We start from the raw sequence: 53,617 nt of genomic DNA, 5'->3' as shown, positions 1-53,617 counted from the left end.
GAATCCGAATTCTGGTTCTCAATCGTCAAGGTGGGGGCCATCATTGCCCTGATCGTCTTCGGCGGGGCTGCCCTGTTCGGCTTCCACCCACTGTCGGAGTCCAACAACCATCCGTTCCTCTTGGAGAACTTCAACACTTCGGGTGGTCTATTCCCCAACGGCTTCACCGGCGTCCTGGTTACTGCGCTGGCCGTCTTCTATGCCTTTTCCGGCTCGGAACTCATTGGCGTAGCGGCCGGGGAAACCAAGGATCCGGCCAAGAACATCCCCAAAGCCATGCGCAGCACAGTCATCCGCCTTCTGATCTTCTTTGTGGGTGCCATTGCAGTCATCGCGGCTACTGTGCCCTTCGACCAGGTGGGGCTGGACGAGAGCCCCTTCGTCACGGTCTTTTCCTCCGTAGGTATCCCCTTCGCGGCGGACATCATGAACTTCGTCATCATTACCGCGCTTTTGTCCGCCGGGAACAGCGGCCTGTTCTCCTGCGCACGCATGCTCTATTCGCTGGCAGATGAAGGGCATGCCCCCAGAGCGCTCAAGCGCCTGACCCGGCGTGGAATACCCCTTATTGCCCTTTCCGTCAGCATGGTGGGTGGGCTGGCATCGCTGGTCAGCAGTGTGGCTGCACCAGAGACCGTCTACCTTGCCCTTGTTTCCATCGCAGGCTTCGCCGTTGTGGGCGTATGGATGTCCATTACCGCATCCCATTTCTTCCACCGCAGGGCTTTCGTCCGCAATGGTGGGCGCGTGGCGGACCTGGCTTACAAGGCGCCTCTATTTCCCTTGGTGCCTATCTTGGCCTTTGCGCTCTGCCTGGTGTCCCTGGTGGGTATAGCTTTTGACCCTTCCCAGATTGCCGCCCTGTACTTCGGTGTTCCCTTCGTGGCCGCCTGCTACCTGTTCTTCCACTTCCGGTATGGCCGGAAGTCCAGGGCAAAGCGTCCTGCTTGATCTGACCCTTGCACCAAGCTTCGCGGCCGGCCGAATTGTCGGTCGCGAAGCCTGTTTTGCCAGCAAGCCGCAATGACCGTGCGCTAACGCCCGCGTGTGAGAATTGCGTGAACGGCTTGATGGAAGGAGCAGTTTTCGTGGATGTGTCTCCAGAAGCGTCGTCATTGGCGCAGGGCCTTCGTCTTGTTCGCTTGGTAACGGACCGCGAGAAGCAGGGCCGCCAACTCCTGGGAGTGTCGCAGTTGGCGGCAGAGCTGGACATGGAGCAAAGCCGGGTGTCCCGGTTGGCTCAGGAGCTGTGTGACCTGGGTCTGCTCGAACGCGTAGACCGCGGTCCCTTTCGGACAGGACCGCGGTTCTTCAGTCTCGCTGCCGCCCTCAATGCCGGTTGGGTTCATCAGTCACGTGCTGAGCTGGAGGAGCTGGTGTCTGCTCTCGATTTGAGGTCCCGACTCTCGGTGCGCGACGGCGTCAGGGTTCTCTTGTTGCGTTCGTCCACTAATAACTCGGTGCTGGGTGGGTTCGCCAAGCCCGGCATGGTCACCCCGGTATGGTGCACGGGTTCGGGGCGGGCATTGCTGTGGGATCACTCAGTCACCGAGTTGGAGTCCCTGCTCGCCGAGGTCAATTTCATCGGCGTCGGCGGCCCGGCTGCAGCGCATTCTGCAGCGGAGGTCGCAGGACTCATGGAACGCGACCGAACCCAGGGTTTTGTGCTGGCCGCCGAAGAGTTTGAACACGGAGTATGGGAGTTGGCTGTCCCTGTCCGCGAAAGCGGGGGCCGAATTGCGGCTGCCCTCAGCGTTCTGGGTAGCCGGTCAAGCCTTGAGGCGGCCGCCCCCGAGATTGCTGCGGTTCTTCAGTCCGCTTCAACGCGGCTGGGTGCCGGGGCGGAGCTCGCTGTCCAAGGTTGAATGAGGGACGACCTGCGTCCGCCCACCTGGACCTCAAGCCAATCACGCCATGAGCCGAGTGCTATGGCGAACGCCTCCCGCTGGGGTCCGATGCGTGACTTGGGCCCAACGACCTGCAGCGCCGCTGCGACTTCCCCCTTGAAGTCCCTGATCGGGGCGGCCAGTGAGTAGAGCCCGGGCTCGGCCTCCTCATCGACTATTGAGTAGCCACGGGTGCGCGCTTCGTTGAGCCGTTTCAGAAAGTCGTCGACGGACACCGGCGTATTGGGCCCGTGTTTGACGAACTCCACGCCATCAAAGATCTTCCGTATCTCATCCTCTTCGGCATCCCAAAGGAGTGCTTGACCGGCGTCACTGCAGTAGGCGGGGTAGGGGCGGCCAAGCCATGAACCCACCAGATTGGCACTGTCCGGAACTTGCTCGCCGATGGTAACCGTACTGTTTCCGCTGAGCACGCCCAGAAAGCAGGCCTCGTTGGTTTCGGAAGCCAGGCCTTCCAAGGCAGTGAGGCCGTCAGTCTTCAGCCGCTGCTCAGTTACCAATTGGGCGTCTGTCAGGATCGACCAGTCCAAACTGTATTCACGCTGCCCGGTACGCCTGAGGAAGCCTTCCTGCTGTGCACCTTTGAGGCTCCGCGAAACCTGACTACGGTCCTTGTCCAGGCGGGCTGCGATGTCAGCCACCTTGCCGCCGTCGAATCCCTCGGCATGACGTGCCCCCACTGCAAGGAGGGCCATCATTCCACGGCCCATGCTGGAGGTCTTTGACATGGATCGATTCTAGCCACCCGGCCGGGGCACGCGTGTATGGGATGGAAGTTCTAGTGGATGGAGAAGACGCGAGCCGGGAAGCCACTTCCCTCGAGCGGTTTTGCCCACGTTGCGATCAGGGCGGCCCCCGCCTCAGGAACGTGATCCAGGTTGGCCATTAGTTCGATCTGCCATTTGTCCTGGGAGAGGACATAGGTTTCCAAGCTGAAGTCCTTGCGGGAGGTAGCCATTCCAGGGTCGGTGTCAGTTTGTTCGTGGCCGACGGCGGTGACTTGGCACTTTTCGATGAGGTACTCCAGGACGTCCCGAGACCACCCGGGAGTATGGCTTATTCCGGCGTCGTCGACGTTCGCCATTGCTGCGGTGTCAGGCCAGCGGCGGCTCCATCCAGTGCGCAGGGCCACGAATGCACCTGCCGGGATTTTCCCGTTACGCGATTCCCATTGCAGGACATCGTCCACACTGGGCGTGGCATCCGGGTCGGCCAGGACCCGGTTGCTGATGTCCAGGACAACCAATGGCAACACCATGTCCTCGACGGGAAGCTGATCGAGCGTCCGCCCGCCACGGACAAAATGCGACGGCGGATCCACGTGGGTGCCCCACTGGCCCACTATTGAATACCTGTGGGCAGTGAAACCGTCACCCTTCTCCAGATCGAAGAGGGTTTCCCTGGCCTCGTCCGGGAATGCCGGAAAGCGGGGCTGGCCCGGATGAAAGGCATGGGTCAGGTCGGTGAAAGTTCTGTTGAGGAGAAGTGGCGCCAAGTCCTGCCATAGGGGGGAGCTCATGATGCCAGCCTCGTTTCGACCTGAGCGGCGCTGCTGGAGACACTGAGTGGTCCCGAGACTTCGATGACGGGAACTTCCCACGGGTGGATGTCGACTATCCGTTGAACGAGTGCTTGGACAGCGGACTGATCCAGGGCGTCGTCAAAGTAGGTGGTGAACACGAACGTGGGTGAGATTGTTCGCTGGCCTATGGTGCCCAGCGTGGGGTTGGCGCCCTCGGCCACGGTGAAGCCTTCGAAGCCTGCGGAAGACTCGAAGACATGGTGATAGTTACCGAAGCCGCCGAGTTCCGGAGTGGCTTGCAGTTCCTCGAGCAGGGATGTGATGCCCGCATCCGCGTTCAATGCCTGGAGGTTGCCCCCCGCCAGTTGCGTCATTGTCTCCACGGGAATGGGCCAATGGATGCGAAGCTTGCGCACCGCTTTGAGTTCAATGTTCATGGGGGACCCTTCCGTCAGTATGTCTTCGAGATATCGTGCCACGACGTGACGAGCATTACAAGCATATGAAAATGTTTATAATGCACATCATGCCCCTATCTTCACAGCCGCGGCACAGTTTCCCCATGTACAACCCATAGGCGCGGCGCGTTTCATGGATGCATGACAACTCCTCACCCCGACCACGATCGTGGCCTTGAATTCGACCTCTCCACGCTCTTGAGCCGGCGTCGCAGCTTGGGGGTGCTCCTCGGTGCCGGAACGGCAGCAGCCCTGGCGGCCTGTACGCCGGGTACGGGAGGCGGCAGCGCATCGCCGTCGAGCGCTGCCACAGCTACCGCCACCGTTACTGAAGGCGCGACGGCGGCCGCGTCGCCAACCGCTACGAGCACCGTGACCCGTGCCTTCGCAGAATGCGGAGTGGAGATCCCGGAGGAGACTCTTGGGCCCTACCCGGGCGACGGTTCCAATGGCCCCAACGTGCTGGAGGCGTCCGGGGTGGTCCGTCGCGACATCAGGTCCAGCTTTGGAACTTCCAGCACAAAGGCCGAGGGCGTGCCGCTGACAGTGACCCTGACGCTCCTGGACAACGCGAACGGTTGCGCTCCTTTGGCCGGTGCCGCCGTGTACGCCTGGCACTGCGACAAAGACGGGAAGTACTCGCTTTACGATTCAGGCATTGAGAATGAGAACTACCTTCGCGGCGTCCAGGAAGCCGACGCCAACGGGCAACTCACCTTCAGTACCATTTACCCCGGTGCCTACAACGGCCGTTGGCCTCATATTCACTTCGAGGTATTTGAGTCCATGAGCAACACCTCGGCCGCCGGGCAGGTGCTCGCCGTCTCGCAGATAGCGCTCACTGAGACTGCCTGTAAGGAGGTTTACGCAACGTCCGGCTATGAGTCCAGCGCCCGAAGCTTCCCGAACACTACCCTGACCTCGGACAACGTCTTTGGTGACGATGGAGGCATATACCAGCTGGCGACTATGTCCGGTTCCGTGGCGGGTGGTTACACGGCCGCGTTGAACGTCACCGTTTAGGCCGTTCAGCTGCGAAAGCAGGGCTAGACTCGGGGGCATGCCTTCGAATGCCAGCGCAGCAGTTGACCACATCAAGGACCTGGGCGAGTACGTTTCGGCGTCTCCGTCGAGCTTCCACGCGGTGCATGAGGCTGCTCGGCTGCTGGACGCCGCAGGCTTCACCGCGTTGGATGAATTACAGCCCTGGGACGGCGGAGCAGGCAAGTGCTACATCATCCGTGACGGGGCGCTCATCGCTTGGGTGACCCCCGAAAACGCCGGCCCCACCACTGGTTTCAACATCCTCGGTGCACACACAGATTCGCCCTCGTTCAAACTCAAGCCGAAGCCGACCACCGGAAAATTCGGCTGGCTGCAGGCCGGGGTGGAGGTCTATGGCGGGCCTTTGCTTAACTCCTGGCTGGACCGTGAATTGCAGCTGGCAGGCCGATTGGTACTTCGTGACGGCACTCAGCACCTGACCGCGACGGGTCCACTCCTTCGCTTCCCGCAGCTTGCCATTCATTTGGACCGCGGCGTCAACGACAACGGTCTCCACCTGTCCAAGCAACAGCATATGAACCCTATCTTCGGCCAGGGCGACCCCGCCCGAGAGGACCTCTTGGGGCTGCTCGCCTCACGTGTGAAAGGCATCACCGTTGATGCTGCGGACATCGGTGGTTACGACGTCGTAGTGGCGGACACGCAGGCGCCGGCAGTTTTCGGGGCCAAGGGTGAGTTCTTCGCTTCAGGCCGCTTGGACAACCTTTCTTCCACGCACGCGGGCCTGGTGGCGCTGATAGCGCATGCGTCCTCTGTGCCGACAACGGGTCCCATCGCGGTCCTGGCGGCGTTCGATCATGAGGAGATCGGCTCCAACTCGCGCTCCGGTGCCTGTGGACCCATCCTCGAGGACGTTTTGGTGCGCATCTCGGACGGCCTGGGTGCGTCGGTGAGTCAAAGGCGGCAGGCCATGGCGGCGTCGTTCTGTGTTTCTGCGGACGCCGGCCACGCCGTCCACCCGAACTATGTGGAGAAGCACGATCCCGCGAACAGGCCGGTGCTGAACGGGGGCCCGCTGCTCAAAATCAATGCCAACCAGCGTTACGCGACCGACGCTACGGGTGCGGCTTTGTGGGCCCGTCTCTGCCATGAGTCCGGCGTTCCGTATCAAGAGTACGTTTCCAACAACGATCTCCCGTGTGGTTCCACCATCGGGCCCCTGACTGCTACCCGCCTCGGCATCCGAACGGTGGACGTGGGTATCCCGCTGCTGTCCATGCACTCTGCGCGGGAGCTGTGCGGCGTAGAGGACGCGAAGAGTCTGGCGACTGTAGCTGAGCAGTTCTTCCGGGCAGCGGTCTAGGCAGAAGCCTAAAGCAGTCATTTCAGGGGTATTACAAAAGTTTCCTATAGGAAACTTTGGATTCCTCAGGGTTTACATTTTGTGCGCCCCTCTCTTTTCATCATGCGCAATTTGTTCAGCTGCACAGGATGCGCATCGGTGTAGGAGGTTAACGTGAATTAGTCATGTGGCCCGTGGCACACCACTGCGGCCAACCTCAAAAACCTAAAAGGACGGCGCCGATCCATGCACGCTGACCAACAGCTTTCAAAGTCCCTAAAACCCAGACACTTGTCCATGATCGCCATCGCCGGCGTCATCGGGGCAGGCCTGTTCGTTGGGTCCGGGGCCGCTATCCAGCAGGCGGGACCGGGCATCCTGGTGGCCTACCTTGCTGCCGGCCTCGTGGTCATCCTCGTCATGCGCATGCTTGGTGAGATGGCTGCAGCCAACCCTGAGACCGGTTCGTTCTCCACCTATGCTGACAAGGCGTTGGGCCGTTGGGCCGGATTCAGCATTGGCTGGCTCTACGCCTGGTTCTGGATCATCGTGCTCGGCATCGAAGCCACTGCCGGTGCGGCCATCATGCATCGCTGGGTGCCGGGCGTTGACCAATGGGTCTGGGCGCTCATTCTCATGGTGCTCCTCACGCTGACCAACCTCGGCTCGGTGAAGTCCTACGGCGAGTTCGAATTCTGGTTCGCGTCCATCAAGGTAGCGGCAATCGTCATCTTCCTGCTGGCCGGAATCGTCGCCATCCTCGGCTTCATGCCGGGCGTCTCAGCGCCGGGCGTAGCCAATCTGCTGGAGCAGGGCGGCTTCATGCCCAACGGTCCCGGCGCTGTCCTCGCGGGCATCCTCGTGGTGGTGTTCTCCTTCTTCGGCGCGGAGATCGCAACCATTGCTGCCGGTGAATCCGAGAACCCGGTGGACGCCGTCAAGAAGGCCGTGAAGTCCACTGTGTGGCGCATCCTGATCTTCTACATCGGCTCCATTGCCATCGTGGTGACCTTGCTGCCCTGGAATGACGCCTCCGTCGCCAAGAGCCCGTACGTTGCTGTCATCGAGCTCTACGGAATCCCGGGTGCCGGGACCATCATGGACATTGTTGTCCTAACGTCGGTGCTCTCCTGCCTGAACTCGGGCCTGTACACCGCCAGCCGCATGCTGTTCTCGCTCTCGCAGCGCGGCGACGCTCCCAAGTCCTGGATGAAGATCTCCAAGCGTGGCGTGCCTGCCGCGGCAGTGCTCGCTTCCACCGTGGTTGGATTCCTCACCGTCGGAGCGAACTACATTGCCCCGAACTCGGTGTTCCTGTTCCTCGTGAACACGTCAGGTGCCATCGCGTTGTTCGTCTGGCTGGTCATCGCGACCTCGCAGCTCATCCTGCGCAGGCGAATGGGCGCGGCAGCCAAGGATCTCGACCTCAAGATGTGGTTCTTCCCGTACCTCACGTGGATTGCGATTGGCGCCATCGTGGCACTCATCATCGGTATGGTCATCATCGAATCCACCCGTGAATCGCTGTTCCTATCGCTGGCCCTGGCTGCCGTTGTGGTGGGCATCGGCGTGCTTCGCTACCGCAATAAGGGCAACACGCCCGCCACTCCGGTGCTTGGCGGGGAAGCCGAGCGCGCCAAGATCGGTTCCTGACCGCCGTCGCCTTTTCTGCAACAGGACAGCCGCCGTCAATGCTCGACGGCGGCTGTCCCGTTTCGCTTTATTGTTCGGCTTGGTCGTTGCGTTTCTTGTCGGCCTGCAGAATGCCGTCACGTACGCCCGCACGGATCACAAAGTACAAGAAATAGAGGGCGATCGCGGAGAAGACAACCGTCAGGACCAGGGCGTTCAGGGGTGTGGCATCCATGGCCCCAACCCTAGTGGGACTCTATCCCGGCGACAGGAATCCACGGATTGCCGTTCTTCGTGTTAGTGTTTTTGACGCTGTCAAGGAGAATAACGAAACACGTTCTCCTGATCACCTTGCGCGGGTGGCGGAATGGCAGACGCGCTAGCTTGAGGTGCTAGTCCTCGAAAGGGGGTGGGGGTTCAAGTCCCCCTCCGCGCACACGAATAAACGGGAGAGCCGCCTGCGATGCAGGGGGCTCTCCCGTTTCACGAGGTGGACACTCCGCGCGCCACCCGTAGGACATCCAGCTTCCCGGCGTGAGCGTCCTCCCGACCACAGGTTCACTGCCCGGGTGCCGGCGCCCAGGTGGATGTGAACGCACCCCACATCAGGGGGGAATGCGCCATGGATCCGGTAGCCGCCCAGCGCTCGGCTTGGCCGCGCTGCCACGCGCCCAGCGCCTCGATGGGCTCCGGCTGCTCTTGAGCGTGATCAATCGATGAGACGGTCGAAGCGAAAACCGGCTCATCAATCCCCGCTACGGCGGATAGGCCGTCGTCTGTGGGAAGGGTCCAGCGGGTCGCTGTGACATGTTCGGCGCCCCGTCTGACCATGGCCGAGACAAGGCCCGCCGGTTCGGCGAACCGCTGGTCGCCGCCGGACTCGCACGCAATGAGCGCCACCCGCGCGGGCATCCGCCACGGCCCCTCGCCATTGGAGCCAAATGCCAGGTCGGAGGCGGCCAGCGGGCGATGCGCGCCGATGGGCTCGGCACGTCCCGGTATGTCAGCGCCGTCTGACAGGTGCAGCCGCACGTCGAGGCCGTGCCGGGCGCTCGACACGTGGCCGACGTACAACAGCCGGACGGCATTTTCCAGCTGACTGCGCAGACCACCACGGTTGATCGTCCCGCCGATCGCCGGTTCGGTACCCCGACGCCGCTCGCCGAGTCTCCGGATCACCTCCACCACCGGGGAGTCTGCCCCCTCGCGGAGGACCCGGCCGAGCACGCCCCCGGGTACCTTTGGGTCGAGTACAGCGACCACGACGCCGGCGGGGTCGTATGCCGAGACTTTCCGTCCGATTGCGTTGCGCACGCCCGCCGGCGGCAGCATCGACACGTCTGCTTCATGCACCATCCGGCGCCCCTCGTCCACCAGGAGCGCCTCCCACGGCACCCGGCCAAGCGACGGCGAGACCTGGACCCGAAGGTGGGGGCGGAGGCCGCGCTCGAGCAGGTGGTTGACCTCGGCGGCGAGTGCGAACGGGATCAGCGTCTGTGCCAGCTTGGAAGACAGTGCAGCTTCCCGCTCAGGATCGCCGAGCGGGCCGGCGAAGGCGCGCTGCAGGGCACTCCGTACATCCTCACCCCCTGCCGGCGATGGAACGGCGTCATCGAGCTCATCGAGCGCCGGCTGCACAAGCTCCCGTGGCATGGCGATAGCCCGTGGTTGGCTTGGGGCGTGCTCCCAGCGCCAGGTGAGGTAGAGGCTGCCGGCGTCGACGAATTTCAGCTGCACGCGCGGCTGCCCCTCAAAATCGGCACGCACCACGCTGAGGTCTGGCTGTGGTTCCCGGTTTCTTTCCATCGCACTCACCACGCGTCGATCACGTCGTCCGAACGGATCCGGAGCCGGTAACGCCTTTCGGCCTCCGCAATCCAGAGGTGGAACTCAGCACTCCCATCGGGTAGCCCACGCAGCCGCGGTGGGAGGCTGAGTTCGAGGCCACCCGGCTCTGCGGGCGGTGTGGCGTTGAGAGCTGCTCCGGAGCCCGCAGCGAGTGCGAAGTCCGGGCCGAACGGTGACTGCGCCTGTGCGAGCAGAGGAAGGCTCTTCTGATCCGCCGTCGTGCCGCCGGCTTCAAGAGTCGACGATGACGCTGCGAACTCGATTAGTTCGATTGCGAGCCGGGTGTGCTGCATCGCTGTGATGATCTGCAACGCAATGGAGAGCGCAACCGACGCAACTTCCGTCACCCAGCGCTCCCGGACGGGACCTGGCGCGAATTTCGCGCGCATCGCGTCGGTTGCCAGAGCCGCCGGCAGGGCCAGATTCAGTGCGACGTCAAGACGGCGCTGCTTCTCGGATGCACGGATCGCAGCGGAGGCTGCCGCATAGGCGATTCCCGCCCGGCGCACATCGATGCGTGCGAGCTCATGCATTGACCCCTGTGCCTCACAAAGAGTGCGGGCCTGAAGGTAGGACTTGTCGCTGTCATAGAAGCGCATCCCTCCTGCGTGGATGTCGCCGAGCAGCAGGTGAGTCTCGATCTGGGCCGCGATGGCGCCCTGCGCTATGAAATTGCTGAGTGCTTGCCGAGCGAGTTTACGTGCCGGGATGAGCTTCCCGTGGGCAAGAAGCACGGCGGCGCGTCCTACTAGGCATCCCGCGGCCCGCCGCGGGTCGCCTCCGCGCTGATACCCGTCTGCGGCAGCGGCAAAGTGCTCTTCGGCCGCAGCAATATCCCCTTGTTCGAGCAGCATCCTGGCGAGATTCTCGTCGGCCTGTGCTGCGGACGCCGGTTCCGTCGCTTGCAGTTCCCTCGCCAGCCGCATCTGATCGCGCGCCAGGGCTCGATCGCCTGTCCGGTGCGCGAGAGCGGCCAGCCCCGCGTACCCGAAAGACGCCACCCGGGGCTCGTGGGTGAGGGCTACCTCGATTGCGCGCCTAAACTCCGCATCAGCTTCCTGGAAGTGTTCCATGGACATCAGCGCGTTGGCGCGGGTGATGTGCAGCCCGAATCTCAGCAGCGCGGGGGTCTCTTCGTCGAAGGCCGACTCCGCTGCGGCGAGGTCTTCGCAGCCGCCGGCGTGGTCTCCGCGAAGTGCCTTGGTCTGGGCACGGTTGATCAGGCAGCCGATCCGCACGTCCACCGTGCGGCGCTCGGAGCCCAGCTCGGCCTCGGCCCTTTTGCACAGTTCGATTGCCTCTGTCGCCAGTGCGATCGATTTCTCCAGATCCGCCTTCGCCTCGGAGACTGCGGCCAGATTGGAGAGTGCGCGGGCACGGATGTCCAAGCCGGCGGCGTCCACATCATCCATGAGGGTCGCTTCGAGGATCCGGTGCGCTGCCGGTTCAGATGCCGTGGCGCCCCCGGATGCGTAGGCCGCGGTCATCTCGGCGAATATCGCGTCAAGATGCTGCCAGCGTTCGGAGCCGCCGCCCGGCCCGCGCAGTCCGAGTGGCTCGTAGACGCTCATGCGAGCACCGCAGCTTCGCGCTCGGCCACGGTGGTGACCGCGCTGCCCCCGCTGCCTTCGCCGCCTTCGCCTGCCTCGGTGAGTGCCCGGGCCAGTGCCCTCCGTGCTGCGTCGATGAGCGCTGCTGAGTCGACCCTCCAGCCATCGCCGTAGCCCGGCGAGGCGATGGTGAGCGTGCGCTCCTCGGGGCGCGTAAGCAGGATGCCCGCCGGTACCGTCGCCCGGCCGGAGAAGCTTGCCGCATTGGGCACGAGTTCGAGTGAGATACCGGCGAAATCGGCCGCGAGCGGTTGCGGCGCACTTTCCGATCCGCGTCCTGGAGCCCGCTCGACCGCCACTTCGAGAACGGTCGATCCCCCGATGAGGTGGATGCTCCAGCGTGCTTCCGCGGCCGCATCGGCCGTTCCTGGCGCCACGCGCGAGAGGTCCAGTGGAGCGGAGCCGGCCGCGATCGGCCGTGTCGAGTCCGTCCCGACGTCGGCGGCCTTCGTCGCACCCGCGGCGAGGGCGAATTCGCCCTGCGCGCCCTCGGATGCATCAGCGCGAATCGGATCGAGGCTGATACACCGGTCATCCGCACTCGATCGGATACGTTCGATGAGTCCCGGGACTACGCTTGGCAGCGATGGCGGCACCTCATTCTCGAGATACTCCGCGGCGCGCAAGCCCTTCCGCAGTTCGTCGTCAAGCCCGTTGGAGTCGTCCAGCAGATGTTCGAGCTCCACCACCTCGGCCGCCTCCTGCAGATGCAGCAGCCTTGTATCCAGAGCCGGTATGGCAGCACGGTGGGATGCCGGCCACCACGACCGCGCCCACCGACAGCGGGCCACCACTCTGGCCGACTCGAGCGCCGCACCCGGCACGGCCGCGAACGGACTCGAATCAACTGCGAGCAGCGCCGTGGTTACCTCCACCCCGTAGATCTGCCACGCCCATTCCGCGGCGAGAACCGGATCCCACACGATCGCTGCAGGGAGCGCTTCGCCAGTGGCGACATCCCAGACGAGGACGGCGCCGGCTGCCTCCAGGATGGCGCTGAACTCCGGCCGCGTTGCCGGGGTGCCCAGCACGAGCCCATCGTCCGTTCTGGTCACGCGCACTGTCATGCGGTCGCCTCCAAAATATTGAGGGCGATAGCGGCTTTCACCCGACTTCGGCGATCGAGGATCACCGAGCGCATGGCGCCGTCAATCAGCCGCCAAGCCTCGTCTCCGACCACTGGCTCGGCTCGCAGCTCACGTCCGTGCAGGCGTGCCCAAAGCCGTCGTATGACGGCCTCCCGGACGTGCGCGGTCTCAGTCGAGGGCTTAGCCAGTCTCAGCGCCCGATGCACGAATGGCTCGCGACGCCAGCGCGCGAGCAGACGCTCGCCCGCGTCCGTCCGTGCTTCCCACGCTGCTTCAGCGTCGTCCTCCGGTGCCAGAAGGCATGTGGCGAGGGAAGCTGCGAGGAGCAGCACCCGGCTCGACTCCTCGGCCAGCTGCCAGCCTCCGGCCGATCGTTGGATCTCCGCTGCCAGAAGATCCTTCACATCAGCGCCGCTGTAAGCGATCGCGGCATACGAGGCGAACAGGCGCTCCAGAATGGATCGGTCGAAGGGCGGCGGCAGCGCGGACTTCGATGCCGAGACGCCTGGTTCCGGCGGCTCCGGGAGGTCCAGATCGGTCAGGCCGAGGCGGCGCGCCCTGCCTTCGTACATCAGTGGCACGGCACTCGCCGATCCGGCCTCGGAGTTCACGAGTGTCCGGAATTCGTCAGCGGCACCGTGCTGTTGTGCACAGACATCGAGGAAGCGGATCACCCGATCCCGAGGGACGGCAGGCACCGGGCACTTGGTCGCGTCCCAAGCCCGTTCGACCGCGCGGCGCACCTCGCGGGCGACGCGTGGATCGGAGAGATGGGCGCGCAGATCGGCGAACGCCAGCCGCGAGCCGTCGTGGATCCCGGCCAAGGTGTGTGCGGCAACGCCGTCGGCATCCACACCTGGTCTGCCGTGGAGGCGCGCGAGTTCGTACGCCCGCTGGAAATAGAGTTCTTGCGGGTTCCCCTCCGTGATGCCCGCTCGACGCCGCTCTCTCTTCAACAGCAGGAACCATGACGCGGCTGCGGCCAGGTCCTGCCCGGCGGCACTGATAGCCGCCCGCAACCCTGCAGCGGCCTCATGGGAGAGCAGCGCAGGTGCCAGGTGCGGGTTCAGTGTTGGGCGTAGTACCAGTGGATCGATCACCAGCTTTACGGTGCGGGTCAGAGGTAACCCCGTGCGCCCGGTGAATGGTTCGACGCCCGCGAGCTCGGACCATGCGTCGGCGATAGCGAGGGTTCTCGGCACGCCGATTCCCGGGTGCCGGGAGGTTGACGCGACTATGCTCACGCTCACCACTGTATCGGCACACCGAAACCTGTGATCGGGAGGCAGAGGCGGCGCCCTATCGTCGCGTATGAAGGATGCAGGCCGGTCGATCGAGGAGGGCGCCATGCTCAGTACCATCAGCCAGGGTAGCGCCGCCGCCGCACCACGATCCCCGCGGCCTCGGCTCCTCCTCTTCGGCGGACCGCTCGCCTCACTGCTCCTCTTCTGCGGGCTGTTCTTCGGGCTCTCTTGGCTCGTGACGCCCGAACCCGAGGTCTCGGTGAGTGAGGCCGTCGCCGTGACCAAGCTGGAAGGCAGGGATGTGGTGGTCGCCGCATACTCCCGCAGTAGTTCGCGCGGCATGTTTCAGCTCATGTTCCAGCCCATGTTCCAGACGCGACTGGCAGCGGTAGACGCTGACACCGGTGAACACGTCTGGGACGTCCGGCTCGACGAGAGGGTCTCCAACGACGTACGCGTGCTCGCCGCAGGCAAGGGGCGGGTCTACGTCGCAGGCCGCGATGGGCTGTACATTCGCTCGCTCGCGGACGGATCTGCCGTTGCGCAGCCGGACTCCATCGACGGCCTCGGTGACGAGTATGTCCCGGAGCTGGGCGCGTACGACGTCGACACCCAGCGCGGTCATGTGGTGGCGATCGATCAGTCGGGCGAGCTGTGGCAGATTCCGATCGGAGAAGACGTAGCTGAGCCTGCGGATCAATCGACCACCAGCACCTGGGGCCCAGTGCTTGCCGATGATTTCAGGTTTGCCCTTGATCTTCCGGACTACGCAACCGCCGCTCGTGTCGATGCTGGCACCACCATCGCCAGCCAGCCCATCAGCACGGGCGCGCTCAAGGATCGGCTTGAGTTGAGCAGCGACTCGGGAGTTCAAACCCTCGCCGACATGGAGTTCTTCGAGGCTCGTTTCGTGCTCGACGGCGGGCGGAGTCAGGCCGCGGCCGAACGGGACCGCCCGGAGGACGGTATTACCGAGCTCGCCGCCGGCAGTGGTTCCGGTTACGTCATCGTGGTCTCCGCGACGAACGCTGCGGGCAGCGCTTACCGGGTGGACACGGTCGATCTCAGCACTGGTGCAGTGTTGGGCACGGCCGGACTCGAGGTGGGATACACGGTTGGCGGCGGTTACTCCGGAGAGAACCTGGTGGCGTTCGCCGTCGCATCGGCCGACCGTTCGCATGGGAAAGGCATCATCATGGTGGTGCCACCGGACGGTAGCATTCGCGCGTTCCCCATCGGCGCGACAAACTTCTTTGGCTGGCCGCTATGAAAGGGGTTCCAGTATGAGCCTTGTTGATCCGGATGCCGCCAGGCGCGAGCGTGCCCGGCAGCTGCCTACGCTACGCGAACTTATTCCGTGGGCGATTGCCTCATCCGTGGGTGGTGCTCTTCTCGCCTTTGGACTCACGGGTATGTCCGGTGCCGGTGAACCGGACTTCACGGAATCGCCCATGACCCGGTTCGCGGTGATGATGCCGCTCCTGCCCGTCGGCGGGATTCTGGTAGTGCTGTCCTGGGTCGCGTGGGTGAGCCGGGTTGCCCGCAACCCAACGCTCCCAGGTTGGGCAATCCCTTCAGCGCTGAGTTTGCTTGGAGCAGCGATCGGGGCATCGGCCGCCCGCTCCAGGAGTGAGCTGATCGGCGATCCTCGCGCTACTCTCACGGTGATGCTGCTGCTGGCGGGAGCTGTGCTGCTTGGCAGTTTGGGCGTTGTTTCGTGGGTCCGGCGACGGGCCCGCCTCCATAGTGCAGCTCAGATGATGCGCACTGGATCGCGGACCCTGGGGACCGTCACGAATCAGGGCTACACGCACTTTTCCGAGTCAAGCCGGATCCTGACGCAGGTGACATACTCGTTCGTGGATGGCGCAGGGGACCAGCGGTACGTGAAACGGGCAGCGATCATCGAGGCGGGCGATCCGATTGTCTACGGCGAAACCGTGGACGTCTGGTACGACCCGGGCGCGCCGGGAGACGAGAGTCGCGTCGTTGTGAAACGTCGGTCCCAAGTCTGAACTGACACACCCGGCAGACACTGTGGCTAGGCGCCCGGTCGCGGAGCAAACATGATCACGCCTACGCCCACTATGCAGATTGCGGCGCCGATAATGTCCCAGCGGTCCGGCCGGAAGCCGTCCATCAGCATTCCCCACGCCAGCGAACCCACAATGAACACGCCACCGTACGCGGCCAGAACGCGGCCAAAGTGGGCGTCGGGCTGGAAAGCGGCAAAGAATCCGTAGATCCCCAGGGCCAGGACGCCCAGTCCTGCCCACCACCAGGCCTTGCCTTCACGCAGGGCCTGCCAAATGAGCCAGGCCCCACCGATCTCCGCAACGGCGGCCAAGGCGAACAGGATGATGGACTTCAGGACGGTCATAGCGCTGCTTGTTCTCTCCCGAAGGGTTCGTAGCTCCGGGCGCCTTCGGTGATCTCCTTGTTGAGCTGGGTAAGGCGCTGGACGATTTCCCGAGGATCCTGGGCTACCGCCTTCGGCCAGCCGTAGCAGGCTGCAACTGCCTCGTCGAGCTGCTTGTGCAGCTTCTTGAGGTCTGCGTACGCGCCGTCGTCCACGAGGTTGTACAGCTTGGTCAGGCCGAACCCTTCCGCCGCGCAGATCTGCTGTCGGCGCTCGACGACGGCCCGGCTGAGTTCGGCGACAGCCTCGCGTTGCGTGGGGGTGACGGGGTCCGGCCAGGGGAAAGTCGTGAAGACAGAGGTTGGGGTGTAGCGGAGGTCGCCCTTCAGAGTGGAAGACCGGTGCCAGGCCCAGGCATCGTGGGTCTTGGAGAGGAGGACACCCATGGAGTAGTCGTCATCGAAAGCAAAGACGTTGGTGGCATTGCTTGCGAGGGTCTGTTGATCAGACCATGCAACGTCGAGTCTCTTGGCGTGTCCAGCTACTGCGGCATAGCGTGGCAGCCCCCTCAGAGCATCCCGCATGTCAACACGTGGGCGCCCAAAGAGCCACCATCGTTCACGGGTGCTTCGGTCATTGGTCTTATCCCGTTCGGGCTTCACATCCCGCCTCACGATGTCCAGCACAGCTTTGTACGGGAGGCATTTCTCAAGGGGCCGCAGTCCGAAGTCGATGGCCCATCGTGACGGGGATTGCGTAGGCGAATCCGTGATGTCACTTGCGGTGAGATAGGGGCGCACTACGTCGACGTTTGCTGCGTCAGCGGCCAAGAGGCTCCTGGCTGTGGACTCATCGATAATGAGCCCCTTCGCTTTGGGGCTCGGTCCTTCAAAGCAGCGCGACTTGTTGGCTGCCAGGGGTTGGGGCGTCCAAGCGAGAGGATCCTCGTCACGCAGCGAGGCGTTGATTGCCGTCGCCGGTGAGCCATCCAAAGTGAATTCGGCAGGCGTCAGGCTGGGGGATTTCACCCAGTTAACAATGCTCACGTGAACCTTGGCCTCGCCCGGCCACTTTTGGCTGGAGATGGCGTCGGTGATGATACCGCCGTTGGCCATAACGTACTCCAACGATGCCGAACGCCCGAGGTTCTGTGAGATGGAGTTGGTTCCTACCAACCCAGCGCGTTGTCCAGGTTTCAGCTGGTCCTGGGCCCTTCGGAACCAGTACACACACAAGTCCTTGATGCCAACCCCAAAGCGTTTTCCAAGCCACTCCAGATAGTCGTCACCCAATGAGCGTCGTAGCAATGAAGCGCCCAGGAATGGCGGGTTGCCTACAATCGCGTCCACCTCTGGCCACTCGGCGGCCAGAGCGTCAGCGCGGCGGATACTGGACATGTCCACCAAGGGCAGTGGATCTTCAGCGGCACCGTAGCGGTCGATCATCTGACGCTGCCCCATCCACAGTGTCAGGCGGGCTATGAGCACCGCGATGCCTTCGATGTCGATGCCGTGCAGGTTGTTCAGCGGGTAGTAGGGCAGCGGTCCGGATGGAGCCGGCATGCCCGTGGTGGCCGCCGTCGTCGTGATCCTCTCCTTGAGTTCCTGCTCAAGTCCGCGCATTTCGCGGTAGGCGACGTAGAGGAAGTTGCCGCAGCCGCAGCTGGGGTCCAGGACTTTGAAATCGCAGAGTTCGTCCAGCAGGGACACGCCGCCAGCGACGGAAGTGATGGCGTCGATTCGCTCACGCCACGGCCGGATGATGGTGGGCGTGACGATCTTCATGATGTCGGCCTCGTGCGTGTAGTGCGCGCCGAGCTCGGCACGCCTTTCCTCGCCCAGGACGCCTTCCATGAGGGAACCGAAGATAGTGGGGTCCACTTGACGCCAGTCGAACTCCGCTGCCTGGGACAGCATCCGCAGTTCGTCGACGGTGAGGTCCACCTCGGCTGGCTCCAGGAACAGGGAGCCGTTCACATAGCGGGTTCCGTGCAGTTCGCCCTTCCTGTGCTGATCGCCCTTTTGATTGAGGACCCGAAAGAGGAAGCCGATTTCCTTCGCGGAGTTCGGATCTTGTTCGCTCAGCAACCGCTTCACGATGGTCTGCAGGGGATAGCCATCCAACATTCCGAGGTCCTCAGCGAAGAGGCACCAGACTGTCTGCAGGGTAAAGCGTTGAATTTCGTCAATGGGGGCCGCACTGCGATCCGCCAGGGAAAAGTAGAGGGCGGCGATGTGCTTGGCGGCGTCCTTGGACATGGCTCGGTGGTGCTCGGCAAACACGGGATCCAAGGTGGTGTCCGCGAGGAACAGCAGAGAATCGTACTTGTCCGGAAGGTCAGCCAGGGGGACGGTGAGCCTGGGTTTGGTAGGGAAGCGTCCCGGCTCCCAGATTTCGAACACCTGGAAATTGCAGATGACCACGAAGCGGGCCGCCTGAATGTCCGCCGTGTCATCCGAGGATTCCTGCCAGTACCGGTGAATCTGGTCCCGGGCCGACTCCACTTTGACGCCGGGCTTCTTCATCTCCACGATCAGGTTCCCTGGCCAGTGGAGGTCCATAAACCCTGCGCTCGACTTGAAGTCTTCAAAGACCGCACCTGCAGTCTGGCGATTGGACCCGTAGCACTCGAAGAGCTCGTTGAGGAACGTTTGGGCTTCGCCCTTCTCGCTCCCGGAGTAGCTCCGCCACTTGGCTGCAAACTTTATGAGTGCTGCTCGAATCTCCTCGCCGCTGCGCGCCAAGTATTCCCCCTGTTTTTGATGGTCAGGCCTATCAGGCCAGTTTTGAGGTGGTTGCGCCTAGAGAAGTCGAAGCGCTTCCTGGCGATAGTAGGCATCTCGCATCAGGCGCTTACGAGTCTTTTCGAGGGACTCGATCGCTTCATCGAGTGCGAGCTTGGAGTTGACCTCCACCTCGTGCTTAGCGGCTTGGGCGCGCACCTTCTTGGCACGTGCCAGTGTGTGCTCGATGTTCAGGAGCACGTCCGAGACGCCATTCATGACAACCTCGTGTGCTGCCTCTTCGTCGGAACGGTGGGCACTTGCTGAATTGCTTGCCATGATTCCTCCGGAGGTGCTGGATGGGAGTCCTCGGACCGCTGAACCGGCGAGGGTACTGGTTTTCAAGGGTACTAGAACCAGTTCATCTGTGGTCGGGTTTTCCACAGTTGCCGCTGGGTATGGGCTCTGAACGGGTGGCAAGCACTCGGGTCATTCCGGGTTTATCCACATACGTAACCTGACCGGTTCCGGCCGACTACCCCGCCGAATAGCTTTGAGTGCAGGAGATGCACTAAGATATTGAAGTCTGTGTTACGCCCTCTTGCCGTGTTTTGCGGCCGGGGAGCGCCAACGCAGCATCGCAAATGAACCTCCTGTTACGGAAATACCGTAACCGCTTAGCCCAAAGGAGGTGGGTTCACATATGCGTCCTTACGAATTGATGGTAATCATCGACCCCGAGGTCGAAGAGCGTACCGTAGAGTCGTCGCTTCAGAAGTTCCTCAATGTCATCACCACCGATGGTGGAACCATCGAAAAGGTAGACATCTGGGGCCGTCGCCGTCTGGCGTACGACATCAAGAAGAAGTCCGAAGGTATCTACGCCGTGGTGAACTTCACCGCAGCACCGGCTACCGCCAAGGAACTTGATCGCCAGCTGTCTCTCAACGAGACGATCATGCGCACCAAGATCATCCGCCCTGAAGACCAGAAGGTCGTTGCTGAGTAATCAGCCCCTTCCAGATCTTTACCCCGAAGGAACGAACAAGGAGGCAGTAGATGGCAGGCGAAACCACTATTACGGTCATCGGTAATCTCACCAATGACCCCGAGCTGCGGTTCACCCCGTCTGGCTCAGCAGTAGCGAACTTCACCATCGCTTCTACTCCCCGGACCTTTGACCGCCAGTCCAATGAGTGGAAGGACGGGGAAACCCTGTTCCTCCGCGCATCGGTATGGCGCGAAGCAGCCGAGAACGTGGCCGAGTCCCTCACCAAGGGTATGCGCGTCATCGTTTCAGGCCGTTTGAAGAGCCGTTCTTACGAAACTAAAGAAGGCGAGAAGCGCACCGTAATCGAGCTTGAGGTCGATGAAATCGGCCCGAGCCTGCGTTACGCAAACGCCAAGGTCAACCGTACCCAGCGCTCCGGCGGTGGCCAGGGTGGCTTCGGTGGCGGTAACGCCGGTAATTCCGGTGGCTTCGGAGGCGGCGCTCCTGGTGGAAACCAGGGCGGCGGCAACTCCGGTGGAACCTGGGGCGGCAACCAGCCCGCACAACAGCAGGATGACCCTTGGGCTACGCCCGGTGTCAGCAACGCTGGCGGCTGGGGCAACGGCCCGGATTCCGAACCTCCCTTCTAAACACCAAATAAACGTCCGACGCCGGACACTTGCCGGAAGAGCCGAAAGGCACCATGGCGACAACCGCCGTCGAACACCACCATCCCGTGGATCAATATCCACGGGCTCCATAGAATAGGAGCTCCACGATGGCTAAGGCTGAACTCCGTAAGCCCAAACCAAAGTCCAACCCCTTGAAGGCCGCTGACATCACTGTCATCGACTACAAGGACGTAGCATTGCTGCGCAAGTTCATCTCCGACCGCGGAAAGATCCGCGCTCGTCGCGTCACTGGCGTTACCGTTCAGGAACAGCGCAAGATCGCCCAGGCAATCAAGAACGCCCGCGAAGTTGCTCTGCTGCCTTACTCCGGCGCTGGCCGCGGCTAAGGGAAGGGATTAACTAACATGGCAAAGCTCATTCTGACCCACGAAGTAACCGGTCTCGGTGCTGCTGGCGATGTCGTCGAGGTGAAGGACGGTTACGCACGTAACTTCCTGCTGCCCCGCGGCTTCGCTCTGACCTGGAGCAAGGGTGGCGAGAAGCAGGTTGAGTCCATCAAGGCTGCTCGTGCCGCTCGTGCGCACGCTTCTGTTGAAGCTGCACAGGCCCAGGCCCAGGCTCTGTCCTCCAAGAAGGTCAAGCTCGAGGTGAAGGCCGGCGAGTCCGGTCGTCTCTTCGGCACCGTCAAGCCTGCTGATGTCGCTGCTGCTGTTGAGGCCGCTGGCCTCGGCGCCATCGACAAGCGCAACGTTGAACTGCCGAACCACATCAAGTCTGTCGGTTCGTACACGGCTAACGTTCGCCTGCACGAGGACGTTTCTGCTGTCATCGACCTCGAGGTCGTAGCCAGCAAGTAGTCTCTGACTGCATCTGAAGGCCCCCGCTACCGGATTCCGGCGGCGGGGGTCTTTTTCTTTGCGCCGAGTTGGCACTTAAGACCAATGTTGGCGCTCAACATGGGGGTTAAGTGCCATCTCGGCGCGAGATTATGGCGTGTGGAACTCCTCCATCACGTGCTTGTACCCGGAGCGGATCATCTCGGCCAGGGTGTCGCGGTCCACGTCGTCCAGCTTGTTCACATAAAGGCACGCGGCACTGGCCTTGTGCTTGCCAAGTTCCGGGAGCAGACGGTCTGCGTCGGGACCTTCGGTAAGGCCGTAGAGCACCAGGCTGGCCTTGCGCGGTGAAAATCCGACGGCGGCGGCGTCGCCTTCGCGGCCGCTGTCGTACTTGTAGTGATAGCTGCCGAAGCCGACGATCGACGGCCCCCACATGACGGCTTCCTTGCCGGTGATGTCGCGCATCATTTCCAGCAGTTCAAAGCCGTCCTCGCGTCGCTGTGGGTGTTCCACTGCGGCCAGGAATTCTTCCACGGAGACGTCCGTGGGCTGGGTCTTGTTCTCTGCCATAGGGGTAGTTTGGCAGACGCGGGACGGGTGCGTCAGCAGAAAAATCGGCCAGCATTCCGGGCGACGCCATGGTGGAGGACCCGGTGAGGGGCAGTTTCAATGCCGGTGCGGCTCAGTGGCTGATCGGCAGCGGCCGGAACGAGGCCCTCCGAGCAGCCGCAATTGCCAGTCAGATGCGTTTCGCTCGCGACAGGACCACCACCAGGAAGATGCCGGCGCTGAAGACCGCCTGAATAGTGATAACAGACGTCGGCACGTAGCCGAGGTACAAGGCGAGCAGCACGGGGACCATGGCCAAGATGGTCACGTCCAGCCCGCGCATCAGTGAGCCCAGCTGAGCACGTGGAACCGGACCGAACGGCGTCTCAACCGGAGGCGCGGTCCAGTCCGGCGGGGTCCTGGTGGCTGCCCGGAGCGTCCCCGCACCCATGCCCACACCTGCGAGGGCGCCGACGCCTATCAACCAGGGATTCGCCGCACCCAAGAGAACCAAAAGTCCGCTCAGCACGCCCATCCACACAGCCATTGCCAAGCACGGCATGAGCGCGCGACTGGACCTCACCAGGGCGGGATGCAGCGGCAATAACGCGTCGAGCTCAGGAACCAGCGCCGTCTTGCGGGCCACACTCCCCATACCGGAAGCCGTTGCGCATCCGGAGATCACGATCACCGCCAACTGTGCGAACTCGGGCAGCCCGCCTTCCACGAGCAGTATCGCGGTACAGGCAACGAGCCACAGAATTGGCGGCACCAGTGGGGGATTGAGCCTCAGAAAAGCGACCACATCAGCGCGGATCTGCGCCCGAAGCGCGCCGCGCGAAGGCCGGGCGTAGAACCTGGCTGCCCTGCCGCCGTCGACCCTTTTACGGTTCCCACCAAGTGCTCGAAGCACCTCGTTGGGGTCCATCATGAACAAAGACGCACCCGCGTGGCCGGCGACGGCGCCGCCGCGAACCAGCTCGTCACCCCGCACCTGACCGGCGCGTGGCACCACCACGGCAAAGAGTCCGACGGCGGCGACTGACACCAGCGCTGTTGGCCACGGGGAGGAAGACAACGCTGGAAGGACGGAGCACGCAAGAAGTACAGTGGCCGCAATCGCCTTGCCTAGCCGGGGGCCCAGTAAACCAAGCTGCTGTACGGCCGCCAGAACCACCGCGATAGCGCCGGCCGCACCGAAGGTGAGGGAACCAAGAACGTGTTCGAGGGGCGCGCGGTCAACGGCAGTCACCATGCTGAAGGGAAGGTAGATGATGGCCGAGCCAGCTGCAGTTAGTGCGACTTTGCGAACGAAGGGCGGCAGGACCATGGGGCGGCGGTCAACGGGAAGCATCAGCCACCAGGTGCTCTCTGCGCCGTTGACGGTCATCGGTCCAAGCTTCCGTGCAAGGTTGCTGATGACGAGGAGGGCCGCGAAAGTGATGGATGTCCACAGCAGGGATTCCGGCAGGACGAGCCATGGTGCCCGGATGATGCTGTTGGCCGTTGATGCCCGGTCCGCGATTTCGTTGCGCAACGCCAGGACGAACGAGGCCGCAATAGTCAGTGCCACACCAATGCCGAGTCCCCAGCTGTAGGCATCGACGACGAGGTCTCCCCACGAGGTTCGGCTGCGTTTGTAGCGTCTGGCGGACCGGCGGGTGAATCGGACAATCTCAGAGGCCAGCTCCCGATTCTGCGGGGATCGTTCGAGGGCGAGTATGTCAGGACCCGGCAATGATCGAGGCCCCCTGCTCCGGATCGAACTCCCGGACTTCCTCGTCAATGACCAAACAGGTGGAAGCCGTGGCGAGCAGCAGTTGGGGATCATGGGTGACCAGCACTACCGCTCCGCCGTCCTTTGCATGGTCTGCGATCCTTTCGCCAATGGCTACGCGCATCCGGGGATCAAGCCGCTGTTCCGGCTCGTCCAGGATCAGCAGCGATGACGGCCGGATAAGTCCAGCGGCAAGCAGCAACCTGCGGCGTTGGCCGGAAGACAAGGCATCGGGGATGGCGTGGGCCCTGCCCTGGAGCCCGAAGAATTCCAGTTCTTCCTCAACGCGCGCTTCGGGGTCATCCAGGGAGTGCCCGCGGGCGATGAGGAGCAAGTGCTCGCGGACGGTAAGGGATGGGAAGAAGAGGTCGTCGTCGAAAACGGCGGAGACTTGCCGGCGGAACGGCACGGCGTCCGGATCGATGAGGAGGCCGTGGACCTTCACATCGCCGGACAGGGACGCCTGCCGCCCCGCGATGGTCCGGGCTACCGTGGACTTTCCTGCGCCGTTGACGCCGACGATTCCCAAGACTTCGCCCGCGTCCACCGATGCGGAAACTTCCCCGCAGACCGGAGCTCCGGCATAGCCGACCAACAGGCCTTCGGCCTCCAAAACTGTCCCCATGGTGCAACCCTACCCGCGGGATTGGCGCGACCCCGCTGCACCGTTTAGCGTGAGTCATATGTCAGCATCCGATGCTTCCGCGAGGGCCAACGGCAACCCTTTGCTTGTCCTGGGCAAAATCACGTCGATCCTGGATGCCTTTTCCTTGTCCAAGCCGGTGCTTCAGTTGGCTGACATCCGTGAGTTCACCGGCATGCCCACGTCCACGGTGCAGCGACTGGTCACGAATCTGACCTCCCAGGGCTTCCTTGACCGCGAGGGGGACGCCTACCGCATCGGAATGCGGATGGCGTACTGGGCCGCGCCCGCAACCCGGGGGATGGAGGTTGTGGACATCCTGAGTCCGCTGCTCAAGACCCTGCGCGACACCACCGGCGAGACCGCATGCTTCTTCAAAGCCGAGCAGCACTACCGGGTTTGTGTCGCCATGGCCGATACCCATCACGCTCTGCGCCGCGAAATGCACTTGGGCAAGATTGTCCCGCTTCATGCAGGTTCTGCAGGCAGGGTTCTGCTCGCATGGTCTCCTGAACTGATGGAGGCTGTCCTGCGGGATCCCTTGGAGTCCATCACCGACTACACCATCACCAGCTCTGAGGAACTGGAAGCCGCGGTAAAGAAGACCCATGCGGACGGGTTCGCGATCACTGTGGGCGAGAGGGAAGACGGCGCGTCAGGCCTTTCTGCGCCTGTTTTCGATTCAGCCGCCGGCTTGGTGGGAGCCGTAACCATCAGCGGACCGACTCTTCGGATGCCGCTGGAGACGTGCGAGGCCTGGGTGGAACCCCTTCTCGCTACAGCCGAGCACATGACCAGGCTCATCGGTGGCCGGTTCCCCGGCGAGAGCTGAATCCTCAAACCCTAGGGAGAATGACGATGCCTGAGAAGTCCCTAACAGTGGACGCGTATATCTCCGTCCAGCCGGCGGCCACTCAGCAGGTCCTCCATGAAATCCGCCGAACCATCCACGCTGCCGTGCCGGATGCCGGGGAGATGATCAGCTACGGCATTCCCACCATCACCATTGGCGGGCACTACGTGGTGTATTTCGCTGCTTGGGCGCACCACATCTCTGTCTATCCGGTCCCTCGGGGTGATGAAGGCCTAGCTACGGAACTGGCCCCGTACCTGTCAGGCAAGGGGACCCTGAAATTTCCGCTGGCCAAGGAAATTCCTTTGGATTTGATCGCTAAAGTTGCTGCCCAGCTCGCGGCAGAGAAAAAGATGGGGCACTGATGAGGGACTTCGAAACCCTGGTGAACGAGGCTGCCGAAGCGGATGTGACCGGGTGGGGGTTCCATTGGCTGGAGGGGAGGGCCACCGAAGAAAGGCCGCCTTGGGGGTTCGCGAAGATGCTTGCCGGGCGTCTTGCCTCCGTCCGGAGTGCATTGGATCTTGATACCGGTGGGGGAGAGGTGCTTTCCGAGGCAGGAAAGTTTCCCGAACGGATGGTGGCCACCGAGGGATGGCCGCCCAACGCCCGGCGGGCTGCTGAAAGGCTCGGTCCACGCGGCGTGGAGGTCGTGGAAGCAACCACCGATGCACCGTTGCCGTTCCCTGACCACTCCTTTGAATTGGTCACAGCCCGGCACCCCGTTCGGCCGGACTGGAATGAAATCCACCGCGTGTTGGCCCCTGGTGGCCACTATTTCGCCCAACATGTTGGCCCGGCGTCGGCGTTTGAACTCATTGAGCACTTCCTCGGTCCGCTGCCGGTACAGCGGAAGGGCCGCGACCCGCAGGCCGAGTCAACCGCTGCGGAAGCTGCCGGCCTGACCGTCACAGACCTCCGGACGGCCAGGTGCCGCATGGAGTTCTTCGACGTTGGCGCCGTGGTGTGGATCCTGCGTAAATGCGTGTGGTGGGTCCCCGACTTCTCCGTTGAGGGCTATCGTGACAAACTCAAGGAGCTGGACGAACAAATGAGAGCTGGCCGCCCCTTCATCGCTCACTCCACCCGGCACCTGATTGACGCCCAGCGCATTGGGTAGAAGTTAAGCGGGCGCAACTAGGAGGAGCACGCATGGATTCTGCACGGACTTTTGAGTCGATTGTCATTATCTTCAATCCCAACAGCACCGGGGATGCGCCTGAGCTGGCGCAGCAACTGCACGACAGGCTGAAGGAGATGCTGACGTATCAGCCCGAAATCACCCTTCAGCCCACGGAGCACGCCGGGCATGCGGTGGACCTGGCACGCGAAGCGGCTTCAAAGGGCGGCGACGTCCTGGTGGTCTCGGTGAGCGGCGATGGCGGCTACAACGAGGTGGTCAACGGTGTGATGCAGGCGGCCAACCCGAGTGCCGTCTGCGCGGTCAGGGCCGCCGGCAATGCGAACGACCATAGCCGGATCATCGCGACTAAACCTTTGGAAGAGGCCATCGCGGAGGGCCGTGTCCACAACATTGACCTTCTCCGGATTCACACAGGCCAAAAAGAGAATGAGCCTCTTGAATACGCCCACTCTTATATCGGATTCGGCCTCACCCCGGTGGTTGCTACTGAACTCGAAAAGGGCAGCAAAGGTGCTCTCAAGGAAATGGTCACTGTTATTCAGACCTTCTCCAAGTTCGAGCCTTTTGGCATCCGCTTGGCTGACGGGAAGCGCCGAAAGTTCGACAGTCTTGTCTTCGCCAACATCAATGAAATGGCCAAGTACGCCACGTTGAGCGAAGCGGAGGACCACCCCTCTGATGGGAAATTCGAGGTGATCGTCTTCCCGCACATGCCTAAATGGCGCACCCTCCTGACGGCATTGAAAGCCACCACGCAAGGGCTGGGCGATCAGCCGAGTGTGAGCAGCTACGAATTCACCACGCTCAAACCGTTGCCGTACCAAATGGACGGCGAAGTGAAGTCCGTTGAAGCCAACGTCAAGGTCAAAGTGGAGTGCGCTCCCCGTGCCTTGGCTACCCTCGGTTAGGCCCGTTAGCTGGCGCAGGACGTGGTGACGAAGTCGTAGATCCGGCCTCGCAGTTCGTCCGGTGCCGCGATCTTCAGCAGACCCTGCCGTTCTCCCACCTTGATTCTCAAAGGCAGGAGGGTCCCCACCTTGTCTTCCGCTACAGCATGCGGATCACAACGGGCGGGCCGGATGGTCAGTGGCAGCTCTTGCTTGGCCGTGCCCAGGAGGACGTTCCCGGGCCAGGGGGCAGCGGGGGATTGGGCCAGTAACGTGGTTTCGTCGATCGCCTCAATAGTGAGGCTTTGCGCGTCAGTTCCCGGCGTGGCTGGCGTGATGATTAGGCGTACGACGGCGGTGCGACCGTCCGCAGCCACCTCAAGTCGCGGGTCCAAGACTATGGTTGCGACGGCGGCTGCTTCCCCTGCAATGCATAGCTCGCCGGCGTTCCTGGCCAGGACGCCGAAGGGATCTGAGGCGCTGGTGTTCTCCTCCACAGGATCCTTGCCCGGCGCTGCGTAGCCGACCGTGGCCTCGAGTTCCAGTGACTCGCCCTCTGATCTTCCGCAGGAGGCCGGAGGCAAATCAGCAGGAAGGCTCTTGGGCTGACGGGGTGGTAACTCAAGGCTGCCCGCAGACGGCTGCCAGGATATGTCTCCTTCAAATAGGGGAGAGTGGAGCCGGGCGCTGGTCACTGTGAGGGGCGTGTCTGTGGTGTTGGTGAGCTGTATTTGGATGGCTTGCTTGCCGTATTGGTCCCTTGATTGGTTGACCTCCACGGTGATGGGCTGTGCAGTTGCGGTGGTGGGCTCAGAGGCTGAAACGCCCGAGTCGCATCCGGCCAGGAGGGGCAATGTCACAGCGGCCATACCCGCCGCGAAAGAATGCCACCGCTGGCTAGTCATGCCATCAGTGTAGGTCCGTGGCAAGCGGCGCGTTACCTGAGCAAGGCACTTCAGGGTAACGGGTGAATTGCTCGAATCACGGCCAGCCGCTGAACTGGTCCGCACTGTGATTCGTGGGTGGCGGGTTCTTATAGATCCGGCCGCGCTGGGATTTTGCCACTCCCTGGTGCCGTGGCGGCCGCGTCCGCCGATGCCTGCGCTGCCAGATCATGTTCAAGATGAAAACGGTCACCATGACCAGGAGCAAACAGCCTAGGCACGCCAGCAATGCAATGCTCTGATCCATCGGTCATCCTTCTCTGTGACGCTGATGCCTTATTGGGTCCTACCTTAGCGAGCCGTGCATCAAAGCCCCCAGGCCGGAGGGTTGGTGCCAGTAAGATGTGGCTCACGCGTTTCTTCGAATTCCGCCCATGAAGTTAATAAGCGAAAGGCGACACTGATGTCATTCCAGGCTTACCTCGACGCTATTGAAGACAAAACCGGGCTCACACCGCGGCAACTGGTTGAAATTGCGGAAACCAAGGGATTCAACGACCCATCGGTTAAAGCCGGGATCATCCTTGAATGGCTCAAGGCTGACTACGATCTTGGCCGTGGCCACGGCATGGCTTTGGTGCACGTCATCAAGAAGGGGCCAAAGATCGACAGCAAGCACGTGGGATCGGACGGGACCCACCGAGACGATTCGGACACGCTCTGGCTGGATGGCAAGGCCAGCAAACCAACTCCCTGAAACGTGCTGGCGAGCCACCACTAAGCATGCTTAGCTTAGTGTCAAGCCATTTCATGATGTGCACGCTGAGAGGATGCCATGTCTACCGTGACGCAGCTGTTCAAATCCCCTGCCGCTGACATCTGGAAGGTCATCGAGGATGGTTGGCTCTATTCCGGCTGGGTTGTGGGTGCCTCAAGAATCCGCGCCGTGGATGAGCAGTGGCCGCAGGTTGGCGCAAAGTTGCACCATTCCGTGGGCTCTTGGCCTTTTCTCATAGATGACAGTACCCGGGTGACAAGCATGGAACCTGGCCAAAAGTTGGAGCTTCTCGCCAGGGGGTGGCCCTTGGGCGAGGCAAAGGTGCTGATCACCCTCGAGGACCTCGGAGGCCATCAATGCCGCGTCTCCATTGCCGAGGATGCCGTGCGTGGGCCAGGAAAAGTGGTGCCCAAAGCCCTGCGGGATCCCGTGATTTCCGTACGAAACCGTGAGACCCTCAGGCGCCTTGAACTCATGGCTGCGGGCGGGGCTGGCCGGAACAACTAAAGGCAGAAGCGAGAGCCCTGCCGACAGCCCACTGACCGGCGTCGGACAGTAGTTGCAGTCCAGGTTCCGGGATGGCCGTGGTGACCAGAAAATGGTGCCCCATGGTCAGTTGCCTCCAGCGGCGGCTGGCTGATTAGCGGAAACTGGCATGACCCAGTCAAAGGCCTCAGCTTTGGAACGAGCTCCCTGGGCTGCCTTGGAGCGGTTCGGTTCGCCCAGTTCGGCCAGCAGCTTTTCCGAAAGCGCCACCAGCTTGCCGAAGACGTCCGGAGTGAGCCACCCAGGACGGGTCGCGAAGAGTATGTCTTCGGTGGACGTGTTGCCGCTGGCGCCGGGTGCGAACGGGCAGCCGCCCAGTCCACCGAGGGCTCCGTCCACCATTGCAGCGCCGGCCTGGATCGCGGCGAGGGTGTTGGCCACGCCCAGTCCCCAGGTGTCGTGGCCGTGGTAGACGATCCGACGGGAAGGGGACTCGTCCCGAACCCGGGTGATCAGCCGGGATACCTGCGCGGGTATTGCTTGGCCCAGGGTGTCGCAGATGACGATGTCCGTGGTGCCTTCGGCGCGGGGATCGTTGGCGATGGAGAGTATGCGTTCCTCCGGAACGTAACCCTCGAACGGGCAAGTGAAGGACGTGGCGATGCACAGTTGGATCTGGCCATCAACAGCTCGCGCGTACTCGACGGCCTCAGGCAAGGCAGCCAAGCTCTCGTCCGTAGTCCGCCCGATGTTCGCTCTATTGTGCGAATCCGAGGCAGACAAACAGTACTGGAAGTTCCGCGCTCCGGCGGCGGATGCCTTGGCAACGTGGCCCGGCGTCGCCACCCAAATCCAGCATTTTTCCAGTTCCTCAGGGGTGAGGGCTTGGACCACTTCCAGCGTGTTGGCCATGGTGGGGACCAGGTCTGCGCGGGCCATGGAACCCAGCTCGATCGCGGGCACTCCCAGTCGCAGCAGTTCCCGTACGGTCTCGATCTTCTGCTCCGCAGGTAGGAGCTTGCCGGTGAGCTGGAGTCCGTCGCGCAGGGTGACGTCCCGCAAGAGAACGTTGCCCAGCATTGAGGCAAGGGGGCTTTCAAAGCGGTTCATGGTCGGAGGGCCTCCTCGCGGCCGGAAGCCGCATCGATCTGTGCGGCATCCATGTTCAGGAGTCCGCCAAGGATTTCTTGCGTGTTTTCGCCCAGGTCCGGGCCCAGGTTCCGAATGGGCAGGGACTGGTCCCCGATCACCGGAACAATGCCCGGGAATCCGACGCCGGGGAGGACTTCCTCGCCTGTGGAAACGTCGAATTTCTGGATCATGTTGCGCGCGGCGTACTGGGTGTCTGTGCTGATATCGGCCGCGGTGTAAATGGGGCCGGCGGGGACACCGGCGGCTTCGAGAGCTGCCAGGGCGTCAGCTCCTGAAAGGGTCGCTGCCCACTCGCCGATTGCCTGATCCAGTTCTTCGCGTTTTGCCCAGCGCCCGGCATTCGTTTGCAGGGAAGGGTCCTCTGCGAGGTCCGGGCGGCCGATTGTCTGCATGTAGCGCTGGTAAATCGAGTCACCGTTGCCGGCAACCACGATGCTCGCACCGTCCTTGCACACGTACGCGTTGGAAGGTGCGATGCCTTCCATCCGGCCACCAACACGCTGACGGTCCACGCCGTAGGCCTGATAGTCCGGGATCAGCGATTCCATCATGGAAAACATGGCCTCATTCAGCGCGACGTCGATGATGCGCTCGGTGAGCGGAACCGCGCCGGCCGAGTCCCGGCGTCGGGCTTCACGCTGGTACAGGCTCATCATGGAGCCGAAGGCGGCGTACAGGCCCGCGATCGAGTCCCCGATGGAGACGCCCACACGCACCGGCGCTCGGTCGGGGTCGCCCACCAGGTTGCGGAACCCGCCATATGCTTCGGCGACGGCGGCGAAACCTGGCCGCTCGGACAGTGGCCCGGTCTGCCCGAAGGCAGAAATGCGGGTGACGATCAGGTCCGGATTGGCTTTATTGAGGACCTCCGGGCCCAAGCCCCACTTTTCCAAGGTGCCGGGGCGGAAGTTCTCCAGCAGGATGTCGCACTTGGCCACCAGTTCCAGCACAGCCTGCTTGCCTGCCTCTGTGCGCAGATCCAGGACCACGGACTTTTTGTTGCGGTTCAGCGTGCGGTAGAGCATGGAGGTGTTGCCCTTGTGCAGGCGCCAGTTGCGCAGTTCGTCGCCGGTACCGGGCCGCTCCACTTTGATGACCTCAGCTCCGAAGTCGGCCAGCAGCCTCCCGGCCGTGGGCGCGGCGATGTAGTTACCGAGTTCCAGGACCCGGACGCCGTCCAGAGGGGCGATTGTTTGGTGTGTCATGGTCTTCTTTCGTGCGTGGTGGGTAGGCGGTAAGCGGGGCCGGTCAGAACAGCAGGCTCATGGGCAGGATCAGGAGGATCGCCACCACGGAGGCTACGGACACTCCCACCGTGACCGATTTGAGTGCACCCCTCACACTCTGGCCCAAAAGTGACTGCAGGAGCCAGAACGTGTTGCTGGTGACGTGAACCATGAAGAGCGATCCCGCACCTGCCGCCAGGGCCAGCAGTACAGGATCAAGACCAATGGCTGGAGCGATGGGCGCAAGCAGGCCGGCCGCCGTGATGGCAGACAAAGTAACGGACCCGACGGCGATGTGCAGCACTGCAGCGATTGCCCAGACCACCAGCAGCGGGGCCACCGCGCTCGCGGAGAAGAATCCACCCAGAATGTCACCCAGACCAGCAGCTGCGACCGTTGCGGCCAGCGATCCGCCCACACCGGTGAGGATCAGGATCTGACCGCTTTCCTTGAAACCGACCGCGATGGCCTCCTCAACTTTTTTCTGTCCTATAGCCGCGCGGGTCACCAAGCAGGTGCCGATAAGGCCGATCAGCAGGGCAATCACGGGCTCACCGAGGAGCTGCAGCCAAGGGAGCTGAATCTCGAAGATCTCCAGGATGGCCCCGGCACCAATGAGGAGCAGGGACGTCAGCAGCGGCGCGAACAGCAGGAGCAGCGGGGCTTCTTTGCGCTCGCGTTCGACGACGGCGACACTTGCGCCGGCAGGCTGGGCGCTTGATGCCGTGGTGCCACGTTCGTTGTTGGTGGTCGGCGCCAATGCCAGGCCATTGTCCGCGGGTTCCTCGCCTTCGCTGTCCTCCTCAGCCACGAACGTGTGGTCCTCGTCCTTGGCCTCATTCCAAAAACCGCGACGGAACAGGAACGTCATGATGGCAATCGAGATGATGATCGTAGGGATCACAAGGAGCAAGCCGAAGAGCAGCATCTTGCCGAGCGGCACATTCAGGAGACCGGCCAGCGCGAGAGAGGCGACGCCGGGAACGGTGAAAACGATTCCGCATTCCAGCGCAATAGCCATGGCCGTAGCCATTCGTGCCGTGCCGAGCTTGCCGATTTTCGGTGCCAACTTGCGGGCAAGCGGAGCCGAAATGACCAGCAACACGTCGAGGAAGATCGACTGCAGAACCGTTCCGATGGCCAGGCCCATGGTGTAGGGGAGGCGCTTGGGGCCGAACGTTTTGAGGAGGTGCTCCACGAGCCTGCGGATCGCGCCGCTCTGATTGAGGATGGAGCCCATCAGGACGCCGAAAGCGATGAGCAGACCGACGTCCACCATAATTTCGCCGAAACCGCCGGTGATGGTTTTGACGGTTTCCTCAACGCCGAGGCCCACGGCCAGGCCAAGGTAAACGGACGCGAGGATCAGGGAAATCACCGGGTTGACCCGGAAGCGGACGATCAACAGGACAGCGGCCAGGACCGCCACAGCTGTGTTGATCAGAACAGCAATGTCTGACATGGGGAAATCCGATCGTTGGGCCTTCCACTTTGAAGGCTGAATCTGATGCGGGCATCGTGAGGCAGGCCACATCTCTAATCCCATATTATGAGTTTGAACTCATAATGCAAGCCTTTTCGGAAACTAGACTCAAGGACATGACCTTCGTGATCCGGCCCGCCCGCCCCGTCGACGCACGTGGCATCCTCGCTGCGGATCTGGAAGCCGGGCGAACGACACTCGCTGACGCCGCGCGGTTCGCCGCGAGTATCGGTGCCGCGGTCGCGGACCCCGCACGTCTCGTCGTCGTCGCCGAAGCGCAAGGTGACGCGAATGCGGGAGGAGGGGTCGGCGTCGTGGGTTGGGCCAAAACCCACCCGTTCGACGGCGGCGAAGGGGTCCTGCTGCAGGCGGCGCGGCCGCTGTCCTGACCCTCGGGGACGCCCTTCAGCCTTAGCATGGTCCTCAGATGCGCCGACCGGGGGAGTGTGTGATGGGGCCGTTGGAATCAATTCAAGCGAGCACGAGGCAGAGTGGGCCAGCCCGAAAGGGACTGCCCTCGAAGACCCAGCGGAAGCGGTCTACGCGGCAACGAAAACTCGAGTTGGCGATTTTGCTGGTGCTGCTCGTCGCCCTGGCACTTTCGGCTACGCCATGGCCTTCGGCAATGCTGATACGAAGTGTTTTTGAACGCGGGGCGCAGGCAACGATTGACGAAATGACGCCGTACGTTCCGGATACACCACTCCAAACCCAACCTGGTGTCGTGTACAAGCCAGGTTCCACCTTCGATGTCTTCAGCCCTGCGGGCACCACAGCCCCACTTCCAACTGTGGTGTGGATTCACGGAGGCGCCTGGATTTCCGGGGCCCAGCGCGACGTGAATCCCTATCTCCAGATCATTGCGGCCGAGGGCTACACCACCATTGGCATGAGTTATCCAATTGCCCCCGAGGCCACCTATCCCACGGCTGTGGGCGACATCAACGAAGCCCTTGCCTATATCAAGGCCCATGCCGCCGAGCTGAATGTGGACACCAGCCGCATCGTCCTGGCTGGCGACTCTGCCGGTGCGCAGCTTGCCAGCCAGATGACCACGCTCACCGTTAATCCGGAGTACGCCAACCTGATGGGAATCCAACCTGCGCTACAGAAGTCGGAGCTGGCGGCCACCATCCTGCATTGTGGCGTCTATGATCTACGGGCTATGGCCGACCTCAGCGGAATCGTCGCCTGGGGTTTCAAGACGTCCTTGTGGGCATACACGGGCACGAAGGATTGGTCCGCTACCTACGCGGGCGCGACCATGTCCACCATCGACTTCGTAACCGACGACTTCCCGCCGACGTTCATCAGCGGCGGCAACGGCGACGGGCTCACCTGGCTTCAGTCTGTTCCCTACAGCAACCGGCTGAAGGACGCGGGAGTCCCGGTGACCGAGCTCTTCTGGCCGGCTACGCACGAGCCTGAACTGCCGCACGAGTACCAGTTCCACCTGAACTTCGACGAGGCGCGCGAGGCGCGAGACAAGACATTCGACTTCCTCTCCACGCACGCCCCGAGGCAGTAATGCGCAAGGCAGGGTAATTCAAAGTATCTCCATGATGGAACTATTATTGCTGTATGACTTCCTCCTCTGAGGCCCTTCCCGCCGCGCGCCAGTCCGTTCTCTTCTGGGCTTCGGCCGTATGCGCCGGGGTTTTGGTCCTTGTTCCGGCGTGGATGCTGATCGGCAATCCTGCGGTGCTGCGTGGTCATCCGCTCCTGCCTGCACTGTTGGTGACGGCCGCCGTCGTCGGAGCTCTTTGGGGTGTCCTGCTGTGGCGCCGCCGCCGCGACGCGCTCCGTAAGCGTTCGGTTGTGAGGGCGGTTGGAGCGTGGCTAGGCCGCGTCGGCGTTCTGGGCCTCGTGGCCATGCTGGTGTGGCTGAATCCCTTCGCATGCCAAGCCGGCGTTGGGGCTGAAGCCGGATCGGCGAGCTCCATGACGGAGTCGCCGACGGCCATCACCATGACTCCGGATGGGGCGTCTGCCACCGAGGGGCTGATCTTCTATCCGGGTGCCCGCGTTGAAGCGCGCGCGTATGCGGACATCCTTAAGCCGGCAGTGGGTGCCGGGGCCCTCGTGGTGATCCTCAAGACGCCTCTGAACCTTAGCCTGCTGGGCGGAAATCAGGCCCGCGGGGTCATGACTGACCACCCTGAAATCTCCTCGTGGGCTGTTGGGGGTCATTCGCTCGGCGGAGTCAGCGCGAGCACCTTCGCGTTGGGCAATCCGGACGTTGACGGTTTGCTCCTCTACGCCTCCTACCCGTTGGACTCGATGCGCGACCGCGCGGGGCTGCAGGTCCTTTCCATCTCGGGGTCCGAAGACGGACTGAGTACGCCAGCTAAGATCGACGCTTCCCGCAACTTGCTGCCATTGAATGCCACGTTCGTCGAGATCCAAGGTGGCAATCATGCGTTTTTCGGGAACTATGGACCGCAGCCCGGCGACGGCGAACCCACTGTCGGCCGTGACGTGGCTCAAGGGCAGATCGCCGCAGCCACGGCGTCGTTCCTGGCTCGGGTCTAGGGGCGCCAGGGCCTTCCGGGAATACTTCGGAGCGCGGCCCTGTTCATTGATTTAGATGCAAACGCATGTAAGCTGGATGAACGAGCAACAGGAGAATGCCATGGAAACCCGCCGCATCACCGTACTTTCCGCCGGACTCGGCGTCCCGTCGTCGAGCCGCTTGCTGGCCGACCAGCTGGCCGCCTCCGCTGAGCGGCAACTGCGCGCGGCAGGGTACGACGCGAAGATTGACGTTGTTGAACTGCGCGATCTCGCGGTGGACATCGCCAACAACTTCGTCACCGGCTATGCCGCACCGCGCCTCGCGGACGTGATTGCCGGCGTCGAGGATTCCGACGCCATCATCGCGGTCAGCCCAGTATTCAGTGCGTCCTACAGCGGTCTGTTCAAGTCCTTCATCGATGTCCTGGACCCGAAGTCGTTGGAAGGCAAGGCTGTGGTGCTTGGCGCTACGGGCGGCACCGACCGCCACCAGATGGTCCTCGACTACGCAATGCGTCCCCTGTTCAGCTACTTGCGCACCAGGATCGCGGCTACCGGCGTCTTCGCAGGGCCCCAGGACTGGGGAAACACCGACGACGGCGCCTCGCCCCTCTCGGTGCGCGTAGACCGGGCCGCGGGTGAACTCGTGCAGCTGTTGAGCGGGCAGCAGCCGCGCCGCAAGAACAACTCGCTCGAGTCGCTGCCGTTCGAACAGCTGCTTGCCGGGATCTCAGCAGGCCGGTAGCCCTTACTTTGGGGGGGTAGTGGAAATCTATCCGCTCTACCAAGCCTGGGTCGTTGATCGCACGCCTTTGATGCTGGGGGATGAACGGACCCGACAGCATACCGAAGAATAATGGGATCATGCACAATCGAGACCTGCACGACCTGCACGACCTGGACGAGTTGCTGGCGGACGGCGAAACCCTGACCGTGGCGAGGATATCGACTTACCTCGCCGCCCGTCGCGTGGCGACCGCGAATTGGTTCGGTCCGACCGGCCGCGCAGAAAGGTCGACGTGGATCGATCGCGATGGCACGGGCTGGCGAGTGTGGGACACCGATGAGCGCGCTGGGATCATGGACTTCACCACCCTTCGCACCGAGTCGGAAACAGAGGCGCTGCGCAGCTTTCTCCTCCGGGCGCGGTATCACCTCAATCAAGACAGGAATGCGGTCCGGGGCAACTTTTGATGTGGGAACGGGGAGGGTGCACTCCTGCGCCAACCCGTTCATCAGCCGGGCCTTACTTGGCACGAACTATTTTGATCGTTCGATCGTTGGGGCAAACATGAAGTGTCCTGTGGATTCCATTGACCTGGTGATGAGCGAACGAAGCGGCGTGGAGATCGACTACTGCCCGCAGTGCAGGGGTGTGTGGCTGGATCGTGGGGAGCTGGACAAGATCATTGATCGCGTCGCGGCGGAAACCATCCCAGCTCCGGCCCGGCCCACCGCCGCGCCGTCCCAGCCTCCTATCGCGCCGCCACCCATCTACAATCCCTTTGAGTCGCGGCCTCAACAGCCGCGGTACGACGATAGGGACAGGCGCGACTACGACCGGAGGGACAACGATCGCCGCGACGGCTACGATCGCGACCAGTACGGCCGCAAGCGCAAGAAGAAGGAAGGCTTCCTGGGCGACCTGTTCGACTTCTAGTATTTAGTCGTCCAAGAGCTCGATGAACTCGCGGGCCTGCTTGATGTTGATGTCTGAGTGGCGCGTCAAAGCAAGAGCCGCGCCCTCAACGTCACCGCTTTTTGCCAGCGTCCGGATTCGTCCGTAGATCTCATCGTTGAGCATGTTGCTGCTCACTTCCCGGGTGACATCGCCTTTGCTGACGATCGCCCTGTACCTGTAGGGGAAGCGCTCGGGTTCGTCGTCGTCATCGGCAAGCAAGTCTTTGGGAGTGGCCTCTGGCGTGAACGGCTGGGGGTGCGCCGCGAGAGCGCCGACGGCGTTGCGCGAGGCCCGTAGGCCCTCTCCAGTCGCCTGGAGGTAAAGCTTGATCGCCGCCATGCCCTGTCCTTGGGCAATGAGCGAGTAAAGCTGTCGGTGCTGCTCCTGGTTGAGTTTGGCCGCGGACTCCTGTGCCAGCTCCAGTGGGTCCTTGGGTGCATTCGCCGCTGCGATGCTGGCCTTGCTTTCAGTCGAGCGCTTGGTGAAGGAGCGAATAAGCAGGAGCACGCCCGCAATGACCGCAATGAGGATCAGGAGCGGGATGAGGATGGAATCCATGGCGTTGTCAGAGCCGATCTACGTAGTTCTTGGCGGTAAGTAAATCTGAGTGGGTGGCTTGGCGCAGGACTTTGATGGCCTCGATCTTTTTCCCGCTCCGGACCAGGTTCTGTAGCTCGAAGGCGAGTTGCGGGTTCAGCTGACCATTGGGAAGTACGGCGGGCTGATGTCCCGTTTGGCCACCTGGGCGCCCTGTCTGGGCTTGGATGGGGGTCCTGGCGTTCTCGGCCTGTTCCCTTTGGCTGGCCACGTTCTGGCTCGGCTTGGTAGTGGCTTCGATTCGAGCGCGGAGGGCCAGCGCTTCCTGCACTTGGGACGCTTGGTGCGCAGCGGAACGTGCCGCTAGTTCCCGCTGATACTTCTCGGCGTCCGAGAGGCCTGTGTCGCGTGGTTTGAAGGCCGCGGTGAGTGCCCACAGCAGGCCCACCAGGACAAGAAGCGGAAGGACAATCGTCAGTACGTCACCAATGTTCATCCCCATGCTTAGAGCTTATGCCAGAAGTTGGTTATCCACAGCACATTCCACTTCCGGCATAGGCTTCTGAGAGAGATGTGTCAAATTAAGGCCCTATCTGTAAGATGCATCACAATTTCGGCATGTTTAGCATGATTTTTCGCGTGCGGATGACCCAGCGGGATGTGGCCTCTGTGGATTAGTTCCGCCCAAATCTTTCTTGGGTCCACAGCTTGTGAAGAGTGTTTCCGCAGGTCAGAGGCTATTTTCCCGTAAAAGAATTTCTCTATCCACAGGGTAACGCACAGTCTGTGCACAACGTGGAGCTTGTATTCCACAGGTTTTCCACAGGGGGTATCCGGCGCCTGCTGTAACGTGTCTGAAGTGTCCATTTTGGGCATGAATATCCCGCGCTGGGTTTCTCGGACTCCCATAAAGTCACTGCTTGTGACGGGTCCACGGAACCAACTGTGGATAACCTGTGGATATGGCTATTCTGTCGGACCTGCCTGACATCGTGGAATGCACCAGGCGGACCTTGTAGCCACACTGCGCTTTACGGGCCGCCAGGAAGTACACCCTGCAGCGGTACACAAATGGAGGACGGCTTTGTCAGTTACGCACTTGGACTCAATCGAGGGCTCACGCGCTTCGGACTCGAGCCGGAAACCTCCGCAGGACATCCCTGCTGAACAGTCGGTGCTCGGCGGCATGATGCTCTCCAAGGACGCCATCGCCGACGTAGTCGAAATCGTCCGTGGGCACGACTTCTACCGTCCAGCACACGAGACCATCTACGAGTCCATTATTGATCTCTACGGCCGTGGCGAACCTGCCGATGCCGTCACCGTCTCAGATGAACTGACCAAACGTGGTGAGATCAACCGGATCGGCGGTCCGGCCTACCTCCACGAGCTCATCCAGACTGTCCCCACCGCGGCCAACGCCGGCTATTATGCCGAGATCGTTGCGGAACGCGCAGTGCTGCGCCGCTTGGTCAACGCCGGCACCAAGATCGTCCAGATGGGCTACGGGCAGGACGGCGAAGTGGAAGACCTCGTCAACCAGGCCCAGGCCGAGGTGTACGCGGTAGCTGAGAAGCGGACTGCCGAGGACTACGTGGCGTTGAAGGACGTCATGGAGTCCACTGTGGATGAGATTGAAGCGTCTGGCCACCGCGGCGAAGGCATGACGGGCGTTCCTACCGGCTTCTACGAGCTGGACGAGCTGACGCACGGACTCCACCCCGGCCAGATGATTGTTATCGCGGCCCGTCCTGCGGTGGGTAAGTCCACGTTCGCGCTGGACTTTGCCCGATCTGCGGCCATCAAGAACAACCTGGCCACGGTTATGTTCTCCCTGGAAATGGGCCGGAACGAGATCGCCATGCGTCTTCTCTCCGCAGAAGCGACCATTGGCCTGCAGGATCTGCGCAAGGGCACCATCAAGGACGAGCAGTGGTCCAAAATCGCCACCACCATGGGCCGCATGAACGATGCTCCGCTGTTTATTGACGACAGCCCCAACATGTCCCTCATGGAAATCCGTGCCAAGTGCCGCCGCTTGAAGCAGCAGCACGACCTCAAACTCGTGATCCTCGACTACCTCCAGCTCATGAGCTCCGGTAAAAAAGTTGAATCCCGCCAGCAGGAAGTCTCCGAGTTCTCCCGCGCCCTCAAGCTGCTTGCCAAGGAGCTGCAGGTTCCCGTCATCGCACTGTCACAGCTGAACCGTGGTTCCGAGCAGCGCCAGGACAAGCGCCCCATGGTGTCCGACCTCCGTGAATCCGGCTCCATCGAGCAGGACGCCGACATGGTCATCCTGCTGCACCGCGAAGATGTCTACGACAAGGAATCGCCCCGCGCCGGGGAGGCAGACATCCTCATCGCTAAGCACCGTAACGGTCCCACCAAGGACATAGTGGTTGCCTTCCAGGGCCACTACTCACGCTTTGCCAACATGGCTGGCGAAACAGGTGCCGGTGGTGGCGGCTTCTAGCCGACTGCGTGGCCTAGGGCTCAGGGCATGAATACCCTGATCCCGTTCGGCGCACACGTTTTCGTCGACGAGTCCAAGTCCAGGGCTTATTACGTGGCCGCCTCGGTCATAGCGCCGGCGGACCTGGCCGGCGTTCGGCGGTCGATCTTGGCCCTTCGCCGGCCAGGACAACGAAGAGTCCATTTCAAAAGCGAAAGCGATAGCTCCAGAAACTCATTTCTCAATGGCGCTGCCCGGCTAGGCCGATCAACAAGGCTGTACATTGCTCGAAACATGCCGGACAAGGAAGCCAGGCCCTTGTGCCTGCAGCGCTTGCTGGATGACTTAGTGGCCGGCGGAGCGAGGAAGCTGGTCCTCGAGAGCGACGATTCGCTACAGCAGTCCCCGTTAGTCCAGGAGATCATTTTTTGCGAACGTTAAACAACGCAGGCCCGGCTCGTCATACCATCCGGAAGACTGCCAGGCCCACTTCTCAGGGCTAATGCCCTTTGCAACATTGAGCCTACCGCAAAGGGAAGGTTCGGACTACTGCTGTGAGGGACGTAGCGTACTAGTGCCGATCCCGATTGCACCGACGACTCAGCAGCCTTCGAAGCCGCTGAGCACCTTCACTTTCGCGGCCGAACCTGATGAAAGATCGAACGCGTAGCCGATCCACGGTAGAGCCCTCTTTGGTGTCCCTATTGAGCGGTCAGGTCCAGGGCCTCCACCAGGCTCTCGTAGGTCTCCTCAATTTCACCTCTACGGCTGGTAATTGTGGTGGCAGTTGAACGGGCATTAAGGCCGATGGCGAGGTCCTCGTACATCGACTCCAAAAGCTGCGAACCTCCACCTTGTTCCACAATGGCGGTAACGCGGGCGTGCCAGGGATCCTGGCCGTCCTTGCGTGAGTAGAACCTCTCAACAGAGGCCTCGCGGCTGTCCATCAGAACAATTTCCCTGAAGCCGGCGCCGGCCTCTTCCGCAACACTGCGGAACAACAAGACTTCATCCCCGGAGTCGAGATACTGCGGCATGATCACGGTGTGCCCAGCCGTCAGATGCGTAGTGGCCATGCTGAGGGCTATGGGACGCACCAGGTTCCCGGCAGCTTGGAAGTCCTCCTCCCAGCCTCCGATCATGCAGCGAACCTTATCGACGTCCAGGTTGAGGACACCGGGATGGCCATCCGCGTACATTTTGGCGAGCGTCGATTTCCCAATGCCGGGCGGACCGTTCAGCAGGATCAGTTCAGCCATCGAGTGGCCTGTCCCTTGAAGCACGTGGTGGTAGACATGCCTGACACTCTAGGCCAACCCGAGGGCGAGGGCTGGGGTGTTCGGTTTCGACAGGCTGGTTCGGCTGGGCTGGTTCAGCCGAGCAACAAGTAGAAAATCACAGCAAGGCCTGGGAAGAGTGCCTGCCCTATAGCGCTTAGAAGCAGGCGCTTTTCCGTGACCCACAGCCAGAAACCCAGAAATACATGGCTCGCGCAGCAAAAAAGGACGATAGCTGCCCCGCCTGCCGGGTTGCCGAAATTCACCATCCACAAACCCACGGCCATGCCGACCCCGAAGGTTACGTTGTAGGCGCCAACGTTCATTGCCCACATGCGAACGGCACGAACATCCTGAGGTTCGATCAGAAAAATCCGGTGCAGACGCTGATCACCGTGCCGGAAGATCTCCATCAAGCCGACGCTGATCAGTGCCAGCGCAGTAGCGCCGGCCAGAACCTGACTCAGTAGATTCATGAGCGCATCCTCCAGACGGAAGCCAGGACACCCAATTGCCTGTTCGTGGAGAATACGCCGCCGACGCAACGCCCTTCAAGAGGTTCTCAGCAGCCCTCAAAGTCGCTGAGCACCTTCACCTTCGACGCTGATCCGGACGCGGGATCGAATGCGTAGCCGATCCACTCCCTGGCCAGGCGACGGGCCAACTCCACGCCCACAACGCGCTGTCCCATGGTGAGGACCTGGCAGTCGTTGGACAGGATTGAGCGTTCCACGGAGAACGAATCGTGTGCTGCTGTGGCCCTGATCCCGGGGACCTTGTTGGCCGCGATGGCCACGCCGATCCCTGTGCCGCAGAAAAGGATGGCACGCTCGGCTTTGCCCTCGCGGATCATTTCGCCTGCCGCGATGCCAACGTAGGGGTACGGCCTGGTGAAGTCTTCATCAGCACGGTTCACGCCGATATCTATGACCTCCGTGATACGGGAGTCAGCCTCAAGGTCGGCCAAGATTCGGTTCTTGTAGTCGACGCCGGCTTCATCGGCACCCACAATGATGCGCATGGAAATTCTCCTAATTGCTTGCTGCGGCGGGAACGGGAATTGCGGTGAAGTGAGGCCCGACGGCGGCAAACACCATGGCGAGCGACGTCGCGCCGGGATCCGGCGTGCCTATGCTCTTCTCGGCCAACGGCCTGGCGCGTCCCTTGAGGGGACGAAGCCCTGCGGTCGACGCAGCAGCCTCGGTAGCGTCCGATGCAGCGGCTGCCCACGCGTCCTCGGCAGCAGCGCCCGGCAGGACGCGGTCTTCAAATGAGGATGCAAAGGGCAGCAGCGCATCCATCATGGTTTTGTCGCCGATCTCGGCTTTTCCAAGGTTCGAGATCCGGTCCGCGAAGGCTCGAACAGACTGGGCGAGGACATCCGGCGTCGGGGTCTCTGCATCTCCCAACCGCTCGCCAAAGGCGCGCAGTCCCGCGCCCCACAGCACGCCGGACGTTCCGCCTGCCTTGTCTGCCCACGCGTCCCCGGCAGCTGCGAGCAGCGAGCCGGCACCCGCGCCGCGTTCGAACGCAACGGTAGCGGCGTCGAGGGCTGCCGCGGATCCACGAACCATGCCGCGGCCGTGGTCGCCGTCGCCGGCAATCGCATCCATGTCGCCCAGCATCGCTTCGCAATCGCGAAGGAGCGCCGCCGTCGTGTCCAGAGCTTGAAGGCACTGTGAGGCATAAGCTCGGGACTCGTCTGTGGAGGAGTAGTTGGCAGCGGTAACGGCGTCCAGCTCAGCTTCAGACGCGTGAGAAGCAGCGACGTCGAACCCGACAGCACCCCGGCGGTAGGCCGGCGTCAGCGCCGGAGCGGTCCAGTACTGTTCCAGCTCGTCATCCAACCACGTCAGCGTCAGCGATGCGCCGGCCATGTCCAGGCTGGTCACCAACTCACCCACCTCCGGCATCACCAAGGCATAGCCTGCTTCGCGGAGCAGCGGAGCCACGGTGCGCCAGAGGACGAACAGTTCTTCGTGCTTCGTGGAACCCAGACCGTTGAGGATCACGGCGAGACGGGTGGAGGCGCCCACTGGCGTTTCGGCGAGCACGCGGCGCACCAGTTCCTGCCCAAGCTCGACGGCGGACGGCAGCTCGGTATCGAACAGTCCAGGTTCGCCGTGGATACCAAGGCCTAGGCCCATCTGTCCCTCGGGAAGGCGGAACAAGGGCTGATCGGCGCCGGGGAAGGTGCAGCCGCTGAAGGCTGTGCCAATGGTCCGCGTAAACTCATTCGCCTTGCGCCCCAAGTGAACCACGGAGTCCAGGTCCAGTCCGGCTTCGGCCGCTGCTCCCATGACCTTGAACACCACAAAGTCACCGGCAATGCCGCGGCGCTTCTCGATCTCATCGAGGGAGGCGCTGGCGATATCGTCCGTGACAAGCACGTTCTCCGTGGCGATTCCCTCGGCATTCAGTCGCTCACTGGCCATGCCGAAGTTCATGACGTCCCCGGCGTAGTTGCCGTAGGTGAACACAACGCCGGCTCCGGAATTGGCCGCCTTGGCCACGGAATAGGCCTGCTGCGAGGAAGGTGAGGTGAAGATATTGCCCACCACGGCACCGTCAGCGAAGCCCGGCCCGATGATGCCGGCGAAGGCCGGGTAGTGCCCGGAGCCGCCACCGGCGATGACGGCGACTTTCGGCGTTGCCGGGCGGCTGCGGCGGACAGCGCCTCCTTCAACCTGGCGGACGAGGTCCGAGTGGGCGTCACAGAAACCGGCGAGGGCTTCGTCCGCGAAGTCGGCGGGATCGTTGAAGATTCTTGTCAAGGTGGGTCCTGGTTCTGGATTTCGGGGTGGGGGAGGGACTTAGTGGATGTGGCTGCCGCCATTGATGTCGATGGTGGTACCGGTGAGGTACGCGGAGTCCTCGGAGGAGAGGAACGTGATGACGGCGGCTACTTCCTCCGTGGTGGCGTTGCGGCCCAAGGGGATGCCGGCGTTGATGGCGGCTTCCTGCTCTTCAGTGCTGCCGACGCGGATGTTGGTGTCCACGGCGCCGGGCGTGATGGCGTTGACGGTTACGCCGGTTTCGCCGATTTCGCGGGCGAGTGCCTTGGTGAAGCCGAGGATGGCGGCCTTGGCTGCGGAGTAGGGAACCTTGCCGAATACGCCGCCGCCGCGTTGCGCGGAGACCGAGGACATGTTGACGATGCGGCCCCAGCCGTTGGCGATCATGTCAGGCAGGAACGCCTTGGTGACGAGATAGGTGCCAGTGGCGTTGACGTCCATGACCTTGTGCCACAGCTCAAGCGTGGTTTCCAGGAAAGGAACGGGGGAGGTGATGCCGGCGATGTTGGCCAGGGCGCCCACGGGCGGGAGGTTTCCGGCGGCAACTTCTGCGGCGACTGCGGCGTGGGCTGCGGTGACGGAGGCTTCGTTGGCGACGTCGATCTCATAGCCGAAGGCCGGAACGTTGAATTCGTTGGCGATCTCGGCGGCAACCTTGGCGGACTTCTCGCCGTCGAGGTCCAGGATGACGATGCCCCAGCCCTGGTTGGCGTAGCGGCGGGCGGTGGTCAGGCCGATGCCGCGATCTGAGGTAGCTCCGGTGAGGACGGCGGTGCGCTGGATGGTGGTCATGGTGCTCCTTGAATATGAGGTAACGAGGTTTAGATGAGGTCTGAGATATAGCTGGCCGCTTTGGCTGCGGCGGCGGGGCGTTCGTCGTGGGTAACGTCCCGGGTTTCCAGTTCCAGGGAGAAGTGGCCGGTGTAGCCAACGCTCCGTAGTGCTGCGAGTCCGGCGGCGAAGTCGGCCTCGCCGTTGCCGATGCTGAGGTTGATGTTCCCTGGCTCGTAGACGGTTGCCGCCACGGCGTCCCGCAGGTGGACGTGCTTGATCCGGCCGGCGAAACGGTCCACGAAGTCCACGGGGTCGCCACCGGAAGCGACGATGTGGCTGAAGTCCATGACGATTCCGACGTCGGAACCGGCAAGGCGGTCGGCGAGGAGCTGTGCACGCTCAGTGTTCCAGCACAGCCGGTAGTAGTGCAGGGATTCGGTCCACAGCTCCACGCCGAACTCCGCCGCGCGCCCATCGGCACTCATCAGTTGCGCGGCCACGAGGTCCAGGTCCTCATCGAGGCTCCGCAGCGGCTCGTGATCGATAGCCCCGCACGGCAGGACTAGCGCCCTCGCGCCGGTCTTGGCGGCCAGGGTGAGCAGCATCTCGAGGTGCCCTTCGCGCGCTTCCTGAGCGCCGGCGTCGAGCGTTGCGTTCAGGTCGCCGACGTCGCCGTTCACTGAGCGGACGCGCATTCCCGAGGTCTTTACGACGGCGGCAACCGCCTCCACAGCCTCGGCGTCCAGTACGTAGGGCACATGGTCGCAGACGCCGGGGAGCGCGCCGAGATCGATTTCCTCGAAACCGAGTCCACGCATGGTGTGCAGGGCAGTGGCCAGATCCTGGTGGCGGAAGCTGATGGACGAACAGCCCAGTCGTTGATGAAACATCGTCGTTGATCCTCAAATTGGGGCCCTCGCCAGAGAGGGACCTTAGTGATGGAGACCACGTTAGCTAGGTTGACTGTCAACAGTCAACCTCCGAGGTTGACTGTTGACATTGCTGGTGTCGTCGGTCACAGTTGACGTATTATGTTGACTGTCGACAGTGAGGTTGCCGAAGAAGCACCGCACTCTTGAAAGGGAAAGACACACATGAGCAATGAAGCTCTGACCATGCGTGGTCCGGTTCATGGAACCAAGGAAGCAAAGCGCGTCGCCGTCGGTTCCGGCGTTGGCGCAGTCATCGAAACCTACGACTTCATCGGTTTCGGCACCGCCGCAGCACTGTACTTCGGTACGGCGTTCTTCCCGGGTGCCGACCCGGTAACGGGCACCCTGGCCTCCTTCGCGACCCTCGGCGTCGGCTTCGCTGCCCGTCCGCTGGGTGGCATCATCGGTGGCCACCTCGGCGACAAGCTCGGCCGCAAGCCGGTCCTGGTTGCATCGCTCATTTTGATGGGCCTTGCTACCTTCGCCATCGGCCTGTTGCCCACCTACCAGCAAGTGGGCCTCCTGGCTCCCGCACTGCTGGTTCTCGTCCGCATCATTCAAGGCCTGGCCTTCGGTGCTGAATGGGGCGGTGCCATCCTGATGAGCTACGAGCACGCACCGTGGCGGAAAAAGGGCCAGTTCACGGGCATCGTGCAGGCCGGCTTCCCGGTGGGCCTACTGCTCGCCAACCTTGTCTTCCTCAGCAGCGTGGGCCTCGGCAGTGAGTGGGCCTGGCGAGTGCCGTTCCTCGCGAGCATTGTCCTTGTGGCTGTCGGCTTGATCATCCGCTCCAAGGTTCCCGAGTCCCCGGTATTCGAGGACGTGAAGGCCAAGGGCGACATCGTGAAGTCCCCCATCGTCGAGGTCATCAAGACCGACTGGCGCAACATCGTCCGCGGCATCGGCCTCCGCATCGCTGAAACTGCCGGCTACGCCGTGTCCGTGACGTACATGATCTCCTACCTGCACACCAACAACCTGGCCGACAAGACCGAAACTTTGGTGGCGCTCTGCATCGCGGCCGGCATCGGTATCTTCGCAACGTACTTCTGGGGCAAACTGACGGACCGCGTTGGTCGCCGTCCTGTTTACATCTGGTCCACAGCGTTCGCAGTTGTGTTCGGCATCCCGATGTTCATGCTGGTCAACACCGGCCTTTTCCTCCTGATCATCGCAACCATCGTCATCGCCTACGCTGTCTGCCAGAACTCCCTTGCCGGCGCCCAGGGTGCCTGGTTCCCGGAACTCTTCCAGGCCAAGACCCGCTCCTCCGGCGCCTCGCTGTCCTACCAGATCTCCGCCATGGTCTCCGGCTTCACCCCCTTCATCACCACCCTGCTGTTCGTCAGCATGGGATGGATGGGGCCGGCCCTGCTGTTCAGCATCTACGCAGCCATCGGCCTGTGGGCGGCACTGATTACCCGGGAAACCTGGGGAAAGCGCGAGCGTGCTCTCGCTGAAGAAGCCGCCAGCAAAACTCCCCAGACGGTAAACGCCTAAGCAGCCATCGACGTCGGGCGTGTTCTCCCCATCAGCACGCGCCCGACTCCGGAAGGAAACCAATGACTCTCTCTTCAGTCGAAGTGGCAGTGGCCACTCCTACGCCCGAGCGTGTGGACCGCATCCGCGCCGCCGCCTACCGCATCCGTCATCACGCGCTGAATATGGGCGAAGTCCAAGGGCAGGGCTATGTCGGCCAGGCCCTCGGTGCGGCCGATATGTTAGCCGCCGTCTACGCCGATCAGCTGACGTACCGCGCCGAAGATCCGCACTGGGAAGGACGTGACCGCTTCCTTCTTTCCACCGGGCACTACGCCATTGGTCACTATGCAGCGCTGGCCGAAGCTGGAATCGTTCCGGTGGCCGAGCTCGAAACGTACGGCTCCGATGATTCCCGCCTGCCGATGTCGGGTATGTCCACTTACACCCCGGGCATGGAAATCTCAGGCGGTTCGCTGGGGCACGGCCTGACGGTTGCCGTCGGAATGGCTTTGGGCCTGCGTCTTCAGAGCTCAACGTCAAGGGTGATCAACTTTCTGTCCGACGGTGAGTTGGATGAGGGTTCCACCTGGGAAGCCGCCATGGGTGCACACCACCACCAGCTCGGAAATCTGACCGCCATGGTGGACATCAACGCCCTCCAAGCAGACGGGGCCACGGAAACAGTGCTCCGCACCGAACCGGTCACCGAAAAGTGGGAATCGTTCGGCTGGTACACCCAGCGCGTGGACGGGAACGACGTGCGTGCGCTGCTGGGAGCGTTCGACAACATCGCTGCCCTGGCGGCGCCGATCGGGCGGCCCTCGGTCATCCTCTGTGACACCAAGGTAGGTCGCGGCGTGCCGCTCTTGGAGACCCGCGAGAAAGCGCACTTCATGCGCATCGAAGAAAACGAGTGGCAGATCTGCCGCGAACAGTTGACCGCAGGATACGAAGGGACGGCTTCAGCATGAGCACAATTACGACGGCGGCCGGTGCCGCTGCTTCATCGGTCGCCGCCTCGACGGCTAAACCGAAGCTGAAGACCTCGGCCATGATCGCATCCTTCGCCGATCCCGGCCAGAAGACCACTTCCGCCCCGTTCGGGCATGCGCTGGTCAAGGCCGCCGAAGCCGACTCTCGGATCGTGGGTCTGACCGCGGATCTTGGTAAGTACACGGACATGCACATCTTCGCTAAGGCCTTCCCGGAGCGGTTCTTCCAGATGGGCATGGCCGAGCAGCTCCTCTTCGGCGCCGCTGCAGGCATGGCCGAAACCGGCCTGATCCCATTCGCTTCCACCTACTCGGTGTTCGCGGCACGGCGTGCGTATGACTTCCTGTGCCTGGACATCGCCGAGCCGAACCTCAACGTCAATATCATCGGCGGGCTACCCGGCCTCACCACCGGGTACGGACCGAGCCACCAGGCCACCGAGGACATGGCGATCTTCCGCGGCATGCCCAACCTCACCATCGTGGATCCCTGCGACTCCGTCGACATCGAGCAGGCCGTTCCGCAACTTGCGGCCTCCGATGGGCCAACATACCTGCGCTTGCTGCGCGGTAACGTGCCCACCGTCCTGGACGAGTACGACTACACGTTTGAGCTGGGCAAGGCCAAGGTCCTGCGCGGTGGCAACGATGTTGTCTTCGTTTCCTCCGGCCTGATGACCATGCGTGCTTTGCAGGCGGCAGATGCGCTGGCGAAGCACAAAGTGGATGTCGCCGTGGTGCACACGCCCACCATCAAGCCCTTCGACTCCGCCACCGTACTGGCAGAGCTGAACACCGACCGGCTGGCCGTCACCTTGGAAAACCACACGGTTGTTGGCGGTCTGTTCGAAACTGTTGCCTCCGCCGTCGTCACCGCTGGTCTCGGCAAGCGCGTGGTGCCCATCGCGCTTCCCGACCAGTTCCTCGACGCCGGTGCGTTGCCCACGCTGCACGAACGATACGGATTGTCCGTGGACCGGATCGTTGCGAAGGTGCTTGCGGAGCTTGGCTGAGCTTTCCTCGCTGGGCGGGACGGACATGACTGCCCGTCCCGCCCCGCTGCCCGTAGTATCGACAGTTAACATCGGACTGTTAGCAGTCGCCCATTGAACCGAGGACACACCATGGCCGTCACCGCATCCCTGCTGGGACTTGAGAAGAAGAGCCTGCGCGAACAGGCACTCGCAGCACTGCGGACCGCGATCACCAGTGGCGAACTCGAGCCCGGGCGACACCTCGTGGAAACCGAGCTTTCCGAGATGCTCCAAATCAGCCGCGGCACCCTTCGGGAAGCCCTGCGCCAGCTGGAACAGGAAGGTCTGATCTCCGCCGGAGCACGCGGCCGCATGTCCGTGCGGCACCTGGACGTCAAGGAAATCAGGGATATCTTCGCTGTTCGCGGCGTTTTGGAATCGTTGGCCGCCAGGACCCTCAGTGACATGCCGGACAAGGAAGCCGCGCTCGCAGAACTGCGTGCCGCCGTCGACAATATGGACAAAGCCGCCAAGTCCTCACTGCAGGAGCGGATCGAATCCGACCTTGAGTTCCACCGCACGCTCTGCCGCCTGTCCGGAAACGAAACGTTGCTGCACTCCTGGGAATCCCTGGAGGGCTCCATCCGGATGTCCATCATGTTCGCCGGATTGGAACGCGCCACCCGGAATATGAGCGTGGGCAGGCATCACGACATTGTTGCTGCCATCGAGACTGGAAATGCGGCGAAAGCACGGGAAACGATCATCGCGCACATGGACAGTGCGGCGGAGAACCTGGTCGGCTAGTTCCCCAATTGCGTTGGTTAGCCGCTTTCACATTGTTTGGGCAACGACGCTGCAGCGGTGTTGCTGGAATCAGGCAGGGGTATAGGGTAAGGCGTCATGGCGTTGAGACTTGTTCAGGTGAATTTCAAAGCGCGGGATGACTCAGCTCTCGGGCAGTTTTGGGCGGAAGCCCTCGGGTGGGATGTTTCCAGTGAGGGACCCGGTGTGACCAACGTTGAACCCCTGGGTTTCACTTGGCCGGACCCCTCAGCTGTCTGCGTTGACGTTGTGACAGTTTCGGATCCGGAGACGGTGAAATATCGCGCGCACCTCGATCTCGCTACCACTTCCGCAGCTCATCAAAAGGAGCTGGTGGCGCGGCTCAAAGAGCTCGGCGCTACACCGGCCGATGTAGGCCAGGGAGATGTGCCCTGGACGGTCTTGGCGGATCCCGAGGGGAACCTGTTCTGCGTTCTGGAACCCCGGCCGATCTACCAGGACACAGGACCCATCGCCACGGTGGTGGTCAACTGCACCGATCCGCGGGCCATGGCCGACTTCTGGAGTGAGGCGATGGATTGGACTCTGCACGAAGTGAACGATGACCACGCGAGGCTGCGTTCGTCCGAGGGGGTCGGGCCATATCTGGAGTTGCTGCGCACGCCAGACCCCGACGCGCTGCCGAACCGTATCCATCTCGACCTGATGCCGTATCCCGGTGATGATCAAGACGCTGAAGTGGTCCGGCTACATACACTGGGCGCGGCAAACATCGACATCGGCCAGGGCGATGTGCCGTGGCGTTGCCTCACAGACCCCGAAGGCAACGAGTTCTGCGTCCTGACACCGGGCTGACAATATAGCTCGTAACCACGTCCGCACCAAGAGGCCGTTAGCTGCCTGACGCCTTCAACAGGTGATCCGGGAGCCGGTTTCCCGGTGCCCGCCCACGGATTTCCAAGAGTTCACGGGCGTGGGCGTGCAGCTTCTTGTCCTCCTCGGATACTGGAACCCAGGAAGGAATCGGTACAGCAGTCCCTGTTTCATCGCGCGCCACCATCACCGTGAGGCAGTACGTGGTCAGGTTCATTTCGCGGGTCTTGGGATCGCCGGAGCGTACGTGGACCGCAATGTGCATGCCCTTGGCGCCGGTGTAGACGAGCCGCGCCTCTACCTCGACGACGTGGCCAATCAGCAGGGGCCGGTAGAAACGGACGCCTCCGGAGAACACAGCCACGGTGTCCTTGCCGCAGTATCGGGAGGCGCAAACGTACGCTGCTTCGTCGATCCACTTCATCACGATGCCACCGTGGACCTTGCCGCCCCAGTTGACGTCAGTGGGGGACGCCATAAACCGCAGGACAACACGCTCGGCGGTTCCGGCGTCGGTGTAGTCCTGGGCGTTCATCGCGTTGACGATCTGCTCGCGGACCTCGATGCGCGCCAAGGCGTGGTCGCGCTGCTCGACCTCTTGGGGCGTGGACGGCTCAAACTGGGGGACAGGAATTGGCTTGCCATCGGGTCCCACCGCTACGAAAATCACCATGCACTGGCTATGCATTGTCTCCGGCCCGCCCTTGGGATCGCGGGAGCTGACCACCGTGTGGATGTGCATCGAGGAGCGGCCGGTGTAGACGATGGTGGAGGTCACTTCCACCATGTCGCCACTGTTCACGGGATCCGTGAAGTGGATGTTGCCCACGTACGCCGTGACGCAGTACGACTTAGACCAGCCAACTGCTGCTGCGTACGCGGCCTTATCCACCCACTCAAGGACGGTGCCGGCGTCGACTGACCCGCTGTGGCCTACGTCCATGGGAGCCGCGAGGAAACGGAGGGTCACTGAATTGGCGGCGTCATCGCTCATGCTTGGAATCTTACTGTCGCCAGGTTTCTGTTACGTGACTAAGTCCGACTACCCGCGCTGGATGCCGAGGGTGGCAATCAGGTCCTCATGGAGTTCGAACCAAACCCGGTGGAAGGAATCCCGGTCGGTAGCTGTCAGCCAGGCTGTGTCCTGGACAGCGTGCTTGAGTGCTCCCAACAGGCGCCCGGAGTAGCCCTCGAACCGAGGCAGCAAAACGCTCAGCTGTGGTTCGAGTACACGCCAGGACGCCAAGGCGCCTATCAGGACGTCCACGGCGCCTTCATCCGCCGGAGATTGCAGCTGGATGGCACTGCAGGCACCCACGACGCCGGTGTTGACCTCGGCGAAATTGTCATGCACCGCTAACACCGCGTCTCGTGCACCGGCGTGGTCCAGTTCATCGGCCAGCAGCCGCTCGTTCTCAATTCTCCCGAGACTCGACAGCGACCAGCCGCTGGCCCCCGCGAAGGTGCTGTGCGAAACAAAGCCGTTCACGCCGGCGTCGATGAGCTGCGACTCCACCAAACCGGGGTCTTGCGAGAATCGAGCCGCTACCGCTTGGGTCTCAGCGAAACCGAGGAGGCGGACCGCATGCAGGGTGAGGAGTGTCATTCGGCATCCATCAGGGTGATTGTTCCCCGGGACCCGTCAATGGCCAGGGGGCCGCCGTCGGCGAGAAGGTGCAGCGCATCCCGTACACCCAGTACGGCAGGGATCCCGAACTCCCGTGCAACGATCGCGGCGTGCGACAACATTCCACCGGTTTCCGTGACCACCGCCGATGCCATTCCGAAGAGAGGCGTCCACGCGGGGTCGGTGGTTCGGCAGACCAAAATATCCCCGGGCTGGAAGCGCGTGAACTCGTCGGGACCGTGAATAAGCCGGGCATTGCCGCGGGCTGTACCAGTGCTGGCGCCGACGCCGGTGAGGATGCTCATCATCAGGCTATTTCTACTACAGATAACCCTGCCCCGGCACCACTGACTGAAGCGGCAGCCGAGCTGGCTGAGGCGCCGCAGTCCTGCACGCTCTCTCACATCCCGGCCCTTAAAGACCGATTGCTCTCTCACTTTCTTGAAGGAAGTGAGAGAGCCATCGGCTGAAGGGCTTGATATCCGCGAGAGCGTCGGGGGGGTGGGGCGCTACGCGAGGACGCGGAGTTTTGATCCCGAACGGCCGAACAGTGCGGCGTCGGCAGAAAGCCTGCCCGCACCGGCCAGTGCCAGTGCCAGAGCTGCGCCTGCGAAGAGCAGTACAAGCTCGTATCCGCCGTTGCCGACGAAAACCCCGGCCGGCGCGTGCACCAGGAACAGCGCGCCGAGCATGTTGACGGCCAGCAAGGCTGCGAAGACGCGGGTCAGGAGGCCGATGATCAGGGCAATGCCACCCACGAGTTCGAGGGTTGCGACGATCGGTGCTACTGCCGATGCGGCCGGGACTCCCATCTGCGTGAAGGAGGCCTGGGTTCCGGCGATAGTGAATTCGTTGAACT

Annotated in this window: 59 protein-coding genes, 1 tRNA gene and 1 pseudogene (2 of these 61 running past the window's edge); 31 read left to right on the top strand and 30 right to left on the bottom strand. The window is 62.5% G+C overall.

Annotated features, from left to right (window positions below):
• Together AC6CH8_RS10720 and AC6CH8_RS10715 are read left to right on the top strand one after the other, a co-directional pair.
• A protein-coding gene (locus AC6CH8_RS10720; protein WP_420179513.1) for an amino acid permease crosses the window boundary here: on the top strand, window positions 1–951 show its 3' portion. It extends 492 nt beyond the left edge of the window; 951 of the gene's 1,443 nt are visible here — the last part of the coding sequence; its start codon lies beyond the left edge, outside the window; the stop codon is at window positions 949–951.
• Between the two features lie 137 nt (window positions 952–1,088).
• On the top strand, window positions 1,089–1,865 hold the full coding sequence (locus tag AC6CH8_RS10715) for an IclR family transcriptional regulator (RefSeq protein WP_498190441.1): 777 nt from the start codon (window positions 1,089–1,091) through the stop codon (window positions 1,863–1,865).
• Here AC6CH8_RS10715 and AC6CH8_RS10710 read toward each other — a convergent pair.
• The 3 genes from AC6CH8_RS10710 to AC6CH8_RS10700 are packed head-to-tail and all read right to left on the bottom strand — an operon-like array spanning window position 1,811 to window position 3,866.
• Window positions 1,811–2,635, bottom strand: coding sequence for an IclR family transcriptional regulator (locus AC6CH8_RS10710; protein WP_498190439.1), 825 nt, complete (start codon window positions 2,633–2,635; stop codon window positions 1,811–1,813). The two genes, AC6CH8_RS10715 and AC6CH8_RS10710, sit on opposite strands and share 55 nt — an antisense overlap.
• A gap of 50 nt (window positions 2,636–2,685) precedes the next feature.
• The gene (locus tag AC6CH8_RS10705; RefSeq protein ID WP_498190437.1) at window positions 2,686–3,426 is read right to left on the bottom strand and encodes a cyclase family protein; all 741 of its coding nucleotides are present in this window, start codon (window positions 3,424–3,426) and stop codon (window positions 2,686–2,688) included.
• Window positions 3,423–3,866 (bottom strand): hypothetical protein, encoded by a 444-nt coding sequence (locus AC6CH8_RS10700; RefSeq protein WP_420179509.1) that lies wholly within the window; start codon window positions 3,864–3,866, stop codon window positions 3,423–3,425. The genes AC6CH8_RS10705 and AC6CH8_RS10700 overlap by 4 nt, the downstream gene beginning before the upstream one ends.
• Window positions 3,867–4,028: 162 nt before the next feature.
• On the opposite strand from AC6CH8_RS10700, the gene AC6CH8_RS10695 reads away from it, so the two are divergent.
• The 3 genes from AC6CH8_RS10695 (at window position 4,029) to AC6CH8_RS10685 (ending at window position 7,887) form a co-directional block, all read left to right on the top strand.
• Window positions 4,029–4,910: an intradiol ring-cleavage dioxygenase gene (locus AC6CH8_RS10695; RefSeq protein WP_498190435.1), complete on the top strand. Its 882-nt coding sequence runs from the start codon at window positions 4,029–4,031 to the stop codon at window positions 4,908–4,910.
• Window positions 4,911–4,947: 37 nt separating this feature from the next.
• A complete protein-coding gene (locus AC6CH8_RS10690; RefSeq protein WP_498190433.1) occupies window positions 4,948–6,255 on the top strand; it encodes a M18 family aminopeptidase in 1,308 nt (435 codons plus the stop codon).
• 225 nt (window positions 6,256–6,480) lie between these two features.
• A complete protein-coding gene (locus AC6CH8_RS10685) occupies window positions 6,481–7,887 on the top strand; it encodes an amino acid permease (RefSeq protein ID WP_017197270.1) in 1,407 nt (468 codons plus the stop codon).
• Window positions 7,888–7,954: 67 nt separating this feature from the next.
• Here the strand turns inward: AC6CH8_RS10685 and AC6CH8_RS10680 are convergent, their stop codons facing one another.
• A complete protein-coding gene (locus tag AC6CH8_RS10680; RefSeq protein WP_179017997.1) occupies window positions 7,955–8,101 on the bottom strand; it encodes a hypothetical protein in 147 nt (48 codons plus the stop codon).
• A 118-nt stretch (window positions 8,102–8,219) separates the two neighbouring features.
• On the opposite strand from AC6CH8_RS10680, the gene AC6CH8_RS10675 reads away from it, so the two are divergent.
• A tRNA-Leu gene (locus AC6CH8_RS10675) sits at window positions 8,220–8,302 on the top strand.
• 122 nt (window positions 8,303–8,424) lie between these two features.
• Here AC6CH8_RS10675 and AC6CH8_RS10670 read toward each other — a convergent pair.
• Genes AC6CH8_RS10670 through AC6CH8_RS10655 form a run of 4 tightly spaced genes read right to left on the bottom strand, consistent with a single transcriptional unit; the run spans window position 8,425 to window position 13,656 of the window.
• Window positions 8,425–9,672: a CHAT domain-containing protein gene (locus AC6CH8_RS10670; RefSeq protein ID WP_498190430.1), complete on the bottom strand. Its 1,248-nt coding sequence runs from the start codon at window positions 9,670–9,672 to the stop codon at window positions 8,425–8,427.
• 5 nt (window positions 9,673–9,677) lie between these two features.
• Window positions 9,678–11,285, bottom strand: coding sequence for a tetratricopeptide repeat protein (locus tag AC6CH8_RS10665; protein WP_498190428.1), 1,608 nt, complete (start codon window positions 11,283–11,285; stop codon window positions 9,678–9,680).
• Window positions 11,282–12,391, bottom strand: coding sequence for a hypothetical protein (locus AC6CH8_RS10660; protein WP_498190426.1), 1,110 nt, complete (start codon window positions 12,389–12,391; stop codon window positions 11,282–11,284). The genes AC6CH8_RS10665 and AC6CH8_RS10660 overlap by 4 nt, the downstream gene beginning before the upstream one ends.
• Window positions 12,388–13,656 (bottom strand): hypothetical protein, encoded by a 1,269-nt coding sequence (locus tag AC6CH8_RS10655; protein WP_498190424.1) that lies wholly within the window; start codon window positions 13,654–13,656, stop codon window positions 12,388–12,390. Before AC6CH8_RS10655 ends, AC6CH8_RS10660 begins: the two co-directional genes overlap by 4 nt.
• 103 nt (window positions 13,657–13,759) lie before the next feature.
• Here AC6CH8_RS10655 and AC6CH8_RS10650 point away from each other — a divergent pair, with 103 nt between their 5' ends.
• Together AC6CH8_RS10650 and AC6CH8_RS10645 are read left to right on the top strand one after the other, a co-directional pair.
• Window positions 13,760–14,926 carry a PA2928 family protein gene (locus tag AC6CH8_RS10650; protein WP_498190422.1) on the top strand — a complete coding sequence of 389 codons (1,167 nt, stop codon included), beginning with the start codon at window positions 13,760–13,762 and terminating at the stop codon, window positions 14,924–14,926.
• A 13-nt stretch (window positions 14,927–14,939) separates the two neighbouring features.
• Window positions 14,940–15,671, top strand: a complete 732-nt coding sequence (locus AC6CH8_RS10645) for a hypothetical protein (RefSeq protein WP_498190421.1) — start codon at window positions 14,940–14,942, stop codon at window positions 15,669–15,671.
• Between the two features lie 26 nt (window positions 15,672–15,697).
• On the opposite strand, the gene AC6CH8_RS10640 is transcribed toward AC6CH8_RS10645, so the two are convergent.
• From AC6CH8_RS10640 to AC6CH8_RS10630, 3 genes are read right to left on the bottom strand one after another with little or no spacing between them, the layout of a single operon-like run.
• Window positions 15,698–16,036, bottom strand: coding sequence for a YnfA family protein (locus AC6CH8_RS10640; RefSeq protein ID WP_498190419.1), 339 nt, complete (start codon window positions 16,034–16,036; stop codon window positions 15,698–15,700).
• Window positions 16,033–18,759, bottom strand: coding sequence for a DNA methyltransferase (locus AC6CH8_RS10635; RefSeq protein ID WP_498190417.1), 2,727 nt, complete (start codon window positions 18,757–18,759; stop codon window positions 16,033–16,035). The genes AC6CH8_RS10640 and AC6CH8_RS10635 overlap by 4 nt, the downstream gene beginning before the upstream one ends.
• Window positions 18,760–18,816: 57 nt before the next feature.
• The gene (locus tag AC6CH8_RS10630) at window positions 18,817–19,077 is read right to left on the bottom strand and encodes a hypothetical protein (protein ID WP_420179498.1); all 261 of its coding nucleotides are present in this window, start codon (window positions 19,075–19,077) and stop codon (window positions 18,817–18,819) included.
• A 364-nt stretch (window positions 19,078–19,441) separates the two neighbouring features.
• Between AC6CH8_RS10630 and rpsF the strand changes: the two genes are divergently transcribed.
• From rpsF to rplI, 4 genes are all read left to right on the top strand, one after another.
• On the top strand, window positions 19,442–19,747 hold the full coding sequence (gene rpsF / locus AC6CH8_RS10625) for a 30S ribosomal protein S6 (protein ID WP_011776755.1): 306 nt from the start codon (window positions 19,442–19,444) through the stop codon (window positions 19,745–19,747).
• A gap of 50 nt (window positions 19,748–19,797) precedes the next feature.
• A complete protein-coding gene (locus AC6CH8_RS10620; protein WP_011776754.1) occupies window positions 19,798–20,379 on the top strand; it encodes a single-stranded DNA-binding protein in 582 nt (193 codons plus the stop codon).
• Between the two features lie 128 nt (window positions 20,380–20,507).
• Window positions 20,508–20,747: a 30S ribosomal protein S18 gene (gene rpsR, locus AC6CH8_RS10615; RefSeq protein WP_003800144.1), complete on the top strand. Its 240-nt coding sequence runs from the start codon at window positions 20,508–20,510 to the stop codon at window positions 20,745–20,747.
• A gap of 18 nt (window positions 20,748–20,765) precedes the next feature.
• Window positions 20,766–21,218: a 50S ribosomal protein L9 gene (gene rplI / locus AC6CH8_RS10610; RefSeq protein WP_024818808.1), complete on the top strand. Its 453-nt coding sequence runs from the start codon at window positions 20,766–20,768 to the stop codon at window positions 21,216–21,218.
• Window positions 21,219–21,347: 129 nt separating this feature from the next.
• Here rplI and AC6CH8_RS10605 read toward each other — a convergent pair whose 3' ends face one another.
• Complete coding sequence (locus AC6CH8_RS10605; protein ID WP_498190413.1) at window positions 21,348–21,770, bottom strand: DUF1801 domain-containing protein; 423 nt, start codon at window positions 21,768–21,770, stop codon at window positions 21,348–21,350.
• Between the two features lie 47 nt (window positions 21,771–21,817).
• Between AC6CH8_RS10605 and AC6CH8_RS10600 the strand changes: the two are divergent.
• Window positions 21,818–21,907 (top strand): annotated as a pseudogene (locus AC6CH8_RS10600) (phenazine biosynthesis protein PhzF); the annotation flags it as partial.
• Between the two features lie 32 nt (window positions 21,908–21,939).
• Here the strand turns inward: AC6CH8_RS10600 and AC6CH8_RS10595 are convergent.
• The gene (locus AC6CH8_RS10595; protein ID WP_498190411.1) at window positions 21,940–23,487 is read right to left on the bottom strand and encodes a DUF6297 family protein; all 1,548 of its coding nucleotides are present in this window, start codon (window positions 23,485–23,487) and stop codon (window positions 21,940–21,942) included.
• On the bottom strand, window positions 23,474–24,151 hold the full coding sequence (locus tag AC6CH8_RS10590) for an ABC transporter ATP-binding protein (protein WP_498190409.1): 678 nt from the start codon (window positions 24,149–24,151) through the stop codon (window positions 23,474–23,476). The genes AC6CH8_RS10595 and AC6CH8_RS10590 overlap by 14 nt, the downstream gene beginning before the upstream one ends.
• Window positions 24,152–24,209: 58 nt before the next feature.
• Here AC6CH8_RS10590 and AC6CH8_RS10585 point away from each other — a divergent pair, with 58 nt between their 5' ends.
• Genes AC6CH8_RS10585 through AC6CH8_RS10570 form a run of 4 tightly spaced genes read left to right on the top strand, consistent with a single transcriptional unit; the run spans window position 24,210 to window position 27,074 of the window.
• Window positions 24,210–25,001, top strand: a complete 792-nt coding sequence (locus AC6CH8_RS10585; RefSeq protein ID WP_364308566.1) for an IclR family transcriptional regulator — start codon at window positions 24,210–24,212, stop codon at window positions 24,999–25,001.
• Window positions 25,002–25,027: 26 nt separating this feature from the next.
• Window positions 25,028–25,387 (top strand): iron chaperone, encoded by a 360-nt coding sequence (locus AC6CH8_RS10580; protein ID WP_364308565.1) that lies wholly within the window; start codon window positions 25,028–25,030, stop codon window positions 25,385–25,387.
• Window positions 25,387–26,142: a class I SAM-dependent methyltransferase gene (locus tag AC6CH8_RS10575; protein WP_091464166.1), complete on the top strand. Its 756-nt coding sequence runs from the start codon at window positions 25,387–25,389 to the stop codon at window positions 26,140–26,142. Before AC6CH8_RS10580 ends, AC6CH8_RS10575 begins: the two co-directional genes overlap by 1 nt.
• Window positions 26,143–26,174: 32 nt before the next feature.
• Window positions 26,175–27,074: a diacylglycerol/lipid kinase family protein gene (locus tag AC6CH8_RS10570; RefSeq protein WP_498190406.1), complete on the top strand. Its 900-nt coding sequence runs from the start codon at window positions 26,175–26,177 to the stop codon at window positions 27,072–27,074.
• 5 nt (window positions 27,075–27,079) lie between these two features.
• On the opposite strand, the gene AC6CH8_RS10565 is transcribed toward AC6CH8_RS10570, so the two are convergent.
• Window positions 27,080–27,958, bottom strand: coding sequence for a hypothetical protein (locus AC6CH8_RS10565; RefSeq protein ID WP_498190405.1), 879 nt, complete (start codon window positions 27,956–27,958; stop codon window positions 27,080–27,082).
• Window positions 27,959–28,400: 442 nt separating this feature from the next.
• Here AC6CH8_RS10565 and AC6CH8_RS10560 point away from each other — a divergent pair, with 442 nt between their 5' ends.
• Window positions 28,401–28,694, top strand: a complete 294-nt coding sequence (locus AC6CH8_RS10560) for a DUF4287 domain-containing protein (RefSeq protein WP_474661826.1) — start codon at window positions 28,401–28,403, stop codon at window positions 28,692–28,694.
• 78 nt (window positions 28,695–28,772) lie between these two features.
• Entirely contained in the window at window positions 28,773–29,222 is a 450-nt protein-coding gene (locus AC6CH8_RS10555; protein ID WP_498190403.1) for an SRPBCC family protein, read from the top strand.
• Between the two features lie 105 nt (window positions 29,223–29,327).
• On the opposite strand, the gene AC6CH8_RS10550 is transcribed toward AC6CH8_RS10555, so the two are convergent.
• Genes AC6CH8_RS10550 through AC6CH8_RS10540 form a run of 3 tightly spaced genes read right to left on the bottom strand, consistent with a single transcriptional unit; the run spans window position 29,328 to window position 33,041 of the window.
• Entirely contained in the window at window positions 29,328–30,311 is a 984-nt protein-coding gene (locus AC6CH8_RS10550) for a hydroxymethylglutaryl-CoA lyase-like TIM-barrel protein (RefSeq protein ID WP_498190402.1), read from the bottom strand.
• Window positions 30,308–31,558 (bottom strand): CaiB/BaiF CoA transferase family protein, encoded by a 1,251-nt coding sequence (locus tag AC6CH8_RS10545; RefSeq protein ID WP_498190401.1) that lies wholly within the window; start codon window positions 31,556–31,558, stop codon window positions 30,308–30,310. Before AC6CH8_RS10545 ends, AC6CH8_RS10550 begins: the two co-directional genes overlap by 4 nt.
• A 43-nt stretch (window positions 31,559–31,601) precedes the next feature.
• Window positions 31,602–33,041: a GntP family permease gene (locus tag AC6CH8_RS10540; RefSeq protein WP_498190399.1), complete on the bottom strand. Its 1,440-nt coding sequence runs from the start codon at window positions 33,039–33,041 to the stop codon at window positions 31,602–31,604.
• A 137-nt stretch (window positions 33,042–33,178) separates the two neighbouring features.
• Here AC6CH8_RS10540 and AC6CH8_RS10535 point away from each other — a divergent pair, with 137 nt between their 5' ends.
• The 6 genes from AC6CH8_RS10535 (at window position 33,179) to AC6CH8_RS10510 (ending at window position 37,236) form a co-directional block, all read left to right on the top strand.
• Window positions 33,179–33,451 carry a hypothetical protein gene (locus AC6CH8_RS10535; RefSeq protein WP_498190397.1) on the top strand — a complete coding sequence of 91 codons (273 nt, stop codon included), beginning with the start codon at window positions 33,179–33,181 and terminating at the stop codon, window positions 33,449–33,451.
• Window positions 33,452–33,687: 236 nt separating this feature from the next.
• Window positions 33,688–34,590 (top strand): alpha/beta hydrolase, encoded by a 903-nt coding sequence (locus AC6CH8_RS10530; protein ID WP_498190395.1) that lies wholly within the window; start codon window positions 33,688–33,690, stop codon window positions 34,588–34,590.
• Window positions 34,591–34,643: 53 nt separating this feature from the next.
• Window positions 34,644–35,594, top strand: a complete 951-nt coding sequence (locus AC6CH8_RS10525; protein WP_498190393.1) for an alpha/beta hydrolase — start codon at window positions 34,644–34,646, stop codon at window positions 35,592–35,594.
• Window positions 35,595–35,694: 100 nt separating this feature from the next.
• Entirely contained in the window at window positions 35,695–36,321 is a 627-nt protein-coding gene (locus tag AC6CH8_RS10520; protein ID WP_498190542.1) for an FMN reductase, read from the top strand.
• A 119-nt stretch (window positions 36,322–36,440) separates the two neighbouring features.
• Entirely contained in the window at window positions 36,441–36,770 is a 330-nt protein-coding gene (locus tag AC6CH8_RS10515; RefSeq protein WP_498190391.1) for a hypothetical protein, read from the top strand.
• Window positions 36,771–36,879: 109 nt separating this feature from the next.
• A complete protein-coding gene (locus AC6CH8_RS10510) occupies window positions 36,880–37,236 on the top strand; it encodes a TFIIB-type zinc ribbon-containing protein (protein WP_420179481.1) in 357 nt (118 codons plus the stop codon).
• Window positions 37,237–37,239: 3 nt separating this feature from the next.
• Here the strand turns inward: AC6CH8_RS10510 and AC6CH8_RS10505 are convergent, their stop codons facing one another.
• Window positions 37,240–37,815 (bottom strand): hypothetical protein, encoded by a 576-nt coding sequence (locus AC6CH8_RS10505; RefSeq protein WP_091464140.1) that lies wholly within the window; start codon window positions 37,813–37,815, stop codon window positions 37,240–37,242.
• A gap of 7 nt (window positions 37,816–37,822) precedes the next feature.
• The gene (locus tag AC6CH8_RS10500; protein WP_091464138.1) at window positions 37,823–38,290 is read right to left on the bottom strand and encodes a hypothetical protein; all 468 of its coding nucleotides are present in this window, start codon (window positions 38,288–38,290) and stop codon (window positions 37,823–37,825) included.
• Window positions 38,291–38,878: 588 nt separating this feature from the next.
• Here AC6CH8_RS10500 and dnaB point away from each other — a divergent pair.
• Window positions 38,879–40,267 (top strand): replicative DNA helicase, encoded by a 1,389-nt coding sequence (gene dnaB, locus AC6CH8_RS10495; protein WP_017197290.1) that lies wholly within the window; start codon window positions 38,879–38,881, stop codon window positions 40,265–40,267.
• Window positions 40,268–40,947: 680 nt separating this feature from the next.
• On the opposite strand, the gene AC6CH8_RS10490 is transcribed toward dnaB, so the two are convergent.
• The 6 genes from AC6CH8_RS10490 to AC6CH8_RS10465 form a co-directional block, all read right to left on the bottom strand.
• Window positions 40,948–41,505: a P-loop nucleotide/nucleoside kinase family protein gene (locus AC6CH8_RS10490; RefSeq protein ID WP_498190388.1), complete on the bottom strand. Its 558-nt coding sequence runs from the start codon at window positions 41,503–41,505 to the stop codon at window positions 40,948–40,950.
• Between the two features lie 113 nt (window positions 41,506–41,618).
• Window positions 41,619–41,999, bottom strand: coding sequence for a DUF1304 family protein (locus tag AC6CH8_RS10485; protein WP_429330891.1), 381 nt, complete (start codon window positions 41,997–41,999; stop codon window positions 41,619–41,621).
• A gap of 86 nt (window positions 42,000–42,085) precedes the next feature.
• The gene (locus AC6CH8_RS10480; protein WP_091464134.1) at window positions 42,086–42,544 is read right to left on the bottom strand and encodes a ribose-5-phosphate isomerase; all 459 of its coding nucleotides are present in this window, start codon (window positions 42,542–42,544) and stop codon (window positions 42,086–42,088) included.
• 10 nt (window positions 42,545–42,554) lie between these two features.
• Window positions 42,555–44,297, bottom strand: coding sequence for a dihydroxyacetone kinase family protein (locus AC6CH8_RS10475; protein ID WP_498190385.1), 1,743 nt, complete (start codon window positions 44,295–44,297; stop codon window positions 42,555–42,557).
• 39 nt (window positions 44,298–44,336) lie between these two features.
• Window positions 44,337–45,110 carry an SDR family NAD(P)-dependent oxidoreductase gene (locus AC6CH8_RS10470; RefSeq protein ID WP_420179476.1) on the bottom strand — a complete coding sequence of 258 codons (774 nt, stop codon included), beginning with the start codon at window positions 45,108–45,110 and terminating at the stop codon, window positions 44,337–44,339.
• 29 nt (window positions 45,111–45,139) lie between these two features.
• Entirely contained in the window at window positions 45,140–45,982 is an 843-nt protein-coding gene (locus AC6CH8_RS10465) for a sugar phosphate isomerase/epimerase family protein (protein WP_498190383.1), read from the bottom strand.
• Between the two features lie 204 nt (window positions 45,983–46,186).
• On the opposite strand from AC6CH8_RS10465, the gene AC6CH8_RS10460 reads away from it, so the two are divergent.
• The 5 genes from AC6CH8_RS10460 to AC6CH8_RS10440 all read left to right on the top strand — a co-directional run bounded on the left by AC6CH8_RS10460 (window position 46,187) and on the right by AC6CH8_RS10440 (window position 51,113).
• Complete coding sequence (locus AC6CH8_RS10460; RefSeq protein ID WP_498190381.1) at window positions 46,187–47,524, top strand: MFS transporter; 1,338 nt, start codon at window positions 46,187–46,189, stop codon at window positions 47,522–47,524.
• A gap of 62 nt (window positions 47,525–47,586) precedes the next feature.
• On the top strand, window positions 47,587–48,477 hold the full coding sequence (locus AC6CH8_RS10455; RefSeq protein ID WP_498190379.1) for a transketolase: 891 nt from the start codon (window positions 47,587–47,589) through the stop codon (window positions 48,475–48,477).
• Window positions 48,474–49,511, top strand: coding sequence for a transketolase family protein (locus tag AC6CH8_RS10450; protein ID WP_498190377.1), 1,038 nt, complete (start codon window positions 48,474–48,476; stop codon window positions 49,509–49,511). Before AC6CH8_RS10455 ends, AC6CH8_RS10450 begins: the two co-directional genes overlap by 4 nt.
• 111 nt (window positions 49,512–49,622) lie before the next feature.
• Entirely contained in the window at window positions 49,623–50,279 is a 657-nt protein-coding gene (locus AC6CH8_RS10445; RefSeq protein WP_091464115.1) for a GntR family transcriptional regulator, read from the top strand.
• A 96-nt stretch (window positions 50,280–50,375) separates the two neighbouring features.
• Complete coding sequence (locus AC6CH8_RS10440; protein WP_498190375.1) at window positions 50,376–51,113, top strand: VOC family protein; 738 nt, start codon at window positions 50,376–50,378, stop codon at window positions 51,111–51,113.
• Window positions 51,114–51,150: 37 nt separating this feature from the next.
• Here AC6CH8_RS10440 and AC6CH8_RS10435 read toward each other — a convergent pair whose 3' ends face one another.
• From AC6CH8_RS10435 to AC6CH8_RS10420, 4 genes are all read right to left on the bottom strand, one after another.
• Entirely contained in the window at window positions 51,151–52,125 is a 975-nt protein-coding gene (locus tag AC6CH8_RS10435) for an acyl-CoA thioesterase (RefSeq protein WP_091464110.1), read from the bottom strand.
• A 48-nt stretch (window positions 52,126–52,173) separates the two neighbouring features.
• Window positions 52,174–52,737, bottom strand: coding sequence for a hypothetical protein (locus AC6CH8_RS10430; protein ID WP_498190373.1), 564 nt, complete (start codon window positions 52,735–52,737; stop codon window positions 52,174–52,176).
• Window positions 52,734–53,066 (bottom strand): PEP-utilizing enzyme, encoded by a 333-nt coding sequence (locus tag AC6CH8_RS10425; RefSeq protein ID WP_498190371.1) that lies wholly within the window; start codon window positions 53,064–53,066, stop codon window positions 52,734–52,736. Before AC6CH8_RS10425 ends, AC6CH8_RS10430 begins: the two co-directional genes overlap by 4 nt.
• A 201-nt stretch (window positions 53,067–53,267) precedes the next feature.
• Window positions 53,268–53,617, bottom strand: partial view of a DoxX family protein gene (locus AC6CH8_RS10420; RefSeq protein ID WP_178994563.1) — the 3' portion only. The gene runs 85 nt beyond the window's last position; the window shows 350 of its 435 coding nt (coding positions 86–435); its start codon lies beyond the right edge, outside the window; the stop codon is at window positions 53,268–53,270.

The sequence above is a fragment of the Paenarthrobacter sp. GQ52 genome (assembly GCF_059759005.1).
The sequence above is the reverse complement of the archived record's forward strand: the minus strand, read 5'-3'. Positions and strand labels throughout refer to the sequence as shown.

What these genes read in the sequence shown, in the direction of transcription:
- AC6CH8_RS10710 (WP_498190439.1), bottom strand. Translation starts at nt 2,635, where the DNA reads ATGTCAAAGACCTCCAGCATGGGCCGTGGAATGATGGCCCTCCTTGCA.
- AC6CH8_RS10705 (WP_498190437.1), bottom strand. Translation starts at nt 3,426, where the DNA reads ATGAGCTCCCCCCTATGGCAGGACTTGGCGCCACTTCTCCTCAACAGA.
- AC6CH8_RS10700 (WP_420179509.1), bottom strand. Translation starts at nt 3,866, where the DNA reads ATGAACATTGAACTCAAAGCGGTGCGCAAGCTTCGCATCCATTGGCCC.
- AC6CH8_RS10695 (WP_498190435.1), top strand. Translation starts at nt 4,029, where the DNA reads ATGACAACTCCTCACCCCGACCACGATCGTGGCCTTGAATTCGACCTC.
- AC6CH8_RS10690 (WP_498190433.1), top strand. Translation starts at nt 4,948, where the DNA reads ATGCCTTCGAATGCCAGCGCAGCAGTTGACCACATCAAGGACCTGGGC.
- AC6CH8_RS10685 (WP_017197270.1), top strand. Translation starts at nt 6,481, where the DNA reads ATGCACGCTGACCAACAGCTTTCAAAGTCCCTAAAACCCAGACACTTG.
- AC6CH8_RS10680 (WP_179017997.1), bottom strand. Translation starts at nt 8,101, where the DNA reads ATGGATGCCACACCCCTGAACGCCCTGGTCCTGACGGTTGTCTTCTCC.
- AC6CH8_RS10670 (WP_498190430.1), bottom strand. Translation starts at nt 9,672, where the DNA reads ATGGAAAGAAACCGGGAACCACAGCCAGACCTCAGCGTGGTGCGTGCC.
- AC6CH8_RS10665 (WP_498190428.1), bottom strand. Translation starts at nt 11,285, where the DNA reads ATGAGCGTCTACGAGCCACTCGGACTGCGCGGGCCGGGCGGCGGCTCC.
- AC6CH8_RS10660 (WP_498190426.1), bottom strand. Translation starts at nt 12,391, where the DNA reads ATGACAGTGCGCGTGACCAGAACGGACGATGGGCTCGTGCTGGGCACC.
- AC6CH8_RS10650 (WP_498190422.1), top strand. Translation starts at nt 13,760, where the DNA reads ATGCTCAGTACCATCAGCCAGGGTAGCGCCGCCGCCGCACCACGATCC.
- AC6CH8_RS10645 (WP_498190421.1), top strand. Translation starts at nt 14,940, where the DNA reads ATGAGCCTTGTTGATCCGGATGCCGCCAGGCGCGAGCGTGCCCGGCAG.
- AC6CH8_RS10640 (WP_498190419.1), bottom strand. Translation starts at nt 16,036, where the DNA reads ATGACCGTCCTGAAGTCCATCATCCTGTTCGCCTTGGCCGCCGTTGCG.
- AC6CH8_RS10630 (WP_420179498.1), bottom strand. Translation starts at nt 19,077, where the DNA reads ATGGCAAGCAATTCAGCAAGTGCCCACCGTTCCGACGAAGAGGCAGCA.
- rpsF (WP_011776755.1), top strand. Translation starts at nt 19,442, where the DNA reads ATGCGTCCTTACGAATTGATGGTAATCATCGACCCCGAGGTCGAAGAG.
- AC6CH8_RS10620 (WP_011776754.1), top strand. Translation starts at nt 19,798, where the DNA reads ATGGCAGGCGAAACCACTATTACGGTCATCGGTAATCTCACCAATGAC.
- rpsR (WP_003800144.1), top strand. Translation starts at nt 20,508, where the DNA reads ATGGCTAAGGCTGAACTCCGTAAGCCCAAACCAAAGTCCAACCCCTTG.
- rplI (WP_024818808.1), top strand. Translation starts at nt 20,766, where the DNA reads ATGGCAAAGCTCATTCTGACCCACGAAGTAACCGGTCTCGGTGCTGCT.
- AC6CH8_RS10605 (WP_498190413.1), bottom strand. Translation starts at nt 21,770, where the DNA reads ATGGCAGAGAACAAGACCCAGCCCACGGACGTCTCCGTGGAAGAATTC.
- AC6CH8_RS10590 (WP_498190409.1), bottom strand. Translation starts at nt 24,151, where the DNA reads ATGGGGACAGTTTTGGAGGCCGAAGGCCTGTTGGTCGGCTATGCCGGA.
- AC6CH8_RS10585 (WP_364308566.1), top strand. Translation starts at nt 24,210, where the DNA reads ATGTCAGCATCCGATGCTTCCGCGAGGGCCAACGGCAACCCTTTGCTT.
- AC6CH8_RS10580 (WP_364308565.1), top strand. Translation starts at nt 25,028, where the DNA reads ATGCCTGAGAAGTCCCTAACAGTGGACGCGTATATCTCCGTCCAGCCG.
- AC6CH8_RS10575 (WP_091464166.1), top strand. Translation starts at nt 25,387, where the DNA reads ATGAGGGACTTCGAAACCCTGGTGAACGAGGCTGCCGAAGCGGATGTG.
- AC6CH8_RS10570 (WP_498190406.1), top strand. Translation starts at nt 26,175, where the DNA reads ATGGATTCTGCACGGACTTTTGAGTCGATTGTCATTATCTTCAATCCC.
- AC6CH8_RS10565 (WP_498190405.1), bottom strand. Translation starts at nt 27,958, where the DNA reads ATGACTAGCCAGCGGTGGCATTCTTTCGCGGCGGGTATGGCCGCTGTG.
- AC6CH8_RS10560 (WP_474661826.1), top strand. Translation starts at nt 28,401, where the DNA reads ATGTCATTCCAGGCTTACCTCGACGCTATTGAAGACAAAACCGGGCTC.
- AC6CH8_RS10555 (WP_498190403.1), top strand. Translation starts at nt 28,773, where the DNA reads ATGTCTACCGTGACGCAGCTGTTCAAATCCCCTGCCGCTGACATCTGG.
- AC6CH8_RS10550 (WP_498190402.1), bottom strand. Translation starts at nt 30,311, where the DNA reads ATGAACCGCTTTGAAAGCCCCCTTGCCTCAATGCTGGGCAACGTTCTC.
- AC6CH8_RS10545 (WP_498190401.1), bottom strand. Translation starts at nt 31,558, where the DNA reads ATGACACACCAAACAATCGCCCCTCTGGACGGCGTCCGGGTCCTGGAA.
- AC6CH8_RS10540 (WP_498190399.1), bottom strand. Translation starts at nt 33,041, where the DNA reads ATGTCAGACATTGCTGTTCTGATCAACACAGCTGTGGCGGTCCTGGCC.
- AC6CH8_RS10535 (WP_498190397.1), top strand. Translation starts at nt 33,179, where the DNA reads ATGACCTTCGTGATCCGGCCCGCCCGCCCCGTCGACGCACGTGGCATC.
- AC6CH8_RS10530 (WP_498190395.1), top strand. Translation starts at nt 33,688, where the DNA reads ATGCTGATACGAAGTGTTTTTGAACGCGGGGCGCAGGCAACGATTGAC.
- AC6CH8_RS10525 (WP_498190393.1), top strand. Translation starts at nt 34,644, where the DNA reads ATGACTTCCTCCTCTGAGGCCCTTCCCGCCGCGCGCCAGTCCGTTCTC.
- AC6CH8_RS10520 (WP_498190542.1), top strand. Translation starts at nt 35,695, where the DNA reads ATGGAAACCCGCCGCATCACCGTACTTTCCGCCGGACTCGGCGTCCCG.
- AC6CH8_RS10515 (WP_498190391.1), top strand. Translation starts at nt 36,441, where the DNA reads ATGCACAATCGAGACCTGCACGACCTGCACGACCTGGACGAGTTGCTG.
- AC6CH8_RS10505 (WP_091464140.1), bottom strand. Translation starts at nt 37,815, where the DNA reads ATGGATTCCATCCTCATCCCGCTCCTGATCCTCATTGCGGTCATTGCG.
- AC6CH8_RS10500 (WP_091464138.1), bottom strand. Translation starts at nt 38,290, where the DNA reads ATGAACATTGGTGACGTACTGACGATTGTCCTTCCGCTTCTTGTCCTG.
- AC6CH8_RS10490 (WP_498190388.1), bottom strand. Translation starts at nt 41,505, where the DNA reads ATGGCTGAACTGATCCTGCTGAACGGTCCGCCCGGCATTGGGAAATCG.
- AC6CH8_RS10485 (WP_429330891.1), bottom strand. Translation starts at nt 41,999, where the DNA reads ATGAATCTACTGAGTCAGGTTCTGGCCGGCGCTACTGCGCTGGCACTG.
- AC6CH8_RS10480 (WP_091464134.1), bottom strand. Translation starts at nt 42,544, where the DNA reads ATGCGCATCATTGTGGGTGCCGATGAAGCCGGCGTCGACTACAAGAAC.
- AC6CH8_RS10470 (WP_420179476.1), bottom strand. Translation starts at nt 45,110, where the DNA reads ATGACCACCATCCAGCGCACCGCCGTCCTCACCGGAGCTACCTCAGAT.
- AC6CH8_RS10465 (WP_498190383.1), bottom strand. Translation starts at nt 45,982, where the DNA reads ATGTTTCATCAACGACTGGGCTGTTCGTCCATCAGCTTCCGCCACCAG.
- AC6CH8_RS10460 (WP_498190381.1), top strand. Translation starts at nt 46,187, where the DNA reads ATGAGCAATGAAGCTCTGACCATGCGTGGTCCGGTTCATGGAACCAAG.
- AC6CH8_RS10455 (WP_498190379.1), top strand. Translation starts at nt 47,587, where the DNA reads ATGACTCTCTCTTCAGTCGAAGTGGCAGTGGCCACTCCTACGCCCGAG.
- AC6CH8_RS10450 (WP_498190377.1), top strand. Translation starts at nt 48,474, where the DNA reads ATGAGCACAATTACGACGGCGGCCGGTGCCGCTGCTTCATCGGTCGCC.
- AC6CH8_RS10445 (WP_091464115.1), top strand. Translation starts at nt 49,623, where the DNA reads ATGGCCGTCACCGCATCCCTGCTGGGACTTGAGAAGAAGAGCCTGCGC.
- AC6CH8_RS10440 (WP_498190375.1), top strand. Translation starts at nt 50,376, where the DNA reads ATGGCGTTGAGACTTGTTCAGGTGAATTTCAAAGCGCGGGATGACTCA.
- AC6CH8_RS10435 (WP_091464110.1), bottom strand. Translation starts at nt 52,125, where the DNA reads ATGAGCGATGACGCCGCCAATTCAGTGACCCTCCGTTTCCTCGCGGCT.
- AC6CH8_RS10430 (WP_498190373.1), bottom strand. Translation starts at nt 52,737, where the DNA reads ATGACACTCCTCACCCTGCATGCGGTCCGCCTCCTCGGTTTCGCTGAG.
- AC6CH8_RS10425 (WP_498190371.1), bottom strand. Translation starts at nt 53,066, where the DNA reads ATGATGAGCATCCTCACCGGCGTCGGCGCCAGCACTGGTACAGCCCGC.